At 33.0% G+C, this 57671-nt stretch carries 60 protein-coding genes and 1 pseudogene (2 of these 61 running past the window's edge); 45 read left to right on the top strand and 16 right to left on the bottom strand.

Translation table 11 applies throughout. From position 1 onward, the window contains the following. A protein-coding gene (locus tag KA894_RS06710; RefSeq protein ID WP_210133844.1) for an MFS transporter crosses the window boundary here: on the top strand, positions 1 to 213 show its 3' end. The gene continues 1200 nt to the left of window position 1, outside the view; 213 of the gene's 1413 nt are visible here — the last part of the coding sequence; its start codon lies beyond the left edge, outside the window; its stop codon occupies positions 211 to 213. 222 nt (positions 214 to 435) lie between these two features. Then, complete coding sequence (locus KA894_RS06705) at positions 436 to 876, top strand: ASCH domain-containing protein (protein WP_103372749.1); 441 nt, start codon at positions 436 to 438, stop codon at positions 874 to 876. 254 nt (positions 877 to 1130) lie between these two features. Here KA894_RS06705 and vraX read toward each other — a convergent pair whose 3' ends face one another. Further along, positions 1131 to 1301, bottom strand: a complete 171-nt coding sequence (gene vraX, locus KA894_RS06700) for a C1q-binding complement inhibitor VraX (RefSeq protein ID WP_096810856.1) — start codon at positions 1299 to 1301, stop codon at positions 1131 to 1133. A 387-nt stretch (positions 1302 to 1688) separates the two neighbouring features. After that, positions 1689 to 2519 (bottom strand): bifunctional hydroxymethylpyrimidine kinase/phosphomethylpyrimidine kinase, encoded by an 831-nt coding sequence (thiD, locus tag KA894_RS06695; protein WP_103372750.1) that lies wholly within the window; start codon positions 2517 to 2519, stop codon positions 1689 to 1691. 316 nt (positions 2520 to 2835) lie between these two features. On the opposite strand from thiD, the gene KA894_RS06690 reads away from it, so the two are divergent. From KA894_RS06690 to KA894_RS06660, 7 genes are all read left to right on the top strand, one after another. Beyond that, a complete protein-coding gene (locus KA894_RS06690; RefSeq protein ID WP_119487998.1) occupies positions 2836 to 3492 on the top strand; it encodes a uracil-DNA glycosylase in 657 nt (218 codons plus the stop codon). A gap of 4 nt (positions 3493 to 3496) precedes the next feature. Then, entirely contained in the window at positions 3497 to 3868 is a 372-nt protein-coding gene (locus KA894_RS06685; protein ID WP_096810853.1) for a DUF5327 family protein, read from the top strand. A 24-nt stretch (positions 3869 to 3892) separates the two neighbouring features. Next, entirely contained in the window at positions 3893 to 4255 is a 363-nt protein-coding gene (locus KA894_RS06680; RefSeq protein ID WP_096810852.1) for a DUF423 domain-containing protein, read from the top strand. 63 nt (positions 4256 to 4318) lie between these two features. After that, positions 4319 to 5806 (top strand): APC family permease, encoded by a 1488-nt coding sequence (locus tag KA894_RS06675; protein WP_210133842.1) that lies wholly within the window; start codon positions 4319 to 4321, stop codon positions 5804 to 5806. Between the two features lie 218 nt (positions 5807 to 6024). Then, positions 6025 to 6327 carry a PadR family transcriptional regulator gene (locus KA894_RS06670; protein WP_096810850.1) on the top strand — a complete coding sequence of 101 codons (303 nt, stop codon included), beginning with the start codon at positions 6025 to 6027 and terminating at the stop codon, positions 6325 to 6327. 11 nt (positions 6328 to 6338) lie between these two features. Then, complete coding sequence (gene chrA / locus KA894_RS06665) at positions 6339 to 7502, top strand: chromate efflux transporter (RefSeq protein ID WP_096810849.1); 1164 nt, start codon at positions 6339 to 6341, stop codon at positions 7500 to 7502. 305 nt (positions 7503 to 7807) lie between these two features. Then, entirely contained in the window at positions 7808 to 8005 is a 198-nt protein-coding gene (locus KA894_RS06660) for a hypothetical protein (RefSeq protein WP_103372752.1), read from the top strand. A gap of 51 nt (positions 8006 to 8056) precedes the next feature. On the opposite strand, the gene KA894_RS06655 is transcribed toward KA894_RS06660, so the two are convergent. The 3 genes from KA894_RS06655 to hemQ all read right to left on the bottom strand — a co-directional run bounded on the left by KA894_RS06655 (position 8057) and on the right by hemQ (position 10606). Further along, positions 8057 to 8509: a threonine/serine exporter family protein gene (locus KA894_RS06655; protein ID WP_096810847.1), complete on the bottom strand. Its 453-nt coding sequence runs from the start codon at positions 8507 to 8509 to the stop codon at positions 8057 to 8059. Between the two features lie 11 nt (positions 8510 to 8520). Continuing rightward, positions 8521 to 9288 carry a threonine/serine exporter family protein gene (locus KA894_RS06650; protein WP_369967586.1) on the bottom strand — a complete coding sequence of 256 codons (768 nt, stop codon included), beginning with the start codon at positions 9286 to 9288 and terminating at the stop codon, positions 8521 to 8523. A 568-nt stretch (positions 9289 to 9856) separates the two neighbouring features. Continuing rightward, positions 9857 to 10606 carry a hydrogen peroxide-dependent heme synthase gene (hemQ, locus tag KA894_RS06645; RefSeq protein WP_096810845.1) on the bottom strand — a complete coding sequence of 250 codons (750 nt, stop codon included), beginning with the start codon at positions 10604 to 10606 and terminating at the stop codon, positions 9857 to 9859. 171 nt (positions 10607 to 10777) lie between these two features. Between hemQ and pta the strand changes: the two genes are divergently transcribed. The 6 genes from pta to KA894_RS06615 all read left to right on the top strand — a co-directional run bounded on the left by pta (position 10778) and on the right by KA894_RS06615 (position 18468). After that, positions 10778 to 11764 (top strand): phosphate acetyltransferase, encoded by a 987-nt coding sequence (gene pta / locus KA894_RS06640; RefSeq protein ID WP_119488000.1) that lies wholly within the window; start codon positions 10778 to 10780, stop codon positions 11762 to 11764. After that, positions 11764 to 12600 (top strand): lipoate--protein ligase family protein, encoded by an 837-nt coding sequence (locus tag KA894_RS06635; RefSeq protein WP_119488001.1) that lies wholly within the window; start codon positions 11764 to 11766, stop codon positions 12598 to 12600. Before pta ends, KA894_RS06635 begins: the two co-directional genes overlap by 1 nt. 557 nt (positions 12601 to 13157) lie before the next feature. Continuing rightward, the gene (gene mvk, locus KA894_RS06630; RefSeq protein ID WP_103372756.1) at positions 13158 to 14081 is read left to right on the top strand and encodes a mevalonate kinase; all 924 of its coding nucleotides are present in this window, start codon (positions 13158 to 13160) and stop codon (positions 14079 to 14081) included. A 5-nt stretch (positions 14082 to 14086) separates the two neighbouring features. Next, positions 14087 to 15070: a diphosphomevalonate decarboxylase gene (gene mvaD, locus KA894_RS06625; RefSeq protein WP_103372757.1), complete on the top strand. Its 984-nt coding sequence runs from the start codon at positions 14087 to 14089 to the stop codon at positions 15068 to 15070. A gap of 12 nt (positions 15071 to 15082) precedes the next feature. Beyond that, entirely contained in the window at positions 15083 to 16159 is a 1077-nt protein-coding gene (locus KA894_RS06620; protein ID WP_103372758.1) for a phosphomevalonate kinase, read from the top strand. Positions 16160 to 16863: 704 nt separating this feature from the next. Next, positions 16864 to 18468: an alpha-glucoside-specific PTS transporter subunit IIBC gene (locus KA894_RS06615; protein WP_210133840.1), complete on the top strand. Its 1605-nt coding sequence runs from the start codon at positions 16864 to 16866 to the stop codon at positions 18466 to 18468. A 60-nt stretch (positions 18469 to 18528) separates the two neighbouring features. Here the strand turns inward: KA894_RS06615 and KA894_RS06610 are convergent, their stop codons facing one another. Further along, positions 18529 to 19278 carry a MurR/RpiR family transcriptional regulator gene (locus KA894_RS06610; protein WP_096810838.1) on the bottom strand — a complete coding sequence of 250 codons (750 nt, stop codon included), beginning with the start codon at positions 19276 to 19278 and terminating at the stop codon, positions 18529 to 18531. 162 nt (positions 19279 to 19440) lie between these two features. On the opposite strand from KA894_RS06610, the gene KA894_RS06605 reads away from it, so the two are divergent. The 5 genes from KA894_RS06605 (at position 19441) to KA894_RS06585 (ending at position 23908) form a co-directional block, all read left to right on the top strand. After that, positions 19441 to 20523: a Gfo/Idh/MocA family protein gene (locus tag KA894_RS06605; protein WP_096810837.1), complete on the top strand. Its 1083-nt coding sequence runs from the start codon at positions 19441 to 19443 to the stop codon at positions 20521 to 20523. A gap of 12 nt (positions 20524 to 20535) precedes the next feature. Beyond that, positions 20536 to 21249: a ThuA domain-containing protein gene (locus KA894_RS06600; protein ID WP_096810836.1), complete on the top strand. Its 714-nt coding sequence runs from the start codon at positions 20536 to 20538 to the stop codon at positions 21247 to 21249. Between the two features lie 15 nt (positions 21250 to 21264). Then, positions 21265 to 22311, top strand: a complete 1047-nt coding sequence (locus KA894_RS06595; protein ID WP_096810835.1) for a Gfo/Idh/MocA family protein — start codon at positions 21265 to 21267, stop codon at positions 22309 to 22311. 13 nt (positions 22312 to 22324) lie between these two features. Beyond that, positions 22325 to 23293: a sugar phosphate isomerase/epimerase family protein gene (locus KA894_RS06590; protein WP_119488003.1), complete on the top strand. Its 969-nt coding sequence runs from the start codon at positions 22325 to 22327 to the stop codon at positions 23291 to 23293. 276 nt (positions 23294 to 23569) lie between these two features. After that, complete coding sequence (locus tag KA894_RS06585) at positions 23570 to 23908, top strand: YuzB family protein (RefSeq protein ID WP_096810833.1); 339 nt, start codon at positions 23570 to 23572, stop codon at positions 23906 to 23908. 180 nt (positions 23909 to 24088) lie between these two features. Here the strand turns inward: KA894_RS06585 and KA894_RS06580 are convergent, their stop codons facing one another. The 3 genes from KA894_RS06580 to KA894_RS06570 are packed head-to-tail and all read right to left on the bottom strand — an operon-like array spanning position 24089 to position 27785. After that, the gene (locus KA894_RS06580; protein ID WP_103372855.1) at positions 24089 to 24871 is read right to left on the bottom strand and encodes a glucose 1-dehydrogenase; all 783 of its coding nucleotides are present in this window, start codon (positions 24869 to 24871) and stop codon (positions 24089 to 24091) included. A gap of 19 nt (positions 24872 to 24890) precedes the next feature. After that, positions 24891 to 26138: an MFS transporter gene (locus tag KA894_RS06575; RefSeq protein WP_318270843.1), complete on the bottom strand. Its 1248-nt coding sequence runs from the start codon at positions 26136 to 26138 to the stop codon at positions 24891 to 24893. A gap of 51 nt (positions 26139 to 26189) precedes the next feature. Beyond that, complete coding sequence (locus tag KA894_RS06570) at positions 26190 to 27785, bottom strand: xylulokinase (RefSeq protein WP_103372856.1); 1596 nt, start codon at positions 27783 to 27785, stop codon at positions 26190 to 26192. A gap of 853 nt (positions 27786 to 28638) precedes the next feature. Between KA894_RS06570 and KA894_RS06565 the strand changes: the two genes are divergently transcribed. The 15 genes from KA894_RS06565 to KA894_RS06495 all read left to right on the top strand — a co-directional run bounded on the left by KA894_RS06565 (position 28639) and on the right by KA894_RS06495 (position 42592). Beyond that, complete coding sequence (locus tag KA894_RS06565) at positions 28639 to 29574, top strand: aldo/keto reductase (protein ID WP_096810830.1); 936 nt, start codon at positions 28639 to 28641, stop codon at positions 29572 to 29574. 221 nt (positions 29575 to 29795) lie between these two features. Next, a complete protein-coding gene (locus KA894_RS06560; RefSeq protein WP_115342380.1) occupies positions 29796 to 30341 on the top strand; it encodes a flavodoxin family protein in 546 nt (181 codons plus the stop codon). Positions 30342 to 30473: 132 nt separating this feature from the next. Beyond that, positions 30474 to 30953 (top strand): GNAT family N-acetyltransferase, encoded by a 480-nt coding sequence (locus tag KA894_RS06555; protein ID WP_103372857.1) that lies wholly within the window; start codon positions 30474 to 30476, stop codon positions 30951 to 30953. Positions 30954 to 30970: 17 nt separating this feature from the next. Beyond that, entirely contained in the window at positions 30971 to 32287 is a 1317-nt protein-coding gene (locus tag KA894_RS06550; RefSeq protein WP_182478055.1) for an HD domain-containing protein, read from the top strand. Between the two features lie 156 nt (positions 32288 to 32443). After that, positions 32444 to 32956: a YwhD family protein gene (locus tag KA894_RS06545; RefSeq protein WP_107644097.1), complete on the top strand. Its 513-nt coding sequence runs from the start codon at positions 32444 to 32446 to the stop codon at positions 32954 to 32956. Positions 32957 to 33260: 304 nt separating this feature from the next. Next, positions 33261 to 33674 (top strand): YwiB family protein, encoded by a 414-nt coding sequence (locus KA894_RS06540; RefSeq protein ID WP_103372859.1) that lies wholly within the window; start codon positions 33261 to 33263, stop codon positions 33672 to 33674. Continuing rightward, the gene (gene argS / locus KA894_RS06535; RefSeq protein ID WP_103372860.1) at positions 33675 to 35342 is read left to right on the top strand and encodes an arginine--tRNA ligase; all 1668 of its coding nucleotides are present in this window, start codon (positions 33675 to 33677) and stop codon (positions 35340 to 35342) included. It abuts the gene before it with no gap. A 160-nt stretch (positions 35343 to 35502) separates the two neighbouring features. Further along, positions 35503 to 36138, top strand: coding sequence for an endonuclease III domain-containing protein (locus tag KA894_RS06530; protein ID WP_107644095.1), 636 nt, complete (start codon positions 35503 to 35505; stop codon positions 36136 to 36138). A 76-nt stretch (positions 36139 to 36214) separates the two neighbouring features. Continuing rightward, the gene (locus tag KA894_RS06525; protein WP_103372862.1) at positions 36215 to 37102 is read left to right on the top strand and encodes an ABC transporter substrate-binding protein; all 888 of its coding nucleotides are present in this window, start codon (positions 36215 to 36217) and stop codon (positions 37100 to 37102) included. Positions 37103 to 37380: 278 nt separating this feature from the next. Next, entirely contained in the window at positions 37381 to 38331 is a 951-nt protein-coding gene (locus tag KA894_RS06520) for a FecCD family ABC transporter permease (RefSeq protein ID WP_096810821.1), read from the top strand. A gap of 101 nt (positions 38332 to 38432) precedes the next feature. Then, the gene (locus KA894_RS06515) at positions 38433 to 39131 is read left to right on the top strand and encodes an HAD family hydrolase (protein ID WP_096810820.1); all 699 of its coding nucleotides are present in this window, start codon (positions 38433 to 38435) and stop codon (positions 39129 to 39131) included. A 3-nt stretch (positions 39132 to 39134) separates the two neighbouring features. Next, positions 39135 to 39932, top strand: a complete 798-nt coding sequence (locus KA894_RS06510; RefSeq protein WP_107644188.1) for an alpha/beta fold hydrolase — start codon at positions 39135 to 39137, stop codon at positions 39930 to 39932. A 131-nt stretch (positions 39933 to 40063) separates the two neighbouring features. Continuing rightward, on the top strand, positions 40064 to 40570 hold the full coding sequence (locus tag KA894_RS06505; protein ID WP_096810818.1) for an SA0570 family protein: 507 nt from the start codon (positions 40064 to 40066) through the stop codon (positions 40568 to 40570). 164 nt (positions 40571 to 40734) lie between these two features. Next, positions 40735 to 41445, top strand: a complete 711-nt coding sequence (locus KA894_RS06500) for a hypothetical protein (RefSeq protein WP_103373492.1) — start codon at positions 40735 to 40737, stop codon at positions 41443 to 41445. 346 nt (positions 41446 to 41791) lie between these two features. After that, on the top strand, positions 41792 to 42592 hold the full coding sequence (locus tag KA894_RS06495; protein WP_103373493.1) for an alpha/beta fold hydrolase: 801 nt from the start codon (positions 41792 to 41794) through the stop codon (positions 42590 to 42592). Between the two features lie 380 nt (positions 42593 to 42972). Here the strand turns inward: KA894_RS06495 and sarA are convergent, their stop codons facing one another. The 3 genes and pseudogenes from sarA to KA894_RS06480 form a co-directional block, all read right to left on the bottom strand. After that, positions 42973 to 43347: a global transcriptional regulator SarA gene (gene sarA, locus KA894_RS06490; protein WP_096810816.1), complete on the bottom strand. Its 375-nt coding sequence runs from the start codon at positions 43345 to 43347 to the stop codon at positions 42973 to 42975. Between the two features lie 362 nt (positions 43348 to 43709). Further along, positions 43710 to 44648, bottom strand: a complete 939-nt coding sequence (locus tag KA894_RS06485) for an efflux RND transporter periplasmic adaptor subunit (protein ID WP_182478033.1) — start codon at positions 44646 to 44648, stop codon at positions 43710 to 43712. Between the two features lie 118 nt (positions 44649 to 44766). Next, a pseudogene (locus tag KA894_RS06480) lies at positions 44767 to 45696 on the bottom strand (DMT family transporter). 250 nt (positions 45697 to 45946) lie between these two features. Here KA894_RS06480 and KA894_RS06475 point away from each other — a divergent pair. After that, positions 45947 to 46183, top strand: coding sequence for a hypothetical protein (locus tag KA894_RS06475; protein ID WP_096810813.1), 237 nt, complete (start codon positions 45947 to 45949; stop codon positions 46181 to 46183). A gap of 380 nt (positions 46184 to 46563) precedes the next feature. On the opposite strand, the gene KA894_RS06470 is transcribed toward KA894_RS06475, so the two are convergent. After that, positions 46564 to 46782, bottom strand: a complete 219-nt coding sequence (locus KA894_RS06470; protein WP_096810812.1) for a DUF2922 domain-containing protein — start codon at positions 46780 to 46782, stop codon at positions 46564 to 46566. Between the two features lie 14 nt (positions 46783 to 46796). Then, positions 46797 to 47003: a sigS mRNA-stabilizing protein SroA gene (sroA, locus tag KA894_RS06465; RefSeq protein WP_096810811.1), complete on the bottom strand. Its 207-nt coding sequence runs from the start codon at positions 47001 to 47003 to the stop codon at positions 46797 to 46799. Between the two features lie 146 nt (positions 47004 to 47149). Here sroA and KA894_RS06460 point away from each other — a divergent pair, with 146 nt between their 5' ends. The 9 genes from KA894_RS06460 (at position 47150) to KA894_RS06420 (ending at position 56065) form a co-directional block, all read left to right on the top strand. Beyond that, positions 47150 to 47701 (top strand): tyrosine-type recombinase/integrase, encoded by a 552-nt coding sequence (locus KA894_RS06460; RefSeq protein WP_096810810.1) that lies wholly within the window; start codon positions 47150 to 47152, stop codon positions 47699 to 47701. Positions 47702 to 47724: 23 nt separating this feature from the next. Next, complete coding sequence (locus KA894_RS06455) at positions 47725 to 50121, top strand: DUF4040 family protein (protein WP_103372815.1); 2397 nt, start codon at positions 47725 to 47727, stop codon at positions 50119 to 50121. Beyond that, positions 50108 to 50533, top strand: a complete 426-nt coding sequence (mnhB2, locus tag KA894_RS06450; RefSeq protein ID WP_096810808.1) for a Na+/H+ antiporter Mnh2 subunit B — start codon at positions 50108 to 50110, stop codon at positions 50531 to 50533. The genes KA894_RS06455 and mnhB2 overlap by 14 nt, the downstream gene beginning before the upstream one ends. Then, on the top strand, positions 50530 to 50877 hold the full coding sequence (mnhC2, locus tag KA894_RS06445; RefSeq protein ID WP_096810807.1) for a Na+/H+ antiporter Mnh2 subunit C: 348 nt from the start codon (positions 50530 to 50532) through the stop codon (positions 50875 to 50877). Before mnhB2 ends, mnhC2 begins: the two co-directional genes overlap by 4 nt. After that, positions 50867 to 52369, top strand: a complete 1503-nt coding sequence (gene mnhD2 / locus KA894_RS06440; RefSeq protein WP_096810806.1) for a Na+/H+ antiporter Mnh2 subunit D — start codon at positions 50867 to 50869, stop codon at positions 52367 to 52369. The genes mnhC2 and mnhD2 overlap by 11 nt, the downstream gene beginning before the upstream one ends. After that, complete coding sequence (gene mnhE2, locus KA894_RS06435; protein WP_096810805.1) at positions 52369 to 52851, top strand: Na+/H+ antiporter Mnh2 subunit E; 483 nt, start codon at positions 52369 to 52371, stop codon at positions 52849 to 52851. Before mnhD2 ends, mnhE2 begins: the two co-directional genes overlap by 1 nt. Beyond that, positions 52848 to 53150, top strand: coding sequence for a Na+/H+ antiporter Mnh2 subunit F (gene mnhF2 / locus KA894_RS06430; protein WP_019468408.1), 303 nt, complete (start codon positions 52848 to 52850; stop codon positions 53148 to 53150). The genes mnhE2 and mnhF2 overlap by 4 nt, the downstream gene beginning before the upstream one ends. Continuing rightward, positions 53125 to 53574 carry a Na+/H+ antiporter subunit G gene (locus tag KA894_RS06425; protein WP_103372816.1) on the top strand — a complete coding sequence of 150 codons (450 nt, stop codon included), beginning with the start codon at positions 53125 to 53127 and terminating at the stop codon, positions 53572 to 53574. Before mnhF2 ends, KA894_RS06425 begins: the two co-directional genes overlap by 26 nt. A 439-nt stretch (positions 53575 to 54013) precedes the next feature. Beyond that, the gene (locus KA894_RS06420) at positions 54014 to 56065 is read left to right on the top strand and encodes a cation:proton antiporter (RefSeq protein ID WP_103373007.1); all 2052 of its coding nucleotides are present in this window, start codon (positions 54014 to 54016) and stop codon (positions 56063 to 56065) included. 274 nt (positions 56066 to 56339) lie between these two features. On the opposite strand, the gene mntC is transcribed toward KA894_RS06420, so the two are convergent. Next, on the bottom strand, positions 56340 to 57272 hold the full coding sequence (gene mntC / locus KA894_RS06415) for a manganese ABC transporter substrate-binding lipoprotein MntC (protein ID WP_119487935.1): 933 nt from the start codon (positions 57270 to 57272) through the stop codon (positions 56340 to 56342). Beyond that, a protein-coding gene (locus KA894_RS06410; RefSeq protein ID WP_096810801.1) for a metal ABC transporter permease crosses the window boundary here: on the bottom strand, positions 57272 to 57671 show its end. Its footprint extends 431 nt past the window's final position; the window shows 400 of its 831 coding nt (coding positions 432-831); its start codon lies beyond the right edge, outside the window; the stop codon is at positions 57272 to 57274. Before KA894_RS06410 ends, mntC begins: the two co-directional genes overlap by 1 nt.

Raw genomic sequence — 57671 nt, 5'->3', positions numbered from 1 at the left:
CTAGTTGCAAAAACAGGAGACCCGCTTTCGCCAGCTTATTACTTAGCAGCAATGAGTGTAGTGGGCGTTATTGTCATTTCGTTGTTACATGTCAGTACAGCTGGTAAATCGCTGAAAGGCTCTTATCCCAATGTACAAAGTGATGAAGCGCACGACTATTACACTAATCACCCTAATGAAGCATTGTGGTGGGCAAACGATAAACATAAATAAACTGATATAAATGAAAGAAAAAAGTGAGGCATAATAAATTAAATGTCTCACTTTTTGTTATTAAAAATGTTTGGGTGGATATAAAATAGTTCGTATCATTTTTTTTAATATTTTGAATAAAAGGGACAAAAGTCTACATTAAAAATTAGGTTTTTGTCCTACTTTTTGTTATGTTATTTTTAAATAAATTATTAATCATACATAATAAAAGGGGAAGAAAACATGACTATAGAACAATATTGGGAAGGATTTATTGAATTATTTCCAGAATATCAAAATAAAACATATGAAGCATGGTCGTTTGGCGTAGATGAAGATAAATTAGCAACGTTAGTTAGAAAAGGTGAAAAAACTGCTACAACAAGTGGATATAGCTCATATAGAGTTGAAAACGAAAAACTACCTCAAGTAGGAGAAGTGAGTATTGTGCTAAATAAGGCTGGGGAACCTCAATGTATTATAGAAATTACACATATATACCAAGTGCCATTTAATGAAGTTTCTGAACGTCATGCATATCTCGAAGGGGAGGGAGATAAATCCTTAAATTATTGGAAAAAAGCACATATTGCATTTTTTGAACCTTATTATCAGTCATTAGGTTTGAATTTTGATGAATCTGAAATAATGGTATGTGAAGAATTTAAAGTTTTATACGTATAAGTGAAGCGGCACAATAGTTAGGGTAGCTTCGAGTTTGCTCTCCAAGCAAGCAAAGGGGACAATCTTTGCCTAACTATGTGCCGCTTCTGGGTGAGTGTTTATAAGGGATGTGTTACTTCATATATATATAATGGGACAGTTACATATACATGATTCATATTTCTAAAGGGGAGTTCATTGTTCTGTTTCTTCTGAATTTTAGTCTTGGGCTTGCGCTTCTATTTCTGTTTAATCATCGATGTATTGAAATGTGATTAATAACCTAATGCTAAGTTATCGATATCACCTTCAAGTAGAGAGAGTAAGTTATATAATTCATTTTTGCTGAAATTTTCATCGCATTTAACAGAAATCGTTTTAAAAGTCTTGGTGATAATTTCATATATAGGGTTACCATTTTCAAAAGACTGTTTGTAGATAATCATGATGTCATACCTCCTTGTCTCTCTACACTTATTATAATAATAGAAATACTAAAAAATAACATGGGCCTGTAGTATCAAATTCAAATCAGACATTAGTCTGATTCGTTTTGAGACTGAAACATTTGAATATATTAATTAAATATGAGAAAAAAATTATTTATCTACATTACAAACGAGTATAAATAATTACGATTTGAATAGGGACAGGAATATCCATAATGTCTCACCTATGAAGATGATGTAGACAGTAAATGAGAACAATAAAAATATAAAGTCTCACTTCTCACAAATTTGTGATTGAATCTGTATGATGAAAGAAGCAATAAAAAAAGCTGAAGCATCGTTAGTTATAACCATGCTTCAGCTTTTTTTACTTATCGTGAGAACTTATACTTCAGTTACTTCAACGTCTATATGTTCAATACGGTTATAAGCGCCGTGATCTACTGGTCCGACGAAATCATTCATTTTCCATCCGTTTTTAATTGCAGAAGCAACAAATGCTTTAGCAGCAATGACCGCTTCTTTTGGAGATTTACCATTTGCTAAATACGCTGTAGTGGCAGCAGCAAATGTACAACCAGCGCCGTGATTATAACTTTGTTGGAACATATCCGTAGTTAATTGATAAAAATGTTCACCATCATAATATAAATCATAAGATTTGGCTTGATCTAACGCTTTGCCGCCTTTAATGATTACATGATTAGCACCTTGGTTATGAATAATTTCAGCAGCTTTCTTCATATCTTCAATTGATTTTAGTGTACCTAAATTTGCTAGTTGGCCCGCTTCAAATAAATTTGGTGTCACCACTGTCGCTTTTGGCAATAAATATTCAATCATAGCATCAGTATTCCCCGGATTTAAGACTTCGTTTTCGCCTTTACATACCATAACTGGGTCGACTACAAAGTAATTAGCGCCTGATTCTACATATGCTTCTCCTGCGCGTTTGATTATTTCTTGTGTTCCTAGCATCCCTGTTTTCACAGCATCTGGACCAATTGAAATTGCTGTTTCTAATTGTTTTTCAAATACGTCAAACGGTATCGGTGTAACATCATGAGACCAAGATTCTTTGTCCATTGTGACAATAGATGTTAAGGCAACAATACCGTAAGTTCCTAACTCTTGGAACGTTTTTAAGTCTGCTTGCATACCTGCGCCAGCACTTGTGTCTGAACCTGCAACGGTTAATGTTTTTTTCAATGCCATGAATTTTCACTCCTAAAATTTCTTTTAATCATATCATATCACGTTTGTCGACTATTCTAAATAACGACGTTTGTAATGTATTGGGATTAACATTATGGGTAAGTTATTACATTATTTTGCATACATTCTATTTGCATATTAAAATAGGAAGTAATTAAGTATAGTTTCTTACAAATGATGCATAAATTTTACTGTACTTGCTTACAGAATGTGTTTAAAGGAAGGCCTGAGCAGAAGCTCATGCATAAGCACTACTAATCCCGCAAGCGAGAAAGTAGTGCTTTATGTTACTATATTAATCGAGGTGAAGTGTTATATGGAATGGTCTGATGTTTTTCAAAAAATAACTACGGAACATGATTTTAGCGAAATGCATCATTTTTTAGAAAATGAATATACTACAGAAACAGTATATCCGGATAGAGAAAATATATATCAAGCATTTGATCTTACGCCTTTTGAAAAAGCGAAAATTGTTATTTTGGGTCAAGACCCTTATCACGGGCCTAACCAAGCACACGGTTTAGCGTTTTCTGTACAGCCCAACGCTAAATTTCCACCATCATTGAGAAATATGTATAAAGAACTTGAAGACGATATAGGATGTGTTCGTAAATCGCCACATTTACAAGATTGGGCTAGAGAAGGCGTTTTATTATTAAATACGGTTTTAACTGTACGACAAGGACAAGCTCATTCTCATAGAAATATCGGGTGGGAAATTTTTACGGACGAAGTCATTAAAATGGTTTCGGAAAATTTGAAAAATGTTGTGTTTATTTTATGGGGAAAGCCAGCTCAACAAAAAGTTAAACTCATTGACACCTCTAAGCATCATATCATTAAATCACCACATCCGAGTCCGTTGTCTGCATATCGTGGTTTCTTTGGTTCAAAGCCATACTCTTTAGCAAATTCATATTTACAAAAAAATGGTATTGAACCAGTAAATTGGTGTGAAAGCGGGTCATAAATAAATGGAAAAAGATAAAATTGTTCAACTTATTGAACAAGAATTAGTTCAAGCAGATGAAGCTAAGAACGACGCAGAATTTGAAAAGCATATTTATGCGATACACACACTAACGTCGTTAGTGACTAGTTCAAATAGTAAGCAACACTATAGAGACAACACGTATTCGCTGTCTTCATCATTTCAATCAGCACGAAATGTAACGCAACATGCGTCTGGCAAAAAACAAGATATTTCACCTGAAGAAATAAAAGCGATGGGAGGAAAGGTGTCTCAATCCTCAGCTCAAAATACACATAATAAGCATTCATTAAATACCAATAAGTTAGTCACCGATGATGAAATTGGTAATGGTGATTCAATTTTTGATTTTTAGTAAAGGAAGGAAGGGTCCATTTTGATGAAAATATTCATTATTTTAGGTGCTTTAAATGCTTTAATGGCAGTTGGTACTGGTGCTTTTGGGGCGCACGGTTTGGAAGGGAAACTTTCAGACAAATATTTATCTGTATGGGAAAAGGCAACAACTTATCAAATGTATCATGGTCTTGGTTTATTATTGATCGGCGTTATTAGCGGTACAACATCAATCAATGTAAATTGGGCAGGTTGGCTTTTATTTTTAGGTATTGTATTTTTTAGTGGTTCACTTTATATTTTAGCGCTAACGCAAATTCGTATACTTGGCGCAATTACACCAATTGGCGGCGTTTTATTTATCGTAGGTTGGTTGATGTTAGTTATAGGTACATTTAAAATATAAATTTATAATTGTTATAGAATTCATCTTAGGGGTATAATACAATCCATGAGGTGAATTTTATTTATGGGAAAAAATGATAGGAAAGTAGATAGAGGAGATTTAAAACAAAACTTATCTGAGAAATTTGTATGGGCAATTGCTTATGGCTCATGTATTGGTTGGGGCGCATTTATTTTACCTGGTGATTGGATTGGTCAATCTGGCCCTATTCCCGCTGCTATTGGTATCGTTATTGGCGCCTTACTAATGATTTTAATTGCGGTCAGTTATGGAGCACTCGTTGAACGTTTTCCAGTTTCAGGGGGCGCTTTCGCATTTAGCTTTTTAGGTTTTGGTAGATATGTTAGTTTTTTCTCATCATGGTTTTTAACTTTTGGTTATATATGTGTAGTAGCTTTAAACGCAACTGCATTTAGTTTATTAATTAAATTCTTATTACCTGATATTTTAGAAACAGGTAAACTGTATACCATTGCAGGATGGGATGTCTATATCACGGAAATATTAATTGCATCATTATTATTAGTTATATTTATGTTTATTGCAATTAAAGGTACAAGTATCTCAGGATCACTACAATTTTATTTCTGTGTAGCATTGGTGATTACAGTCTTAATATTATTTTTCGGTTCTTTCTTTGGTAGTAACTTCTCTTTAGAAAATTTACAACCATTAGCGAATAAAGAAAAAGGGTGGATGACATCTATTATTATGATTGTCGCTGTAGCGCCATGGGCTTATGTAGGATTTGATAATATCCCACAAACTGCAGAAGAATTTGATTTTTCTCCAAACAAAACATTTAAATTAATCGTATATAGTTTGTTAGCCGCAGCAATCACATATGTACTCATGATTCTGTATACAGGATGGTTAAGTAGCTCAGCGAATGGTTTGAATCGCCAACTGTGGTTAACAGGCGCTGTAACAAGTGGCGCATTTGGCTATATAGGTCTAGCAATTTTATCGATTGCTATTATTATGGGTATTTTCACTGGATTAAATGGATTTTTAATGAGTTCAAGTCGTCTATTGTTCTCAATGGGACGTTCTGGTATTATGCCGTCAGTATTTAGTAAATTACACAGTAAATATAAAACACCTTATGTCGCTATTATTTTCTTAGTTGCAATTACATTAATAGCGCCGTGGTTAGGCCGCACAGCTTTAACATGGATTGTTGATATGTCATCTACTGGTGTATCGATTGCATACTTTATCACTTGTCTATCAGCCGCACGATTATTTAGTTATGATAAAACAAGCAATACTTACGGGCCAGTATATAAAACATTAGCAATCTTAGGTACGTTTGTGTCATTTATTTTCTTATTATTGCTACTCATTCCAAGTTCACCAGCTGGTTTATCAATGCCATCATATATCGCGTTGTTCAGTTGGTTAATTATAGGATTAATCTTTTTCATTGTTCGTTATCCAAAATTAAAACAAATGGATAATGATAAATTAAGTAAACTTATCTTAAACCGTTCAGAAGATGAAGTAGTAGATCTTATTAATGAAAATAAAACAAGTGAATCAAAAAGTTAGACAAACTTAAAAAGTAAATTATGAAAGAAACATATATCTTATTAAAGATAATATTTTTAAAATGATATAAAATAAAGTAGCGCCTTTCCATATTCGCAAGATATACGAATATGGAAAGGCGCTTTTTTTATTGTGAGTTTAAAATTGACGAAAAAGTAGAGATAATATAAAATCGAAAACAGATATCGAATTCCGATTTTAATGAAAGGGGTAATTAATTGGAACGTAAAATTAAACGAAAAGTATTTTTAGGTTTTATCTATATTCATATATTGCATCATGCTAAAGAAGCTCCTATCTATGGTTCTTGGATGATTAATGAATTAGAAGCGCATGGTTATCATATGAGCCCAGGCACGCTATACCCAATTTTTCATACAATGGAAGAAGAAGATTTGTTGAAAAGCGAGCATAGAACTATTAATGGTAAACAGCGAAAGTACTATACTATTACTGTTAGTGGAGAAACTTTTTTAACTGAAACAAAGCAAAAACTAAATGAGCTGATAAATGAAGTTTAAGGAGACTTAAAATGTCTAACTATTTCAAGATTTTTATTGTGGCTTTTAAACTTGGTTTCATATCTTTTGGTGGGCCAACAGCCCATCTAGGATATTTTTATGATGAATATGTTAAAAAGAAGCAATGGTTAAATGAACAAGAATACTCTGAGCTAGTCGTGTTATGTCAGTTTTTGCCGGGGCCAGCTAGCAGTCAAGTTGGTATAGGTATAGGGACGATTAGAGGGGGTATGATTGGCGGTTTTATCTCTTTTATAGGGTTTACGCTCCCATCTGCAGTTATGTTAATGGTATTTGTGCTTGTTTTTACAAATAGTCAAACTACTTTTTCATGGATTCAAGGTTTGAAATTGGTTGCTGTCGCTATTGTGGCTCAAGCTATTATTGGCATGGGGAAGAAATTAACGAATACTAAAACAACCATCACGTTAGCATTATTTGTCTTACTGCTTACGTTGCTCATCCATAGTGTATACATTCAAGTTATTGCGTTGATTTTCACAGGATTATACGGCGCATTTTTCTTAAAAAGTAAAGATGACAGTAATGTAGGGAAAAGAGATAAGCTGTTTTTGGTTCCTAAAAGCATAGGTGTGATATCACTTTTATTGTTTTTTTCGTTACTTATTACTTTACCTATTTTAAGTTCTATAACCACTAATGTATGGGTTCAAATGATGGATAGTTTCTTTCGTTCTGGCGCATTGGTTTTTGGGGGCGGACATGTCGTTTTACCATTGTTAGAAAGTGAGTTTGTACCACAAAACCTTATTTCTTCTGAACAATTTATAACTGGTTATGCGGCAGCACAAGGTGTTCCGGGTCCATTATTTACATTTGCTACTTATATTGGCACTTCAATAGAAGGCATAGTAGGGGGGGTATTAGCGACATTTGCTATTTTTTTACCAGCATTTTTATTGTTATATGGCGTATTACCTTTTTGGGATAGTATCAAATCCAATGTCTATGTAAACGCGTTTTTAAAAGGGATTAGCGCTGGTGTAGTCGGTATATTAATTGCAGCTTTTTACAATCCGATTTGGAAATCGACAATTAATACAGAATTAGACTTTGCGTTAGCAAGTGTGTTATTCATCTTACTTATGTATTATAAATGCCCTTCATGGGGAGTTGTCATATTGGGATTAATATTTGGAATTATACTATATTAATGATGTATTTGTTTTAATAAATAAGGACCCATTCTAAGTTAATATATATGTTAGTTACACGCCCGCTCATTGGATGTTTTACAGATCAATTCGGGGCAAAATTAGTGGTAATGGTTGCTTTGCTACTTTCATTATTAGTTTCGATTCCGTTTATATTTATTAATGGTGATACGTCGATAATTTGACTTGGATTAATATTGTTCGTAAGAGGATGAGCGGTCGGAGAGGCGACGCTAACGTTAACGACAAGTACTTATTATGATTTGAAAAGTAAGTAGTTACCAGCAGCAGGTGTGAGTATAAATATGATTGAAAACATAGGGTCTGGATTCGGTACAGCCTTCGTTGCAATAGTTGTAGCTACAGTGACCAATCGTATTTCAATGCAATCGGAACAAGCGATAATTGGTTATCATGCAGGTCTCTTAGTATCAACCATTGCATTAATGGTGCGCTTTATTTTTGCTAGTTTTTTAAAATGGAAATATAATACATCGAATTAATAAACATCTGTGCCTCTTAAATTGACGCTCAGATGTTTATTAATTTGATAATTATATATGTTTTTTACTGAATTTTGTACCAGAAACAATCAGTTTAGAAATTTGATCGGCGAATAACAAACCTAAAGCAATTGCCCCTGCAATAAGCGTTACTTCTAACATAGTATTAATCGCTTTACTAAATTCTAATAAAATAAGATTTTTGGTCGCATCAAAGGCTGATCCTCCGGGAACTAATGGTATAATGCCAGGCACCATAAATAAAATAACTGGTTCTTTTTTTAAGCGAGCCATCACATGACTCAATAAGCCCAATGCTAGGCTTCCGAAGAAACTTGAATAAATGGTATGAAGTTGAAAACCATCATAAACTAACGTATAGACCATCCAGCCACATGCACCAACAATTCCAACAGCATTATATAAATATTTTGGAACATCAAATATAATACCGAAGAATAATGAAGCGGTATAACTAAATATTAAATTTAAAATCCAAAACATAGACATTGCTCCTAAGAAATAATAAGTACTGTACCTACACCAGCGCCAATACCAAAAGCTGTTACCAATGCTTCTAATGATTTCGTTGTAAACATTAACATATGGCCACTAAATAAATCTTGAATAGCATTAGTGATTAAAACACCAGGTACAATCGGCATGACTGATGAAATAATAATCGCTGAAATAGAGCCACCTTGTATGATAGAACTTCCAAGCACTGCCACTGTACCGATGACGAGCGCACCCATAAATTCTGGGATGAATTTGGCATGTAAGTGTCTGCTTAGAATTTCTACGACAAGATAACCAAAGGCTCCTGCAATGAGCGCTGTAAATATATCGATTAAGTAGCCTCCTTGTAAATATAGAAAGCTAATAGAGATAATAGCAGCTGCAATAAATTTGAAAAATAAATCATGTTTAATACTTTGTTCATTATAAATTTTTTGTAACTCTTGGAACGCGTCTTCAACTGATAAGGCACCATCAGAAAGTTGTCTCGAAACGCGATTGGTTCTTGATATACGATGGAGATTGGTGTCTCTTGTTCTAATCCTATATATTCTTGGATAAGATTCGTTATGTAACATAAAGTTAATAACCGTATTCGTAACGAAACTATTGCTTTCCGTGTAACCTAAAGTAAAGGCAATGCGTGTCATTGTATCTTCAACGCGGGAGCCTTCTGCGCCAGATTCAAGCAAAATTCTTCCGGCTAAGATAATGACATCTTTTGCCATTCTTTCATCATAACTTTCCGAGTATTGATTATTTATTGTCATTTAATCACCAATTATACTTTATTTAACTAAACTATGCGTATATTCTATGTCATAGCACTATAAGTTAGTAAGTTAATATGGTTTATTGTAACACTTTATTCAGTTGATATGTTGGTAAAAAAACACTGCTTAAATTTTAAAAAATTGAATTTTATACAATTTTAGCAATTCAATTATGTTTCAAATGTTTCAAATAGGTTAAAATAGTATTAGTTGACTGTTACAAAAAATATTGAGTAGCGACAATATTTAGCAGTTAACCCTTAAATTAAGTAGTGATTAAAGTTCTCCCAAACACACTACATTCAGACAGGCACACTTGTTTAACTTCAAGTGTGCCTTTTAGTTGTTTTCTTCCTACGAAGTAGGGGGTTAGAGAGAGTTATGCATGTCGGAGTATGCCAACCAAGAAGAAGAGAATTAGGAAATGAAAGAAAAGTATAAAAAAAGATTCAGTGGCACGTAAAATGCCTCTGAATCTTTTATGAATGGATTAATATACAAATGTAGAAAAAGTTAGGGTTCTGACCTATGCTTCACTTAATCTGCAATTATCTCTATCTTACACCTCAAAAAGCGTCGGTAGACTATGCTTAGTTATGATGGTACCTACGTAGAAACTGCCAAAGTCACCATAACGTGCTGTTGTTTCATCAAATCTCATTTCAGAAACAATTTTTTTGAATTGAAGTGGGTCATCAGCAAATAGCGTAACACCCCATTCAAAATCATCAAACCCCATAGAACCTGTGATAAATTGTTTGATTTTACCAGCATATTGGCGACCAATTTTACCATGGTTATACATTAGCGCTTGACGTTCTTCTAATGGTAGCATATACCAGTTATATGTTTCGTTACGACGTTTATCCATAGGATAGAAACAAATATACTCAGTTTGTGGTAATTCTGGGAACAATCTCGGTTTAATGTGAGGATTTTCGTATGGATCTTCATCAGATTTACCAGCTAAATAATTACCTAATTCAATAATAGAAACGTATGAATACGTTGGGATTAAAAAGTCAGTGATTTTCAATTTATTAAATTCATTTTCAAAAGCATTAAGATCTTTTAGTTCAGGACGTAAAGCCCATAAAAGAATATCTGCTTTTTGACCAGTAATATTATAAAACGCATGATCTCCTGCATGATTCGTACGTGCTTCTTCATGTTTATCTAAAAAGGCTTGTAACTCTTCAACTAACGTTTGTCGTTCTTCTTCTGGAACTAAACGTAAACTAGCCCAATCGATAGCATATAATAAATGTAAACTATACCAACCATCTAAAGTTTCTGGTGCTTGTGGCATATTGAATCGCTCCTTTATGAAAAATTTCTATATCTCCACTAAAAATTCTATCATAAAGGTAACTGTAAAACATAAGTAAATGATTACAAATTGGTGACATGGAATTATATAAAAAAATGACGTATAATAGTATTGGAAAAATAAAAGTATTAAAAATTAGAGGAGGCCCCTATGTCTTTATTAGATGTATTACAAGAAAAACTGTCAGGAAAAAATGTGAAAATCGTTTTACCTGAGGGAGAAGATGAACGTGTATTAACAGCGGCGACACAATTACAAAGTACTGATTATGTCACACCAGTACTATTGGGTAATGAAGCAAATATTAATGCATTAGCTGAAGATAACGGTTTAGATATTTCAAACTTAGAGATTATTAACCCTGAAACAAGCGAATTAAAACAAGAGTTAGTTACAGCTTTTGTTGAACGCCGTAAAGGTAAAGCGACTGAAGAACAAGCTCAAGAAATGTTAAAAAATGTCAATTATTTCGGCACGATGCTTGTGTATACAGGCAAAGCTGAAGGTCTTGTTAGTGGTGCTGCACATTCAACTGGTGATACGGTACGTCCTGCACTACAAATCATTAAAACAAAACCAGGCGTATCCAAAACATCAGGTATTTTCTTTATGATTAAAGACGAAGCACAATACATCTTTGGTGATTGTGCAATCAACCCTACATTAGAAGCGCAAGATTTAGCTGAAATTGCAGTAGAAAGCGCAAAATCTGCCCAAAGTTTCGGTATGTCACCTCGTGTAGCAATGTTAAGTTTTTCAACGAAAGGTTCTGCGAAATCTGACGATGTTGAAAAAGTTTCAAACGCTGTAAAATTGGCTCAAGAGAAAGTTGAAGCTGATCAACTTGAAGATGTTATTGTTGATGGGGAATTCCAATTTGATGCTGCAATTGTACCAGAAGTAGCTAAGAAAAAAGCGGCAGATACAAAAATTCAAGGAGATGCTAACGTATTTATCTTCCCAAGTTTAGAGGCTGGCAACATTGGCTATAAAATTGCACAACGTCTAGGTGGTTATGATGCGGTAGGCCCTGTATTACAAGGTCTTAATTCACCAGTGAATGATTTATCACGTGGTTGTTCAATTGAAGACGTGTATAATTTATCAATCATCACTGCTGCACAAGCTTTACAATAATGGATTTAGCTAGCAAATATTTTAACAGTACCACCTGGCGTTATGTTGATCATTCTTCTGGTTTAGCGCCAATGCAATCATTTGCTTTTGATGATACGTTATCGGAAAGTGTTGGTAAAGATTTGTCAAGTAGCATTGTACGTACTTGGATACATCAACATACTATTATTTTAGGTATACATGATTCTAGGTTACCGTATTTACAAGATGGCATTCGCTATTTGACAGAAGAACGAGGTTATAATGCAATTGTGAGAAACTCAGGTGGTCTTGGCGTAGTATTGGACCAAGGCATACTCAATATTTCTCTTATTTTTAAAGGCAAACATGACATTACGATTGATGAAGCATTTTCAGTGATGTATTTATTAGTAGCCAAAATGTTTGAAGATGAAAATGTTGAAATTGAGACTTATGAGATTGAACAATCTTATTGCCCAGGAAAATTCGACTTGAGTATTAATGGGCAAAAATTTGCGGGGATTTCACAAAGACGTGTGCGTGGAGGTATTGCTGTTCAAGTATACCTTTGTGTTGAAGGAGATGGCAGTGAACGCGCTGCTTTAATGAAAGCTTTTTATGAGCGAGCTTTAAAAGGTGAACAAACAAAATTTGAATATCCAAATATTAATCCTCAATGTATGGCATCGTTAGAGCAACTATTAGATAAACAGCTAACAGTTCAAGATGTTATGTTCCAATTATTATACGCGCTTAAAGATTTAGGTGCCAATTTAACAATGGACGATATTACTAATGATGAGTGGGAACGTTATGAAGGATATTTTGAAAAAATGATTGAACGAAATGCTAAAGTTAATCAAAAAATGGACTAGTTAAAATGAAGGCTAGAAATGATACAACATTAAATGTATCGTTTCTGGCTTTTTTAATACGTTAAATAATTAAAGAGATTGTTATATTTGTTGAATTATAGTAATGAAATAAGTAATATAGTGAAAGTATACGTTGAAAAATTGAAAATAAATTGGGTAAGATAAAGTGAAGTTTTTGAATAATAAGCCAGAGCGTTTTATACTAGATAAGTATTGATTACAATTAGTAGCAGGTATTAACTATTTATAACTTATTTTACCCAATTTGAGTAAAAAAATTAAAACTATGACTCGAGTCGTATGTTAATATATGAAAATTATGAGATAATATAGTTTGATTTGTGTGAAATTTGATTAAGTTGTGTAAATAAGATGCACGTAATTTTTTCTTGATTAAAAATGAGAAGATATGAACACTATAGCGAAAATGCGATTAAGTGGAGCATTTCCTGGGAAATGTTATATGGCTATCAATAAAAAGTAATTAATAAAAGGCAATCGCAGTGTAAGGCATATACTATTTAAATTTAAAGAAAATACTAAAGGTGATTGAAAATATGGCACAACAAGGTTATGGGGAAGCAAATGGTAAGGTGATTTTAATAGGAGAACACGCGGTGACGTTTGGAGAGCCTGCAATTGCGATTCCATTTACTACTGGAAGAGTAAGAGCTTTAATAGAATCCTTAAATGTTAATGAATCTTCTTATATTAAAAGTGAAGTTTATGATGGTGAATTAACTTATGCACCTGAACACTTAAAATCAGTGATAACACGATTTATAAATGAATATCATATTCAAACACCAATAAAAGTTTCAATTGATACAAACTTACCGCCATCAAGGGGGTTAGGTTCTAGTGCTGCAATGGCTGTAGCATTTGTACGTGCGAGCTTTGATTATTTAAACAAACCCTTATCGGATGAAATGTTGATTGAAGAAGCGAATTGGGCAGAGCGCATTGCGCACGGTAAACCAAGTGGCATAGATACACAAACGATTGTATCTAATAAGCCCGTTTGGTTTCAAAATGGCGTAGTCACAACGTTAAAACCATTAGATTTAAATGGTTATATGGTTGTCATAGACACTGGTATACGAGGATCGACAAAACAAGCAGTAGAAGACGTACATCATTTATGCAAAGCAGATAGTTCATACCTTAGCTATGTAGAACATATCGGTAAACTGGTCCATGAAGCACGTGACTCTATAGAACATCATAACTTTGAACAACTCGCTTCTGTGTTTGATTTGTGCCAAGAGAATTTACGCACGCTCACAGTAAGTCATGAAAAAATTGAGCAGTTGTTAACAATAAGCAAAGCACAGGGTGCTATCGCTGGTAAGTTAACTGGTGGAGGCAGAGGCGGTAGTATGATTGTCCTTGCTTCGACTATAGACGTAGCTGAAAAAATTGCTCAAAGCGCGCAAAGCTTAGGCGCGCATCATACATGGATTGAATATTTAGGAGGTTAGGAACGTTGGTTAGTAGTGGCAAAGCACGTGCACATACAAATATTGCATTGATTAAATATTGGGGCAAGGCTGATGAAGCGTATATTATTCCGATGAATAATAGTTTGTCGGTAACATTAGATCGTTTTTATACAGAAACTAAAGTGACATTTTCTGAAGAATATATCAGAGATGTGCTTGTTTTAAATGGGCAGACAGTAGATGATTCGGAAGCGGCTAAAATACGTCGATTTATGGATGTTGTTAGAAATATAGCAGGTACGTCTATGTATGCATATATTGAAAGTGACAATTTCGTACCAACAGCTGCAGGATTAGCATCATCAGCAAGTGCTTATGCCGCGTTAGCAGCAGCTTGTAATGAAGCTTTAAATCTTAAATTAACGGGTAAAGAACTATCTAGACTTGCTAGAAGGGGTTCAGGATCGGCTTCTAGGAGTATTTATGGTGGTTTTGTAGAATGGGAAAAAGGTTATGATGATGCAACATCATACAGTTTTCCTATTGATGCAGACCATTGGGAAGATGAGTTAGCCATGATTTTTGTAGTGATAAATAATAAAACTAAAAAAGTATCCAGTCGTGCCGGTATGTCACATACACGTGATACTTCTCGTTTTTACCAATATTGGTTAGACCACGTAGATGAGGATATAGCGTCAGTTAAGCATGCGATTAAAGACAAGGATTTTAAATATTTAGGTGAGGTTATTGAAGCAAATGGTTTAAGAATGCATGCTACAAATTTAGGTGCACAACCACCATTTACATATATGGTTGAAGACAGTTACTTAGTAATGGACATCGTGCACCAATGTCGTGAAGCTGGTTATCCATGCTACTTTACGATGGATGCAGGGCCTAATGTTAAAATTTTAGTAGAGAAGAAAAATCAACAAGCAGTGATTGATGCACTACAGAAATCGTTTGAGGATCATCAAATTATCGCGAGTGACATTACACGCACAAACGTTGAAATTATTGAGTAAGGAAGAGATAACATGATTCGAGTAAAAGCTCCAGGTAAACTCTATATTGCAGGTGAATACGCCGTTACAGAACCTGGATATAAATCTGTTTTGATTGCTGTAAATCGATTTGTAACAGCTACAATTGAAGATTCTAATGCGGCAGAGGGCACGATACATTCTAAAACTTTACATCATGAACCGGTCACTTTTCAAAGAGAAGAAGATAAGATTGTAGTATCTGATTTACATGCAGCTAAACAGTTGAAATATGTCATCACAGCTATAGAAGTTTTTGAACAATTTGTTAGCAGCAACCGTATCAATTTAAAACATTTTAACTTAACTATAGACAGTAATTTAGATGACGCTAACGGCCATAAATATGGTTTAGGATCGAGTGCAGCAGTGCTTGTGTCAGTTGTAAAAGCTTTAAATGAGTTTTATGAAACGCATTTATCGAACCTTTATATTTATAAACTCGCAGTTATCGCCAATATGAAACTACAAAGTTTAAGTTCATGTGGGGACATTGCCGTAAGTGTATACACAGGTTGGCTTGCTTATAGTACGTTTGATCATGAATGGGTTTCTCAACAAATTGAAGATACTTCAGTCAATGAAGTATTGAATAAAAACTGGCCTGGATTGCACATCGAACCCTTGCAACCACCAGAAAATATGCAAGTGTTAATAGGGTGGACAGGATCGCCTGCTTCATCACATCATTTAGTTAGTGAAGTAAAGCGTTTAAAATCAGATCCTACTTTTTATGGGAAATTTTTAGAACGTTCTCACGCTTGTGTGGAAAAATTAATACATGCATTTAAAACGAATCACATTAAAGGTGTGCAACAGATGATTCGTATCAACCGTGAAATTATTCAGTCTATGGATAAAGAAGCGACGATAGATATAGAAACTTCACATTTGAAAGTATTGTGTTCTGTAGCTGAAAAATATGGTGGTGCTGCTAAAACATCTGGCGCAGGCGGCGGTGATTGCGGTATCACAATCGTTAATAACGGCGTTGACAAACAGTCTATTTATAAAGAATGGTTAGAAAATGAAGTAAAACCTTTAGAATTTAATATTTATCACGGACAATAGAATAGTAAATAATGAGACAGTACTTAAATTGTAAGATTCAAGTGCTGTTCAGGCTGTCGAGAAAGTCTCCGACTTTGTTGGCAGTTTTTTATACACGTTTTCTATGGCAATGCCTCATTTTGTAGTCTTTGACTAGTACTGTACGCGTAGTGCCACATAAATAACTGACAATATTAAACCAAAATATTATGAGATATGAAAATGAATATCGATGACATTTATAATGTTGAATAAAGCAATTGATAAAAAACCAATATGAAATGATTTCTATATCTGAATTCACTTATCACCTAAAATAGATGAAACGATTAGATTTAAATTTTCCTTATGAACTTGTCAAAGATAAGTATTGCCTTAATCATGGCTGGTCATCCATAGAGCCTGACATTTTAGTGAAAATATTACTTATACAAAGATGATGGACCATCAAATCAATAGAACAAATCATTAAAGAAATAGAAAAAATGTAGCTTACCGTGGGACAGTGCTTAAATTATAAGATTTAAGCGCTGTTTTTTTGATTTTTTACGATGATGAAAGAAATAGCGCTATATTTCCAGGAAAATTTACCTTTAAATGGAAATGATTTCTTTTGTAGATATAGCGTATCTAAATCTTGCTATAGCATTGAAATAACATGATTTAAGATATATCATTCATTTAAGAAAGCGCTTTCAATAAGCGTTTTGAAAAAGGGTGATTATATGAAATTCGGAGGAAATTTTGGAAACGCAATTCGAAGATTTGGAGGTGCTATGATTGTACCAGTGCTTCTCTTTCCATTTTTCGGTATCATTGTTGGGATAGCTACATTATTTAAAAATGAGGCTATTATGGGGGGGATAGCAAATCCTGATAGTTTATGGTATCAAATATGGACTTTAATTGAAAATGGTGGCTGGACACTTTTTCAAAATATAGAACTTATTTTTGTAATAGGTTTACCTATTTCATTGGCTAAAAAATCAGCTGGTCACGCCGTTATGTCTTCTGTAGTTACGTACTTAATGTTTAATTATTTTATTAATAGTATTTTAACTACTTGGGGCCCTGCTTTTGGTGTTGATTTTAAAGGCAATATAGGAGAGGGTACTGGTATAACGGAGTTAGTAGGTATAAAAACACTTGATACTAATATTATTGGAGCGCTCATTATATCAGGTATAGCAATATGGTTACATAATAGATATTATGATAAAAAATTACCTGAATCATTAGGTATTTTTCAAGGCTCTCCTTTCGTGATTATGATTTCATTTTTCTGTATGATTCCGATGGCGTTGTTGACGAGTTGGGGATGGCCAATCGTTCAAGGGTGGATAGCTTCATTGCAAACATTTTTAGCTTCATCAAGTTATGTAGGGGTGTGGTTATTCCACTTTTTAGAGAGAATTTTAATACCTACAGGTTTACATCATTTTATATATACACCATTTGAATATGGACCAGCAGTTGTTGATGGAGGTATTAAATCGTTTTGGATCTCCCATTTAAATGAATATTCACAGACCAATAAGTCATTAAAAGAAATTTTCCCAGGGGGAGGATTTTTATTACAAGGTAACATTAAAATGTTTGGTTCGATTGGTATTGCGCTTGCGATATATTCAACTGCTAAAGCTGATAAAAAGAAAGAAGTTGGTGCTTTATTACTAGCTGCGACGTTAACAGCCGTTTTTGCGGGCATCACTGAACCGCTTGAATTTACATTTATTTTTATAGCACCGTTTTTATTCTTAATACACGCTGTTCTCGGTGCAACAATGGTAACAATTATGCACGCTTTTGGGCTAGTTGGTAACTTAGGTGGCGGGTTGATTGAAATAGCAGCTACCAATTGGATTCCTCTATTTGGTTCTCATTGGGGGACTTATGTAGCTCAATTTATAATCGGTATCATATTTATTTTTATCTACTACTATTTATTTAGGTTTATTATATTGAAATTGGATATACCTATGCCTGGACGAGAAAAGGAAGATAATAAAGATACAAAATTATATACAAAAAAAGATTACCAATCTAATAAAAAGAAAGATAGTAATAATAAAAAAGGTAGTGAATACAATGATAAAGCTGCGATTTATATAGAAGGTTTAGGTGGTAGAGAAAACATCGTTGATGTTACTAATTGTGCTACAAGATTAAGAGTAACTGTCGCAAACCCAAATGAAATAAAAGAAGATGACTTCTTTAAAACAGTCGGGGGCGCACATGGTTTGGTTAAAAGTGGCAAAAATGTGCAAGTCATTGTAGGGCTTTCTGTCCCACAAGTCAGAGAATCTGTAGAACAATTATTAAATGAGTAAAACTACAAAGAAAGCGATGAATTATAAATCGAATTTGGAAAATAATTCATCGCCAACATATCATTTGGAAATCATGTAATTGTGGTAGGCCCTAGCTATAAAATCAAATACGACGTAATAAGGGATGAAACTATAATAATCAATGTGATTAAAAAATTGTATAGGTGAACTATTAACATAGATATTAAAGTTTGCATTTTGAGCAATGTAATTGTCATGAAGCGTAGTCAAGGAAACAAATTTAAGTTCACGCGATTTTATCAACTGAATCGGTTCTTTTAGTTTTTTCGTTTCGCCTGATAAAGAAATAATAAATAGTAAATCTTCATCATCCATTTGATTTATAGCTAATTTGAACTCATTTTCATCATTTAAAACAATAACTTTTTTTGAAATAGATAACATATGTCTCTGAGCTTCTCTAGCTACATTTTGTTGAGCCATTCCTGTCCCAAAAATATAAATAATTGGGGCTGATTCAATTAACTTAATGAGCAAATTATAATCAAACATTTCGAGATGTTCTAGGGTTCGCTGTACGTCTTCAATAATTGGGTCTGTATTTACTAATTTAGTAGGTTCATGGTTAGATTGCATTTTTATATAAAATTTAAAATTACTGTAACCTTCGAAACCGAGTTTCTTGACTAATCTATGAATTGTCGATATGGAGGTATGCGTCAATAAACTTAAGTCATAGATTTTCATAGTTGTTATTTTATCTATATTTTTATGAATAATACTAATAATATGTAAGTCATTTTCAGTCAAATGACTAAAGTGTTTATTAATTAAATCATCAAGTACCATATTTTCGATGCCACCTGTCCATTGGAAAAATTTCCGAATATTGAAAATATAGCTTAATGTTAATATATAAATTATTAATAAGTCAAATTTAATAGTTGTTTTTATATTTTGTTAATAAAAATAATAATTTTGTTTTTTAAATAAAAGAATGGAGCTGGTTCTATGAATTTAAATATTGGCGTAATAGGTTGTGGAGGCATTGCAAATGGTAAACATTTTCCCAGTTTAGAAAAAATACCGGAAGTATCGATAAAAGCTTTCTGTGATATAGATATTCAAAAAGCGAAAGCATCAGCTAGTAAATACGGAATGGAAAATTCAAAAGTTTATGAAGATTTTCATGAATTGTTGAAAGATCCCAAAATTGACGTAGTACATATTTGTACACCTAATAATACACATAAAGACATAACTGTGGCGTCATTAAACGCAGGCAAACATGTTATGTGCGAGAAACCGATGGCAAAAACTTCTGAAGAAGCGGCAGAAATGATAAAAGCGGCAGAAGATAATAATAAAAAATTAACAATAGGTTACCAAAATAGATTTAGAGCTGATAGCCAGCATTTGCATAAAATTTGTCAACGAGGGGATTTAGGAGAAGTTTATTTTAGTAAAGCACATGCAATTCGAAGACGTGCCGTGCCAACTTGGGGTGTATTTTTAGACGAAGAAAAGCAAGGCGGAGGCCCGCTTATTGATATAGGCACACACGCCTTAGATTTAACATTATGGATGATGGATAACTATGAACCAGAATCTGTGATGGGTTCTACATTCCATAAATTAGGAAAAAAAGAAAATGCCGCAAATGCTTGGGGGTCTTGGGATACAGAAACATTTACAGTTGAAGATTCTGCATTTGGATTTATAAAAATGAAAAATGGCGCAACAATCATTTTAGAATCCAGTTGGGCGCTTAACAGCCTAGAAGTGGATGAAGCCAAATGTTCACTATCAGGAACGGAAGGTGGCGCTGATATGAAAGACGGATTGAGAATTCATGGAGAAGATTTAAGCACTTTATTTACCTCGAAAATTGAATATGATAACCCAGGTGTGGATTTTTTTGAAAGCGAGTCTGTAGATGAAGCTGAAGAAGAGGCCCGTTCTTGGATAAACAGTATCCTTTACGATACAGACCCGGTAGTAAAACCTAGGGAAGCGTTTGTCGTTACTCAAATTCTGGAAGCAATTTATCAATCAGCTAAAACAGGAGAAGCAATATATTTAAGCAATAATTAAAGGGGCAATGTTATGAATATCCTAATTTGGAATGAATATAGACATGAAATAGAAAATGAAGAAGTGAGAAAAGTTTACCCTGAAGGCATTCATAAGGCGATTGCATCATTTTTAGAAGAACATCATGTTGAAACTGCAACATTAGACGAAGCACATCACGGCCTATCGGACGAAAATTTAAATAAAACAGATGTTTTAATTTGGTGGGGGCATAAAGCGCATGATGAAGTCCAAGACGAAATCTGTGAAAAAATAAAATCACACGTATTGGAAGGTATGGGGTTGATTGTTTTACATTCTGGACATTTTTCTAAGATTTTCAAATCATTGATGGGAACAACGTGTAATCTTAAATGGAGAGAAGCAGATGAAAAAGAAAGGTTATGGGTAGTAGACCCTACACATCCAATCACTGAAGGGCTGAATAGTTATATTGAATTAGATAAAGAAGAAATGTATGGAGAACATTTTGATATTCCTACGCCTGATGAAACAATTTTTATAAGTTGGTTTGAAGGGGGAGAAGTATTTAGAAGCGGTGTGACCTTTAAAAGAGGGAAAGGAAAAATATTTTATTTTAGGCCAGGGCATGAAAGTTATCCAACTTATTACAATAAAGAGATTCAACGAGTTATAAAAAATGGTGTTCAGTGGGCGAAGCGTAACCATGCACCAACACATGATTATGGCAATGTTAAACCACTGGAGGATATATCAGAAAAATGATTTGGGGGTGACAATTTGAATAAATTAAAAATTGGAATTGTGGGCTGTGGAGGTATTGCTAGAAATAGACATATACCAGCATTTCAAGAATTAAATGAAATTACTGACATAGTGGCAGTGCATGATATTAATTATGATTTGGCTAAAAATGTTGCAGAAAATAACAATATTGAATTTGTAATGGAAGATTATCAACAGATGTTTGAATTAGTTGATGCTATCGCAGTATGCACGCCCAATAAATTTCACGCTGAAATTAGTATAGCAGCATTAAATTCTGGTGTTCACGTCTTTTGTGAAAAACCGATGGCTTTGAATAAATTAGAATGCGAAAGGATGGTGGAAGCTGCAAATCATTCTGGGAAATTATTAGCAATAGGTTACCATTATAGATTTACAGACGCTGCTATGACTGCCAAAAAAGCTATTTTAAATGGTGCAGTAGGAGATCCTTTAGTTATTCGTACACAAGCATTGCGTAGGAGAAAAGTCCCTGGTTGGGGTGTCTTTACTAATAAATTGTTGCAAGGTGGAGGCAGCTTAATTGATTATGGGTGCCACTTACTTGATCTTTCTTTATGGCTATTAGAAGATAATGAACCGGTGGAAATTTTAGCTAAAACTTACAATAGATTGAGTAAAACGCCCAATCAAATCAATGACTGGGGAACATTTAATCATGAAACATTTGATGTTGATGATCATGTCTCATGCTTTATTATATTTAAAGATAATGCATCAATGCAATTTGAGTGTTCTTGGGCAGCCAATATCAAAGATGACTCAAAACATTTAAGTATTTCAGGTGTTGATGGTGGTATCAGTTTATATCCTTTTGAATTATATCAGCATAAATATGGGACATGCTTTACAGAAAAAGCGGTAGTGGACCACGATGAAACATTAGCGGCAAAAAGACAAGCGACAAATTTTGTGAAAAGTTGTTTGGGCGAAGCAGATTTAGTAGTGAAACCGGAAGAAGCACAGCGTACCAGTTTAATAATCGATGCGATATATAAAAGTAGTGTTGAAGGCCGTAGTATAAGATTATCAAACGTTTAAGGAGTGATTTTTTATGAAAATCGGAGTATTTTCTGTATTATTTCAAGATAAAACATTTGAAGAGATGTTGGATTATATTGTGGATGCCGGTGTAGATATGATTGAAATTGGTACAGGCGGTAACCCTGGTAACCAATTTTGCCCTTTAGATGATTTATTAGAAGATGAAAGAAAACGTAAGGCATATATCGATGCAATTCATAAAAGAGGGTTAAGTATAAGTGCTTTTAGTTGTCATAATAACCCTATATCACCTAATAATGAAACTGCTGCAAAATCAGATGAAACGTTAATTAAAACCATTAAACTAGCAGCTTTATTAAATGTTCCAGTAGTTAATACTTTTTCAGGTGTAGCTGGTTCAGATGAAACAGCAAAATTCCCTAATTGGCCAGTAACCCCATGGCCAACTGTTTATTCCAATATTTTGGAGTGGCAATGGGAAGAAAAACTTATACCTTACTGGAAAAAACTTGGCGAATTTGCGAAGGAACAGGGAGTTAAGATTGCGATCGAATTACATGCAGGATTTTTAGTTCATACGCCTTATACATTATTAAAATTAAGAAAAGTGACAAATGATTTTATAGGCGCAAATCTTGATCCAAGTCATCTTTGGTGGCAAGGTATTGACCCAATAGCTGCGATTAAAATATTAGGTAAAGAGAATGCAATACATCATTTTCATGCAAAAGATACATACATTGATCAAGAAAATGTAAATATGTATGGATTAACTGATATGCAACCCTATAGTAACGTTAACACTCGAGCTTGGACATTCCGAACTGTTGGTTATGGACATAGTCCTAATGTTTGGGGAGAAATGGTTAGTGCATTAAGAATCAATGGGTATGACTATGTAATTAGTATAGAACATGAAGATCCAATTATGTCTATTGAAGAGGGATTTGTCAAAGCTGTTAATAATTTAAAATCAATCAACATTGAACATCCTGCCCCAGATTTATGGTGGACGTAGCTGGTTTCAATGATGTAGTAACTGGATTTTTAATGTAAATGCAGCGTAGAAACAAAAGGTTTCTACGCTGTTTTTTAGTTATTTGACAAAAAAGTTATTTACATTATTTTATGATGTGGAACTTGAATTTTTTTATAAATAGAGTAAAATAATTAGAGTTATAAATGTAAGACATGAATGAGGATAAATTAGTTTTTATATGGTTTATATACATACTTTATATAAAATGAAGCGGTTTTGAATTTATAATAAAATTTTAGAAAGGTGAGGGTGGTTTTGCAAAATAAATTTTTGATTTGTGACGATTGTCAGGGTGTTAATTGTAAATCTTTAGAGAAAAAACTTACAAAATTAGATTCTGATGCTGAAATAGAAATCGGTTGTCAATCCTATTGTGGGCCTGGTCGACGTAAAACTTTTGCATTTGTTAATAATCGGCCACTCGCAGCCTTAACTGAAGAGGAACTTTTGGAAAAAGTTGAAAAACAATTACAAAAACCAAGAGATCCAGAAGAAGAAGAACGCTTAAGAAAACGTAACGAAGAACGTAAACGACGAAAAGAAGAACAAGACCGCAAATTAAAAGAAAAATTAGCTAAGAAGAAAAGTAAATGATAAACATCAAAAATCGAAGATACAAGAGAGGGTTAATCTATGTGTTGCGTTTTGATGATTGTTTGTACGAATGAATATTAAAAACACTTCCGTTAATTTCATCATGTAATATGAGATTGGTACGAAAGTGTTTTTTAATTCTATTTTATTTGAAAATATAACATTATTTATTATTAAAGTTTAAAGTGCTGTATAGCCACCATCAATTGTAAACACACTACCTTGGGCAAATGAAGAAGCATCAGAAGCTAGATATACAACAATACCACCGAGTTCATTTGGTGTGCCTGGTCTGCCCATAGGTGTGAATCCCATCCAGTCTTTAATCATTTCTCCACCTTGGTCAAAGAAAGGTTTAGTAAGTTCCGTTTTCATATAACCTGGTGCGATTGTATTCACTTTTATATTATATTTTGACCATTCCATTGCCAAACTTTTCGTTAACATGATTACCCCGGCTTTAGAAGCATTATATGAACATTGTTCTTGTGGTTTGTTAGCAATAAGTCCTGACATAGAAGATGTGTTAATGATGGAACCGTAGCCCTGTTTAATCATTACACGACCGACTGATTGTGCAACTAAAAATATACCGTTTAGGTTTAGATTGATGACTTTATTCCAATCCTCGAATGACATCTCTTCAGCTTTTGCATTAATTGTCATTCCAGCGTTGTTAACTAAAATATCTATTTTTTTAAATTGTTTAACTACTGCTTCGACCATTTGATTGACATCTTCTGGGTTTGTCACGTCAACTTTTATAGCGATTGCTTCTACATTTTCGTTATCACTAATTTCTTTGGCTGTTTCGTCCGCTATTTCTTTGTTAATATCGGCAATTACAATATTAGAACCAGCTTGTGCTAATGCAGTAGCCATGGCTTTACCTAATCCCATAGCGCCTCCTGTTACGATTGCTACTTTCTCGTCTAATTTAAATTGTTCTAAAATATTTGTCATGTTAAAACACCTTTCCTTTTTAATGATTTGGTTGGTTCACTTTCATAAAGAAAGTTAAAATAAACCCTATAAAATAAATGATTGCATAAGTCCAAATGGTTAATACAGGACCACCTATTGGAACAGTTATGGTTGCAATTGCAGGTCCTACGAAGTTACTTAAACCAGCTGATAAGTTATGAATAGAAACTGCAGCCCCTTTATGGTTAGGTTCTAGTATAGGGAAAATTGCTGACATGGGTACAAATGCAGCAACAGCAAACCCAAATATAACTGCAACAGCGCCAGCAACCCAAATGTTAGGTCCGGTCCAAATAGGTAAGTAGTAAAAGGCCAATGTAGAAAGCACCATGCCTATACAACCAAACCAGCGGACTTGTCGTACCCAACCAATTTTATCTCCTATAACACCCCAAAATAGGTTGGTGAATATAGTTACAATATACATCAATCCCCAAATTCTCAACCATTCTGAAGTAGTAAACCCGACGGTATCAGTAAACACGATTGGCATAATGACAACGAGTCCAAACAAGGCCAATTGGTTAATTATTCTAACTACACAAGCAATGGCTACTTGAGGATTTCTTAAAATCGTTACACCTCTAGCAAATTCAATTAATATTTCTTTTGGAGTTAACTTATCTGATTCTTTCTCAGAGCCTTTTCTATCTTTAACTAAAAACATTGCCATTAAACCACCAATTAAAATGAATATAATTGATGACCATAATGTCCCCATAAAACCGATCCATGGGATGGTAAAACTTGGCAAATATGTTCCTAAAAATCCGATGCCAACGGAGTACATTGCCCAGAACCACCCCATAGCTGAAGCTAAACGATGTTTCGGAGCAGAATAAGTAATCCACACAACGAAACTATAAATAAACATAGGATAAGCAAAGCCTCTGATACCATACATGATGAGCATCATTGGATAACTTTGTTGTTCTAACCCTAAAGTTAAAAAACCAACATGAAAAATGATCCAAATAATAAATGCGAATGCCATTACTTTCCTTGGACTAAATATTTCTGCCAAAATACCAGAAAGCCAGGATGCAATTGCAACTACCAGACCATATAGTGTGAGTACAGCGGATGCTTGGTGTGCTTCAAATCCAATACTAACGATATATTTTGATAAAAAGGCTTGTTCAATACCATCGCCAGTCATAAAAACAGCAACTGCGATATAGCCCCAAATTAAAGTTAAAGGCAGTCCTAAAAATTGTTTAGAGCTATTTGTACTTAGTGAGTTCACAATAATCTCTCCTACTCTATAAAAATATTGTTTCTAAACTGCTGATATTGCTTAAATATAATCATTTACTTGTCGCTGGAGAGGTAATAACGACTTAAAGTTTTGAATATAATGCCTAAAACTTTCGATATCTTCTTCCTTAGGGTTTAATGTGATTTGCTCAGTATTGTCAAAAGCTTTAACGTTTAAGTAATTGGCCAAATTTGAATACTGAGTTTCTAGTAAATAACGAGATAAAATAGCGATACCCCATGCGCCGCCTTCACTTGCTGTTGTCATAACACTAACAGGCGTTTCCAGCGCTGCAGCTAAAAATGACTGTGCTATTTTTTCTGTTTTAAAAATACCCCCATGGCCCAGCATGCTATCGATTTGAATATTTTCTTTTTCTTTCAATAAATCAATACCAATCTTTAAAGTGCTAAAAGCACTGAAAATATGTGTTTTCATAAAGTTCGCTATATTAAATTCGCTATCAACGTGACGTAAAAACATAGGATAACCTTGTTTTACATCAGTTATAAATTCACCTGAAACATAACCATAAGATAACAATTTACCTAATGTTTCATCTCCGTTAAAAGCGCTTTCGAATAATTTGGTAAAGAGTTCATTTTTATCGTATTTTACGTTCATGAGTTGAAATACTTCTTCAAATAAATTTATCCAAGCATTGATATCGGAAGTACAGTTATTTGCATGTATCATTGCAACGTCGTAGCCATCAGGGGTCGTTACAATATCGACTTCAGGATAAACATGAACGATTGGCTTTTCTAGTACAATCATTGAAAAAATACTAGTTCCAGCTGACACGTTTCCTGTTTTTGGTGCTACGCTATTCGTTGCTACCATACCTGTAGCAGCATCTGATTCTGGTGCACACAAGGGACACCCTGGTTCCAATTCACCATTTGGATCTAACAGTTTTGCACCTGTCTCAGTTAAATAACCGGCGATTTCACCAGCTACAACGACATTAGGTAATATTTCGTTAATATCTTGTGAGTAACCTGATTTTTGAAATAATGAATTAAAACGTTCTAACAAATCTTGACGGAAACACTTATGCTCACTGTCGATAGGGAACATACCGGAGGCATCTCCAATGCCTAACACTTTTTCACCAGTTAAATACCAATGAACATATCCAGATAGGGTAGTCATATAGTTTACTTTTTTGACATGTGCTTCTCCATCTATCGCTGATTGGTAAAGTTGTGCTATACTCCAGCGCTCAGGGATATTAACTTTAAAATCTTCGCGTAAGATTTGAGCAGCTTTGTTAGCATTATTGTTTCGCCAAGTTCTAAAGGGCACCAACAAGTCATCATTTTCATCGAATGTTAAATAACCATGCATCATACCGCTAATTCCTAAAGATGCTATTGACTTAATTTGAGTATGACAATGATTTTGGATGGCTTCTGACATTTCAGCATAACTTTTTTGGATACCTACCCACACATCATTAATTGAGTAAGTCCAATAGCCATTTTCGTACTTGTTCTCCCATTCGAAAGCACCTGTTGCAATTGTTTCACAATTAGGTGCTATAGCAATTGTCTTAATACGCGTAGAGCCTAGTTCGATTCCTACAGACAGTTGACCTGAATCAACCAAGTGCTTGATATCATCACTTTCCATTTTCTTGCTCCTTTTCATCAAATTATGTAACCGCTAACAAAAATGAATATTAATTTAAAAAGAGATAAAAGTCAATTAAATCAAATTACTAAATTAGTACATTTGCTAAATTATATTTATTTATTAAAAGTTTAATATAGATTTATTTTTTTAATATTTTATATTGATGTGAAAGGTGATAGAGATAAATATTATCGTGACTGTCATGATGATTAAGCTAGTAAATGGCTGGGGATGCAATTATAAAAAGGTTTTATAGCGATAAGTGTGGAATGATTTTAGATCAAGTAATCGGTGTAATCTAAAAGTTTTTCCGATCACTAAAAGTTTGGTGAGAGAAAGGATTTATTGTATGAAATATAGCCTCTTTCCTGCCATTGTGTAGGTTATACATAGACAGTGAAAAAGGCTAGTTATCTATTTGAAATGAGTTTCTGGTCGCTTTTTAAGCAATTCATTACAATTTTAATATAGAAATTGCTACATTTTAGATGAGCGTAAGGTATGTATCTATTTTATGTCATCTTTCGTTACGTTATATTGGTTTGAAATTGAGTGCTAGAAATATATGCATATAGCGAATTTCGATTTTTTATACTCAAAGTACGGCGCACGTGACATGAAATATTGATGTATATATCGTTTGCTTATTTGAATTATAAAATGAGTTGAATTTTATGCAAAAGAATATTATTAAAGTGGGCTAAATAGGGTAAATGAATATTATGAAATCTAGAAATGATTAAACCTCATTTAAATATTTGAGTTTGATGGTTATCACGAACAAGCCTATTTTTAAATGAATGATAAATCAATTAAGTTTTATTTATAGTACAAAAGGAGCTGAACAGATTTGACAAAAAAAGTACAGTTAGGCAAATCAAATGTTATGGTGTCACCGATTGCTTTAGGTACAAATGCGGTAGGCGGACATAATTTATATAATAATTTAGACGAAGAAAAGGGTAAAGAAACAGTACGTACAGCTGTTAGAAACGGTATTACACTTTTAGATACGGCCTATATTTATGGACCAGAACGTTCAGAAGAACTTGTTGGAGAAGCAGTTAAGGAATTTGCAAGAGATGAATTTGCAATTGCCACAAAAGGTGCACATTACTTTGATGAAGAAGGCAATGTTAAAATGTCGAATGATCCTGACTTTCTGCGAAACCAAGTAGAGCAAAGTTTAAAACGACTAAAGGTAGATTATATTGATTTGTATTATATTCATTTTCCAGATGAAACGACACCTAAAGATCAAGCGGTTGCAGCGTTGAAATCATTAAAAGATGAAGGGAAAATCAAAGCGATTGGTGTTTCGAATTTTAGTTTAGAACAAATTAAAGAAGCAAATAAAGACGGGCACGTAGATGTTGTACAAATGGAATACAATTTGCTGAATCGCGAAAATGAAGCCGTATTTGACTACACAAAAGAAAACCAAATTACATTTATTCCTTATTTCCCTTTAGTATCTGGTCTTTTAGCTGGGAAGTATACTGAAAATACAAAATTTGATGATCTGCGTGCTGAAAATCCTGAATTTCAAGGTGATAGGTTCAAGGAAAATTTAGAGAAAATAGATGAGCTGAGAGATATTGCAGACAATCATAGAGTTGATGTAGCCCACGTGGTGCTTGCGTTCTATTTAACGCAACCATCATTGGATGTAGTGATCCCCGGGGCTAAGCAACCCCACCAAGTCGTAGATAACTTAACTACGTTAGACGTTAAACTAACTAAAGAAGAAATAGAAAAAATAAACCAATTATTTCCTAGAAAATAATGAAATGTAGATGTGCTTTATGTTATGCACATCTATATTTTATAGATTTTTGAATTAATTTTGTAATATACAGAATTTAGAATTTTCTTACAAATCATTTAATGCTATAATTTAATTTTACTAAGAGAAATTATATTTATGAAAAAATATGTAAAATTATTAAAACATTTTAATTTTAAGGTTTTAATAGAATATATGAAAAGTATTAAAAGGAGATTGTTATGATTACAGTTTTATTCGGGGGTAGTCGCCCAGAGGGGAACACTGCTCAATTGACTAAAATGGCCTTAAAGGGCCACGATTACGAATGGTTTGATTTAACGCAATATCGCTTAAACCCAGTTAGAGATGTAAGACATGATGGAAGCGTCATAACCGTATACGAAGATGATTATAAAAAAATCATAGATAAAGTATTAGCCAGTGATACAGTCATATTTGCTTCGCCTGTATACTGGTATAGTTTGTCAGCGTCGTTAAAAGCTTTCATTGATCATTGGTCTGAAACATTGATGGACCCTGATTACAGAGACTTTAAAACGAAAATGTCTGAGAAAGATTTTAGACTTATTATCGTTGGCGGTGATTTTCCTAAAGTTAAAGCTAAACCATGTATCACCCAAATGAAATATAGTTTAGAATTTTTAGGTGGTACGTTATCTGGTTATATTATTGGCACTGCAGAGAAACCTGGAGATATTAAAAAAGATTCGTATGCTTTGAACCGTGCTCAAGAATGGCAAGAAACATTAAGCAGAAATGAATAATTTTACAGATAGTTTGGTCAATTGTTATATATTGTCCAAGCTATTTTCATTTGAATAGATAAAGTATTTTGAATACTAAAATTATGTTATAATATAGATATTATTACCTACCATAAATAGGGGGAAATCAACATGCATAAAGTTAGAAAAGCAACGCCAGATGATGTTGTAGGCATCCGAGATGTAGCAACAAAAGCTTGGTATAATACGTACTTAAATATTTATGCAGCTAAAACGGTAAATGAGTTGCTAGCTGCTTCATATAATGAACAACATTTACTTAAAAGATTAGAAGAACAATTATTTTTAGTTATCGAAGAAGATCAGTGTATTATTGGTTTTGCCAATTTTATATATGGTACTGAATTATTTTTATCAGCACATTATGTAAGGCCTTCATGGCAGCATCATGGCTATGGCTCTGATTTATTAAAAGAAGGCTTAGCGTATTTCAAAGATGAATACAACGAAGTGTTCTTAGAAGTAGATAATAAGAACGACGAAGCAGTGTCATTTTATGAGCAAAAAGGATTTGAAAGAGTGCGCTCCTATGTGCACGTTATGTATGGGGAAGAAATGGATTTGGCACTGATGCGTAAAACTTTAAGATAATTGTCCATCAATATGGTATGAACAGGAGGACGACATTGACATTGACAACATATGCTACACAAAAATTACCTGAAGAAAAAGTATTCAAAGACCCCATTCATAGATATATACATGTAAGAGACCAAGTAATTTGGGATTTAATTAAAACGAAAGAATTTCAACGTTTAAGACGTATAAAGCAATTGGGTACGTTGTATTTATCATTTCATACCGCTGAACATAGTAGATTTGGACATTCTTTAGGTGTATATGAAATTGTTCGTAGATTAATTGATGATTCATTTAACGGTCGCGAAGCTTGGGATAACAATGACCGACCACTTGCATTATGTGCTGCGCTATTACATGATTTGGGGCACGGACCTTTTTCACATAGTTTTGAAAAAATTTTTAACACAGACCATGAACGTTTTACACAGAAAATTATTACTGGACCAACGGAAGTGAATAGTGTATTAAGACGTGTTTCTGAAGATTTCCCTCAGCAAGTAGCTGATGTCATCAACAAGACGCACGAAAATAAATTGGTTATTTCTATGATTTCGTCACAAATAGATGCTGATAGAATGGATTATCTGCAACGTGATGCGTACTTCACAGGTGTTACGTATGGTCAATTTGATATGGAACGTATATTGAGATTAATGCGACCTTCAAAAGATGAAGTGCTTATTAAAGAAAGTGGTATGCATGCAGTAGAAAACTTCATTATGAGTCGTTATCAAATGTATTGGCAAATCTACTTCCATCCAGTTAGTCGGGGTGGAGAAGTATTACTCAATAATTGTTTGAAACGCGCTAAACAACTATATAATGAAGGGTACACGTTTAAGAAATACCCTACTGATTTTGTTCCATTCTTTGAGGAATCTGTGACTATTGAACAATATGTAGATTTAGATGAAGCGGTAGTTGTATATTATTTAAAAGCATGGATTAATGAAGATGATGAAATATTAAGTGATTTATCACGTAGATTTATTAATCGTGACTTATTTAAATATATGCCGTTCGATGGTTCTATTATTACAATTACGGAATTAACTGATTTGTTTATACAAGCTGGTATAGACCCGACTTATTATTTTGTAAGCGAATCATTTTCGGACTTGCCATATGATTATGATCGTCCAGGATCAGATAGACAACCAATTCATTTATTAAGACGTAATGGCAAAATAAGAGAAATCAGTAGCCAGTCGTTGGTTATTCATAGTATAACGGGGATTAATAGGCAAGATTATAAATTATATTATCCAAAAGAATTTATATCTGATATTGAAGATGATCAGGTCAGAAATGCAATTAATAGCATATTAGATGAATTGAATTAATTTTAGGATGATATTTTTAACGTATTGAGATAGGATTATAAATTGATTACTTTTCACTCATTGATGAATGTGGCAAAATTTTAGTATAGTCAGTATAGCTGGGCAGCTTTTAAGATATGGTGTATCTGCTGATTTTAATATAGGAGGTGTACACGGATGGCTGAGAATAAAGGATTTAAATTTAATATTATAAAAAATGACCCGTTAGATGGACATAAAGGTACCAATATTGGGTCTATTAGCTTGGATAATGTTGCGCCTGTTTTTATTGATGTTGAAAATGAAGAAGCATTTATCGATATTGCTGGTATGCATGCACGTTCAAGCGTAGAAAAAGGCGTTAAATGGATCAAAGATAAAGAAAAAGTTGAAGGCGAGGAAGCTAAACCATATTGGTTATGTTGGGTAACTACTGAACGTGGAGAAAACGGACCATACTATGCAGGCCTTACAGCATGTTATTTATTAGTTAATAGAAGTATCCGTAGAGGGTATAAGAGTATGCCAGAGCATGTTAATATGATGGATAAATCTATGAAACATTTAATTGACATTGACCATATTGGCGATAACAATAAACAAATATTAAAAGCGTTTCTCAAATCACATGATTTAGATATGTGGAATAACTCAGATGATGCACTACGTGAAGCATTAGAGTCTAAATAAGATTAAAATGATTTTTGAACAGATGTATTAGACATGGTGAGTACGGATGTCAAAGTATCTTTATCGTTTACTTTTTGAGGATAGCTCACTTTAATAAGAGCAGAGATGCGAAGTCAGATTGGAATTTTGATTTTGTGTGTCTGCTCTTTTATTATGATGAAATTGTTTAATTTATAAGGCCGTTTGACGGATTAAGTTTTAGAAATAAAAATTATATATTTAAAATGATTTTAGCAACTGTATTGCTTATTTCAAGTATGCTATAATGATGTGTATTATTTTAAAGATTAGGGTGAAACGTACATTGGAAAACAATGTTGAAATCCAAACGAAACAAGTTGTTAAACAATTCGATAACAAAGAAAAATTCTCATTATCTACTAAAGGGTCTTGGCAAAAACGTAAAGCTGATTTTATACGTTATCAGGAAGAGATAGATGGCGCTACAGTTAATGTAACGGTTAAAATTGAAAACTCAGGCGTAAAAATTATCCGAAATGGCGACATTAAATTAAATCTTCACTTTGTAGAAGGTGAAGATACAATGACTTTGTATGAAATTAGTGGTGGCCGTATCCCACTCACGGTTCATACGCATTCTATTTTACATTTTGTAAATGATAACGGTGGTAAACTGAAAGTGCATTATGATTTAATTCAAGATGAAGAGAAGATGGGGTCTTATCAATATGAAATTACTTACAAGGAGATGCCGTAAATGAACATAGTTGAACAAGTCAAGCAAACGTTGGTTGAAGAAATTCAAAAAAGTATTCAAAAAGCGCAACTTGCTGAAGTGAATGAAATTCCTGAAATAAAAATTGAAATACCAAAAGATAATAAAAATGGTGATTATTCTACAAATATTGCAATGGTTTTAACAAAAATTGCGAAACGCAATCCACGTGAAATTGCTCAAGCGATTGTAGACCATTTAGATACGACGGCTGCGCAAGTTGAAAAGGTAGATATTGCGGGCCCAGGTTTTATTAATTTTTATTTAGATAATGCTTATTTAACAGCTATTATTACTGAAGCAATCAATCAAGGAGACCATTTCGGTCAAAAAGAGATAAAAAATGGGGAAAGTATTTTATTAGAATATGTATCTGCTAATCCTACAGGTGATTTACATATAGGCCATGCACGTAACGCAGCCGTTGGTGATACATTAGCTAATATTTTAGAAGCAGCAGGATACAATGTAACAAGAGAATATTATATAAATGATGCTGGTAACCAAATTACAAACTTAGCACGTTCTATTGAAGCACGTTACTTTGAAGCGCTTGGCGACGATTCTTTCGAGATGCCAGAAGGCGGCTACTATGGTAAAGATATTATCAATATTGGTAAAGATTTAGCAGAAAAACAACCAGAATTAAAAGACTTAGAAGAAGAAGAACGTATAAAAACGTTTAGACAATTAGGCGTTGATTATGAAATGGAAAAATTAAGAAAAGACTTAGCCGATTTCAATACGCATTATGACAGCTGGTTTAGCGAAACGACGCTTTACGAGTCAGGTGAAATTCAAAAAGTGTTAGATAAAATGACGGAACTTGGTTATACGTATAAAGAAGATGGTGCAACATGGCTACGTACAACAGATTTTTCTGATGATAAAGATCGTGTATTGATTAAAAAAGATGGTAACTACACATATTTTTTACCAGACATTGCTTACCATTATGATAAAATTGAACGTGGCAATGATATCTTAATTAACTTATTTGGTGCAGATCATCATGGCTATATACAACGTTTGAAGGCGTCAATGGAAACATTTGGCGTAGATAGCGAACGTCTTGAAATTCAAATTATGCAAATGGTGCGCTTAATGCAAGATGGCCAAGAAGTAAAAATGAGCAAACGTACAGGCAATGCCATTACTTTACGTGAAATCATGGATGAAGTAGGCGTAGATGCAGCGCGTTACTTCTTAACAATGCGCAGTCCAGATACGCATTTTGATTTTGATATGGAGTTAGCAAAACAAGAATCACAAGATAACCCAGTATATTATGCACAGTATGCGCATGCGCGTATCTGTTCTATTTTAAAGCAAGCTAAAGAAAGAGGTATTGAACCTTCAACTAGTGCAGATTATGCACTTATTACAAATGACAAAGCAATAGAACTATTGAAAAAATTAGCGGACTTTGAAACTTCTATAGAAAGTGCAGCAACACATAGAGCGCCACATAGAATTACAAACTATATTCAGGATTTAGCAGCACATTTCCATAAATTTTATAACGATGAAAAAGTGTTAACAGATGATGTAGAAAAAACAAAAGCATTGATTGCATTAATTGATGCAGTGAGAATTACACTACACAATGCATTGAACCTTGTTGGTGTCACTGCCCCAGAATCAATGTAAATAAATCTGTTTATAATTATAATCGGATTTCGAAAAGTAAGTATGAGGTTTGTCTAACAGTTTGATGGGATATCATCATTTCTAAGACTAAACCTTGCTTACTTTTTTTTATTGTCTTGCACATATAATATTTTAAAACTAATGGATAGGGGGGTTATATATGTTAGACACGCAGTCGTTGTATCGCACGTTATATTCAAATATGGGTGCGCAAAATTGGTGGCCTGCCGAATCTAAAATGGAAGTGATATTAGGGGCCATTTTAGTGCAAAATACAAACTGGAGAAATGCGGCGTATGCGCTTCAAAATTTAAAGAAAGAGACAGCCTTTGACCCAGAATGTATATTAACTTTGGAGTTAGAACAGCTACAAACAATAATAAAATCTAGCGGTTTCTATAAAAATAAAGCCATGACTATATTAACTGTGCTCAATTGGTTAAAAAGATTTGAGTTTGATTTCCAAGCAATACAATTATATTACGAATCTCAATTACGTAACGCCTTATTAAAAATAAAAGGGATTGGGAGTGAAACTGCTGATGTCTTGTTAGTGTATGTTTTCGAAGAAGTGGCATTTATACCAGATAGCTATACTAGAAGGATTTATGCTAAGTTAGGCTACAAGCATACAGAGAGTTATGAAAAGTTAAAGCAACATATCCAACTGCCTACATTTTTTACAAATAAGGATGCCAATGAATTTCATGCTTTATTAGATAACTTCGGAAAAAATTACTTTAGTAGTAAAAATGAAAAGAAATATACATTTTTAGATAAGTATTTTAAAATATAAATTTCATAAAAATGATGTCGTTAAGTAGATGAATTTTTGATAAGATAAAAGCAAATAAAGGATAGGAGTTAAAGTCATGAAAACATGGAATAAATTAGTGTATCTTTTACTCATTTTTGTTGTTGTATTAACTGCTTGTGGCACTAAGTCAGAGCAACCTAAAAATGATACAGAATCTGATAACCAATCATCATATAAACGCATTATTTCTCTTATGCCTAGCAATACAGAAATATTGTATGAACTTGGTTTAGGTGATGATATCATAGGCGTTTCAACTGTTGACGATTATCCCAAGACAGTTAAAGATAAACAACAATTTGATGCGATGAAACTTAACAAAGAATCACTGATGAAAGCTAAACCAGATTTAATATTGGCCCATGAATCTCAAAAGGCCACTAACGATAAAGTATTGAAAAGCTTAAAAGATAGTGGCGTAAAAGTAATTTATGTGAAAGATGCACAATCTATTGATGAAATGTATGCTACTTTTAAACAAATTGGTAAAGTGACAAATAAAGAAAAAGAAGCTAATGCACTTGTAAAAGAAACGAAAGATAATATCGATCAAGTGAAAAAATCAGTACCGGAAGATGCTAAAGGACAAAAAGTATTTATGGAAATTTCCTCTGAACCAGAAATATATACTGCAGGAAAAAATACGTTCTTTGATGATATGTTAACCCAATTAAAGACAGAAAATAGTTTTTCTAATTTAGATGGGTGGCAAAAGGTTAGTAAAGAAGACATTATTAAACAAAATCCTGATATAATGATATCGACGATGGGTGTTTCAACTTCTGAATACCAACAGATAATCGATAAACGTGGCGGATTTAACCAAATTAATGCCGTACAAAACAACAAGATGAAATCTGTCAATGGAGATGAAATTTCAAGGCCAGGCCCGCGTATAGACAATGGTTTGGAAGCTTTAAAAGAAGCTATATATGGCAAATAAAATGTAAGCAATCAGCAACTAAAAAATAATTAAAAATACGATATATACCCCTGAAAATGATGTTTAAATACTTCATTTTAGGGGTGTTTTTTAACCGAAATACCTTTATCAAAAGAAACCATAAAACATGATTATAGATATTATATTTAGTTCTATTGTTAGTTGACATAGGTTATTTACTTTATATGTAAAAATGTATACCATGCTAGTTATGATTGGTACGCATTTTGTTATAATTATTAAAGGTTAAGAGATTTTAGTGAAAGCGTGGAAAATACATGAAATACAGTAAAGCATTAATCATTTGTTTTTTAATTCTCATCACTAGTATGTTATTAAGTTTGTTGTGGAATATTGGTGATATCCACGAAGCATTGACACAGTCTATATTATTTCAAGTTAGAATCCCTAGAACAGTACAAGCATTATTAGCTGGTATTGGTTTAACACTAGCAGGCCATATGTTCCAAACATTATTAAATAACCCATTAGCTGATAGTTTCACTCTAGGGTTAGCAAGTGGTGCCACTTTCGGGTCAGGTGTGGCTGTCGTCTTAGGATTATCATTTATTTGGTTGCCAGTGTTTTCAGTATTATTCAGTATTATTACATTAATCATTGTTATCGCGCTCACTACTGCTATGTCTAGAGGTTACCCTATAAGAACTTTAATATTATCTGGCATTATGATAGGCGCCTTATTTAATGCTTTTTTATATGTGTTAATCATCTTTAATCAAGAGAAAATGAATAATATAGTAAATTATATGTTTGGTGGCTTTTCTTCAGCAGAGTACAATGAAGTAATATATATAGGCATCATACTTTTTATTGGTATCATCATTTTGTTTAGCCTACTTTCAAAAATTAAAATATTGCAATTAGGCCAATTAAAAGGGCAATCGCTCGGATTAAATGTACAATTACTAACGTATGGTGTGTTGTTTATTGCATCTATTATTACTGCTGTTATAGTAGCGTACGTTGGTATTATTGGTTTTATTGGAATGGTCATCCCGCAACTTGTACGTCGTCAAAATCAACAATTTAATATTGGACAACAGATGGTGTTAAATATGTTGATTGGTGGTACAGTTATGGTATTGTCTGATTGGCTGGGTAGTGTGTTGTTAAGCCCGTTCGAAATCCCGGCCAGTATCATATTAGCAATGCTTGGCATCCCAGTATTGTTTTATATTATGATTACGCAACCACGTGCAATTGAATAAACTAAAAATGACTATCGTCGAGAAACGATTTATACTATATAATGATATTTATTAATTATGATTTGGCGTAAGGTAAACATAAGATTAAAGAGGTTATAGCTATGGATTTAACGCATGTGAAAGCGATCGTTTTTGATTTAGAAGGTACATTATTAGACAGAAATAAATCTAGAGAAAAATTTATTGAAGAGCAATATGAAAGATTTCATGATTATTTTGTACGTATCCAACTAGAAGATTTTAAACGGAAATTTATAGAATTGGATGATGACGAAGATCATGATAAACCTGAATTGTATAAAGCAATAATTAAAGATTTCCATATAGATCGACTAACTTGGAAAGATTTATTCAGTGATTTTGAAATGCATTTTTATAGGTATGTATTCCCTTATTATGATACGCAATATACTTTAGAAAAATTAACACAATATGGATATTTAACTGGTGTAATCGCAAATGGTAAGTCAAAAATTAAACAGTTTCGTTTACACGCATTAGGGATTGAGGATAATGTAAATTATTTATCTACTTCAGAGACAGTAGGATACCGTAAACCGCATCCTAAAATTTTCGAAGATATGTTAACTCAACTCGGCACCAAACCTGAAGAGACAATGTATGTTGGTGACGACCCACTTAATGATGTGGCACCTGCTAGAGCAATGGGCATGATTAGTGTTTGGTTTAAAGAAGATAATGAAAATGATCTTACGCCATTACCAGAGGAAGTAGATTTTACAATCAAAACTACAGAAGAATTACTCTCCATATTATCAATTAGTAAGAAAGGAAGATAAAATATGAACTTATTTACAACAAGTGATGGTATAGCTTTAAACTATAAGACGAGTGGGGAAGGCAAAGCGATTGTAATGATTCACACTGCTTTTGATAATTTTTCAGTATTTCAAGGTTTAGAAGCTAAATTTAATCATGCTTATCAAGTCGTACTCATTGATTTAAGGGGTCATGGTTACTCGGATAAACCTACTAAAATTAATTTTAAGACATATGCTAAAGATATAAAAGAGCTATTAGATTACTTATATATTAGTGAGTGTTCGATTATAGCACATGAGTTGGGTGGTTCGATTGCTGCGTTATTTACTGCACAATATCCTGACGTTGTAACTTCATTAACAATGGTTAATCCTACACTATTAAATGACATCACGCCTGAAGAGCGTTTATATAGAAAATATGCAGATAAGATTAGAAATTGGGATGGTGAAGCACAACAGAAATTCCTTGATAAACAACTATATTATTCTAAAAGGAAAGCTAAAAAATTCTTGAAACAAGTGGAATATACCAACAGTATGTCTACAAAATCTGAAATTGAAGCAGTAAAAGAATCATTTATTGATAACAATGTTATGAATTATTTAAAAGAACTAAAAGCACCGACATTAATTGTAGTAGGGCAACATGGTGAACGGACGACGGTATTCGAAGCGAAAGAAGTTGCTGATTATATCGGTGACACGCGATTTGAAGTTTTTGAAGCATCGGGGTTATATCCATTTGTAGAAGAAAAAGATAAATTTATGAATCATGTTGCTGAATTTATAAAACAGCAAGTTCCATCAGTAGCTTAGTACCACAAAAAGATTACAAGATAACTTGTTTTGTAATCTTTTTGTAACATGACTGTTATTTTAGTAATATTTATAGTACAATAAAAACAAGCACAATAAAAGTCAGTTAAATATAGAAGGAGAGAGTGCTTATGAAAAGGTTATGTGCAGTAGTTTTAGTTGCAGGATTAACATTTTCTGGTATTAATGCAGGAACTGTTGAAGCGGCATCTGGGAACTCAATCCAAAACGTTACTGAATTACAACATGGCGATCAATCGTTAGAAGGTGCAAAATTAGGAAATTCTATTCAAACTGTATTAAAAGATAATAAAAAACCAATTTACTCATATAAACCTGACGGTTCAGAACACTATTATGAATTCAAAAAAGATAATGGTGTACTTGTTGTAACTGCGGATGGTAAGAAAAACGATGGTAAAATCACTCGTATTTCTATGAGCTATAATGATACAAATGGTCCTGCATACAAAGAAGTGAAAAAACATGTAAGTGACACGGCTATTACGCGTGAGCATTATAATAATGTGACAGGTAACTTTGGTTACGTTCAAGATAACGAAGTATCTTACCAATTTAGCTCTTCATCACCAAGTGATAAAAATATCAAGCTTTATCGTATTGATATTGGTAAATAACTTTCACTTGTAATATTTAAAATGAATAATAAACCGACAAGTGTAATGCTATATACTTGTCGGTTATTTTATTGTTACAATGAGAGAAAGTTTAATTATATATGTTAGTCATTTACATATATTAATATATAGAGTATTTATTTAATATAAAAAAGGAGCCTATCATGAGAGTTAACGACAAAGTATTAGTAGAAAATATCAATGATTATTTCACTCATAAAGGTCTTTCCCCAAATCTTATAGATGATATTAAGGGGAAACTAAAAAAAGAATTGAAAAAATCGGAAGCACAAGATTTGGATTATATAGAATACAGAAGAAAGTCACCAGCTGAAATTATTTTAACGATTCAACGTAATTTATTTACATTACAATTAAATCCTATCGTATTTTTTATTATCAATTTTATTTTGCTATCCTATTTGTATGACAAACAATATGTGCCATTTCAGGCTGCGACTGGATTATCCATTTTTTACTGTTTAATTATCTTGCCAATATCAATTTTTATTTATTTGAGAATTGATTGGAAAAATTATCTCTATAGTAATAAATTCGAGAGGATTATTGGCCTTAGTGTTGCTGCAGTAGCGTTAATACTAGTCTTTGCGCATGCTTTTGGCTTTGATTTAGGTATTGTAGCTGTCACAATATACGCACATCAATTTGTCTTTTTTGTTGGTATCATTTTTAGCATTTCAGGTATTTACTTTAGAAGGTTAGAATTTACTGGCATAGGTTTGTTATTTTGTCAAAAAACGATAGATGCAATGATTAGTAACCCTATCGTTACACAAATTGCTTCAATCGTAATTTGGGTTTTATTATTAATCGTGATTATCTATTACACGATTAGAATATCTTCTAGAAAATAGTAATATTTATACTAATAAATAAAAATGTATCTTCATTTTTTGAATGGAGATGCATTTTTTTATTTAAAATTGTTTTATTTCGAACATGTATATTAGCTTAGGAAATAGTTCTAATCTATCTGCTGTTGCTTATATTGTGGTTTCATCTTGACCAAGACAGGACAGGCGCAAGAAACACTTTTAGAAAATAAGTATGTCATACGAGACCTATAGGTTTTTAACGCGTTTAATTTAATATTAAGTTTATAGAATGAAGAAAAAGAAGGTACTATGGCTAAATATTTAAAATTGAGCGTAAGCATTATTAAACAAGGGTATATAAATCATATAAAGGAGGTGGCCCAAAATGGAAAAAGTAAGAATTAATTGTGACATTGAATTGGCATATATCCGTGAGGGTCAAGGCTTTCCTATCATTTTAATTCATGGCTTAGATGGCAATCTTGCTTCTCTATGTAACTTGAAAGACGAATTAAAAAACGACTTTGACGTCATCATTTATGACGTTAGGGGACATGGCAAGTCATCCAAGCCCAATGCATTTCGTTTGAAAGATCATGTAGAAGACTTATATATATTGATGCATAAATTAAATGTTAAAAAGGCACACTTAATAGGGCATGACATGGGCGGTCTCATTGCTAAGCATTTTTCTGATGAATATGCATCGATGGTAGAGTCATTAACATTAGTTGCCTGTAATTTAGTAGATAGTGTATTTGAATTAAATAAATTAATGATTGAACATGAAGACGAAATAGAAGGTTTTGATAAATCTGAATCTTTATTATTATTACTGCCTTATATATACAAAGACAAAGAAAAGGCTAAAAAGTGGTTTCAATCACAGCTTATTTATAATAGGCAATCAGCTGAAGATAGCGCCGTTGCTACACGAGCTTTAATGCAATTTCCAGTATTTAACAAGGATACTATAATTGAAGAAACAGACATACCTACTTTAATCGTTAATGGTAAATACGATCCTTTTGTTACTGAAGAAATGTTGAATAAGTATAAACAAGTGTTTAAAAAATTAACCTTGGTTGAATTTAATCAATCAGGCCACGCTCCCCATATAGAAGAACCGAAACATTTTTTAGAAGCTTTTTTGAACTTTATAAAACCGAGCGTGTATCAAGAGTAATGAACTAGCTGAGCTATTTAGACTGTCGACAAAGTCTCTGATTTTGTCGACAGTTTTTTATGCACACTTTTCACGGGCACAGCCTCAACTCATAGTGTTACCACATCAGAATAAATAACTACCAATAAAAAATGCAGCTTATTATAAGAAAATATCATTCGGGTATAGAAATCATGAAAACTTGGGCAACTATATCTTATTAATTTCGCGACTTTATGCTTCTTATATTAAAAAAGAGATTAAGTAACCTAAGAATGTCTAAGCGAAAAAATTTGTCTCAGACCGCTTTGGCAAAGCGCCGCATAAAAAAGTCTGAATCATTTAGTCATGACCCAGACTTTGAATTATTTATAGATGTATTATGTGAAAGAAAAAGCTGTTTATACTTCTTTTTCATCATTTGCTGCTTGGATACGTTTGTCGACACGTGATAATAATTCGTTGATCTTTTTGCGTTGCTTAGAATCAACTAATATTAATACGGTCCTTTCATCGTGCTCATTACGTTTTTTATCAAAGTAATCTTCTTGAGATAAATTTTTAACTGCTTTAACAACTTGTGGCTGTTTATAGTTTAGGTGATTGATGATATCTTTTAAGTAATATTCTTCACTTTCATGTTCGCTAATATATGTTAATACAGCAAACTCCTCGAAACTTATTGAAAATTCTTTTTTGATAATACTCTTTAATTTATCAGCGTATGTTACCATCGCTAATAATTCAAAACAATCGTTAATTTTGGTGATAGCCATGCTTAATTCCTCCCTAATTTATATGCCCAATCAAATATACATATTAAAAATCTTTTTGTATAATAATTTGTCTTAATTCAAAGTTGAATACAAAGTTTTTATCATAATTTACAGCTCTAATAAATTTGGGTAAAATATATTAAAACCAGCATTATTTAGTTTATTATAACTAAATAAAAATAGAAAGTAAACAAAAAAACGTTTAAACATCACAGTAATGATTTAAATTATTAATTCAATTATTTAAATACCAATGATTGAATCATAATTAATGCTTCTCTATTACAATTTGTCACTATTTGATAAAAAACATAAAAGACAAATATCATTTTAAAAGATTATGGCATTTATACTGTACACATTTAATTTTTAAATCGCACAGTATCAGCATTCCTAGCTATGACATCGCCGGGCTTTAATCCTTCAGTTATCAACATAGTTTTTTTATTACCCGATTTTTCTAGTTTAATAACCCTTTTAATAATTTTTTTATTTCTTAGCAGGTAAACGAATTGATCATTATCTATTGCTGTGCGAGGTATTTCAATTTGAGTATTAGGTATTTCAATTTCAACATGACTTCCAAAGAAGTAAGCAGGTTTTGGTGTAATTTCAATTAAATATTTGGAATTTTGAGATGCTTGATTTTGCTTGAGTGGCAGTGTAGAAATTTGCTTTATTTCTCCGCTAGAAGTCCTCCCGTTCTTGGCTTTTATTTTTAATTTATCTTTTACATGCAAAAAGGGGCGGTCGTTTTCAGAAACCTTTGCTCTTATGATAGGTGTTGCATCGTATATTTGAACCAATGGTAACTTATTTAAAGAAGAATATGTGTAATTTATGTTAATTATACCAGAGATAGGAGCGAAGATGGTTGTGCGTAATTGAGGTTGTAGTTGCGCAATTTCAGTTTCTAGATTTTTTATAGCTAAATCATAGTTCGTAGATGCGTATGTTTTGTTTTGAGTTAATTGAGCGAGTTGTCTTTGTTTTAAAGTAATGCGCTGTTCGATTTGGGGATTATAGTATTCGAAAAGTGGTTGATTTTGTGCTACCTTCGATTGGTTTTGAACATACCAATCATGTATGGCGCCCTTAGTTGGATTATAATCGATTGTGATTAACTGAGAAGGCTCTTGTTTGCCTATGAAGTATTGGGGCTTTTTGTAGGTAACCTTTATCGTTTCAATTTGGTTATTTGCGATGAAGGTTGTTTTTGATTTTAAATATAACCATAAAAATAATGCAGTTGTGCTAAATAAGATAAGCAATGCGAGTAGTAGAATACAGATACGTTTCAATAATTTATCACCTCTAATGTTTTAATGTAATGATTATACTGTGTTTGTATCTTTTCTGCCATATAAAAAAAGCGTTATCCACCATTTTTTAAAAGTAAATAACGCTGTGCTTTATTTATTAAAATAATCTTAAAAGTATAATACCAATCATCATTGCAATGATGCCGATGATTTTTCTTTTGGTGATTTTGTTTACAAATGTGCCTAATAGACCAAAATGGTCGATGATAATTCCCATCAACATTTGACCTAACATCACAATGATTGTAGTTAATGCTGCACCAAGATGAGGCATTAGTATAATATTTGTAGTAACAAAAATTACACCCAAGATACCACCAATGAAATAAATAGGTTTTAATTTACCTTTTTGTGAATGGTAAGTAGTCATTTTAAGTGTTCTGTTGAAAATCATTGTTAAAATAAATAATGTTATTGTTCCAATTATAAATGAGATTAATGATGCTAATATAGATGAATGCACTTGTTGGCCTAAAGCACTGTTGATAGCTGTTTGTATTGGAGGACAAAAACCAAATATAAATCCAATTATGAGCCAAATATAAACTTTAGAATTCATATTTTTATCTTTTGGGTTTCTGCGTACTTAATTCATAAGAATGATCCCCAAAATTAAAAATAAGATACCTAACACTTTAAATATAGTAAAAGGTTCTACATCTGCGCCGAACCAACCGAATGTATCAATTGTAACGCCCATAATAATTTGTCCAGCGACAGTCATAACTACTGTTAAGGAAGCGCCCAATCTTGGAAGTAATAATAAGTTCCCAGTTAAAAATACTACCCCAAGTATACCACCGATAAACCACACATAACTCAAAGTTTGGTCACTATAAAATTGTGTAGTAAAAACATGCGGATTTGTAATTAAATTAATCAAAATTAAAAAGATTGTGCCAGTAGCAAAAGAAATGGTTGAAGCATAAAATGAGGATTTTGTATAAAGACTCAACCTTGAATTAATTGAAGTTTGGAATGGAACAACCATTCCAGCAATGATGCCTACTAAATATAAAAGAATCATTAAATCACGCTTTCTATAGAGATAACTTCATTATATAGGAAAGATGCAGATATGCCTATATTATTTTGTGGTCGTGTATAAATCTGTACATAAAATGATGTACACAATTAAAGAAATATAATAAAATAGTTACATTGATTGATTTTTAAAAGTAAAACGAATCAATCAAAATTATAAAAAATACTCATAAAAATTAGGGATCATTATTTTATGGTAATTTAAATATTTAAAGAAGCGGTGGCAATTTACATTGAAACAACTTTCGATTATACGCTTATTAGATGAAGAAACGTTTTTTATAAGCGCAGGAAGTAATGAAGGAGTTCATAAAGGTCAATTTATAGAAGTTTTAAATCCTAGAAGATCGTATAAAAACCTTGCCCAAGTTATTGAAGTGTTTGATCAGTACACGATGTGTAAAAAATTGGGGAAAAGTAAAGTGTTTTTCGGTGATACAGTTAGGTTGCGGCCTTGCAGGAATAGTTAATGCAATGGATAGTGATAAGGATACGTACAAAAATTGTAATTACGGCTTAATTGGAACATCTATGATTACTGGAACGTATTTTTCGCATATTAATAGATAAAAGGCTGGGACACCATAAATTCAATGATGCCTCAGCCTTGAGTTTAATGTTGGTATTAGTTGATAAGGTGTTACTTTTCTAAAGTGCTAACGCTAAAGTATCACTTCTCAATTTTATCGCGTTAGTGATATGATGCATGGGCATTAGTTCATGTAACCCACTTGGCCTTAGTATCATCCCATGCAAGTGTATTAATAATTCTTGTATCCCTTTTAATGTTAGTTAGCACTTATGCATGATATTTAGTTTATATAGCTTTTTTGGTCTTACTACACCTTAATTAAACCTCAAAAATAAGTTTTGTAGATTTATCGATGATTTGTGCCGCATGTACCTTCGTTGGAATGCCAGCTTTTGGTCTTAATATATCTAGTGTAATCAACTTATTCATTCCATCTTTTACAGCACTTTCATTGATGAAGTGTTCAATTTTCGGTATTTGTATTTTAATATCTTTATTCACGGCGTCAATAAATACAAGTTCTAAAGTTTGTGTCATCTTAGTTTACCTCCTTAGTTCACTGTTTCAGTTTTGATAATTTCAACAGTTTCAAATTTTTCTCCAGTAATTTGTTCGATAATAGATTTAAAGCTTTTAATTTGGTCAGTAGTTGCTTCAGTATTTAAATTTGCAAAATGACGCTTGAATTGAGTAGCTTTACCATCTTTATCATAGGATGTGCGCGACATGGTGACTGCTAGTTGACTGATTTGATTCATTTGTGTAACCTCCTTTCACTATATATATCGTTTTTCATTTGCAAAAAGGGCAAAAAAATTTAAAAAAATTAGACAAAATACTTTCATGTGACAAAATCATGATATATCATTAAATATGGAACATTAATGAATTCAGAGGTGAATGTATGAATCAAGTAGATCCTATTAGAAATATTAATGAGATAAAAGCGATGTACGAAGCGTTAAAGTCTAAGTCACAGCGTGATTATCTATTATTTAAGTTTGCTATACATACGGGTGTGAAACTTTCTTCTTTATTAAATTTAAACGTGCAAGATGTAAGAATTGAAGATAAGGGTGTAAAATATTATTGGGTGGAGACGCACGCCCCTAGGATTCAAATTAGATTACCAGAAACATTAAGAAATGAATTAATGGCATATATCACAGAACAACAATTAGAAAATGGTGAACTTTTGTTTCAGTCAAATAGGACACTAAAAGGTCTATCTAGGCAACAAGCTTACCGTATTATTCATACTGCCGCAGAAGATTTAGGTATGTTACACATTGGTTTGACAACGTTGCGAAAAACATTTGCGTATCATGCATACCAATCTGGTATATCTATATCAATTATTCAAAAATATTTGGGGCACCAGACCACGTTTGAAACGATGAAGTTTATTGGTATCTCTACGAAATCAAGCAAAACAACAATAGCTTTAAATTTATAAATTATACTTAAAGGGGGGATAGAATGAGTTTCATTTATCTACTTAGTGCGATTATTTTAATAATGGTAGTAGTATTGCTTACGATGACAAATCGTAAATTTCACAAAATTTCTGGTCTAATAGCTTTAATAGCACCAATTATCTCTTCTGTTTACTTTTTGTGGCAAATACCGCAAGTGATGAAGGGACAATTTGTCTCAGTAAAAATACCATGGCTCACCTTAATAGATATCAACATAGATTTTAAGCTAGATGGATTAAGTTTATTTTTTAGTTTGTTAATATCACTTATTGGGTTAGCAGTGTTTTATTATGCAACACAATATTTATCAAAAGAACATGATCACTTACCACGCTTTTATATATATTTATTACTATTTATGTTCAGTATGTTAGGTATTGTGACTTCAAATAACACTATTTTGATGTACGTGTTTTGGGAACTGACAAGTGTATCATCTTTTCTACTCATTGCTTATTGGTACGATAAAGGAGCAAGTCAGTTTGGCGCTATTCAATCATTTATAATCACAGTATTTGGTGGTCTTGCATTACTGACAGGGTTTATCATGATTTACACTGTGACAGGAACTAATTCTATTTCATCTATTATTGCTCAAAGCGACAAAATAGCCGAAAGCAATTTATTTATACCAATTATTATTATGTTACTATTAGGCGCATTTACTAAATCAGCGCAATTTCCTTTCCATATTTGGTTACCCAAAGCTATGGAAGCACCAACACCGGTGAGCGCTTATCTACATTCTGCCACAATGGTTAAAGCAGGTATCTTTTTACTATTTAGATTTACACCTGTTTTAGGTCTAAGCGATTTCTATATATATTCTGTTACCTTTGTAGGGTTAATAACGATGATTTTTGGCGCAATTAATGCCATACGTCAATATGATTTAAAAGCCATCTTGGCTTATTCTACGATTAGTCAATTAGGTATGATTGTTTCGATGGTCGGACTTGGCGGTGGTTTTGCACAACATACCACTGGTGAGCTCTCAAAAATTTATGGACTTATACTCTTTGCGGGTCTGTTTCATTTGATGAACCATGCGTTATTTAAAGGTGCATTATTTATGGGCGTAGGTATTATTGACCATGAAACAGGCACAAGAGATATCCGTAAATTATCTGGTTTAAGGAAAGTACTACCGATTACGCATATAGTTATGTTACTTTCTGCCTTATCTATGGCAGGTATACCATTCCTTAATGGGTTCTTAAGTAAGGAAATGTTTTTTGAAGGTTTGGTAAGTTCACATCAATTACCACAATTTAATTTAATTTTAACTATAATGATTGCATTTATAGGCGTGACTGCCAGTATATTTACGCTTATTTATGCAGTTTACATGATTAAAGAAGTGTTCTGGGGTGAATTTAAAAAAGCAGATTTACCAGTACAAACGCCTCATGAGCCATTTTTATTTACATTACCTTCTGCAATTATGATGATTTTGTTACCGGTCGTGTTCTTTATACCAAATTTATTTGGTCATTATATTATTTTACCGGCATTACGAAGTATCACAATTGGAGAAAAAGTAGATGACATCGCACCACATATTTCTCAATGGCACGGTTTTAATTTACCACTGATATTAAGTTTAATTGTAATTGTTGTAGGATTTATAGCAGTGTTTAAAATTAATTGGAAAAAGCAAGCAGAAAAAATTAAAGTTAAATCTATTACAGATTTATACTTAGATTCATATAAACAATTTGAAAATTATTCTGGATATAGTATTCGCACATTGATGAATAACCGTTTGAATCACTATATTACATTAACATTAGCTATTTTCATCATCGTAGTGGTCTACGGTATTATTCAAGCTGGTTTTCCGGATGTTAAACAGATACATGTCAGTGAGTTTGGTCCATTAGAAATTATCACATTAATCGTTGTCTTTATTTTAGGTATTGCCTTAACATTTATTCGACAACGTTTAACGATGGTTATATTAAATGGTATCGTTGGTTATTGTGTAACAATATTTTTCATCTTGATGAAAGCACCTGATTTGGCATTAACACAACTCGTAGTTGAAACCATTACTACTATATTGTTTATCGTAAGTTTTTCACGTTTACCAAACGTTCCACGTACGAAAGTGCATAAAAAACGTGAGGCCGTCAAGATTATCGTTTCATTAGCAATGGCAATTATCGTAGTGATGCTTGTCTTTATTGCTCAACAAGCTGAAACGATGCCAACAATTTCTACTTTCTATCATGATGCATATGAATTAGCAGGTGGTAGAAATATTGTAAATGCAATTCTCGGTGATTTCCGTGCTATGGATACCTTATTTGAAGGAATGGTATTAATTATCGCTGGTTTAGGAATCTATACATTACTTAACTTTAAAGAACGGAGGGGTCAAGATGAAAGAGAATGATGTAGTCTTACGCACAATCACCAAAATCGTAGTCTTTATATTGTTAACATTTGGCTTCTACTTGTTTTTAGCTGGGCATAATAATCCGGGTGGCGGATTTATTGGTGGACTTGTCTTCAGTTCTGCATTTTTATTAATGTTCTTGGCCTTTGATGTTAAACAAGTATTAGTCGCTTTACCGCTTGATTTTAGAATATTAATGATTATTGGTTCATTGGTGTCATTTGCTACTGCTGTCGTTCCAATGTTCTTTGGTAAACCGTTCCTTTACCAAACTGATGCACATGTCCAATTGCCGATATTAGGCGAAGTACATTTAACAACTGTGACAATATTTGAAGCTGGTATTGTATTAGCGGTAGTCGGTGTTGTAGTGACGGTTATGCTTTCTATAAGTGGTGGTCGCTCATGAACTTGATATTATTAATGGTTATTGGCTTCTTAATATTTATAGGAACGTATATGATATTATCCGTCAACTTAATACGTATTGTTATTGGTATCTCAATTTATACGCATGCAGGAAATTTAATTATTATGAGCATGGGTAAGTACGGTAAAAACATGGTTGAACCACTTATTGGTGAAAGTAGCAAAAACTTTGTGGATCCATTGCTACAAGCGATTGTATTAACTGCTATTGTGATTGGTTTTGCTATGACTGCGTTTTTACTTGTGCTCGTATATAGAACGTATCGAGTAACTAAAGAAGATGAAATTGATGTGCTAAGAGGTGATGACAATAATGATGAGTAATTTATTAATTCTACCATTACTTCTCCCAGCAGTCTGCGGGCTCGTACTTGTATTTATTCGTACACAGAGTAGGCTTTCAAGAATTTTTTCAATTGGAACAATGGCTGTCACGACACTTATATCTTTATTATTATTGATTCATGTAATGAGAGATAAACCAATTGCTTTAGATTTCGGTGGATGGAAAGCCCCGTATGGCATTCAGTTTGTGGGTGATTCATTAAGTCTATTAATGGTAACTACTTCTAGTTTTGTCGTTACATTAATCATGGCGTATGGCTTTGGTAGAAAGGAAAAACGAGCCATCCGTTACTATTTGCCGAGTTTTATTTTGTTTTTAACAGTCGGCGTGATTGGATCATTTTTAACAGCTGATTTGTTTAATTTATACGTTATGTTCGAAGTGATGTTACTGGCTTCGTTTGTGTTAGTCACGTTGGGACAATCAGTCGAACAATTACGTGCAGCTATCATTTACGTGGTTCTTAATATATTAGGTTCTTGGTTACTATTATTAGGAATTGGCTTGCTGTATAAGCTAACGGGTACTTTGAATTTTTCATTAGTTGCCCAAAGATTAAGTGAAATGCATGGTGAAAGTTCAGTTGTCATCATTTCGATGGTGTTTTTAATTGCTTTCAGTGCGAAAGCAGCACTTGTGTTGTTCATGTGGTTACCAAAAGCTTATGCAGTATTAAATACTGAACTAGCAGCATTATTTGCAGCACTGATGACAAAAGTAGGTGCTTATGCGTTAATTCGATTCTTTACATTATTATTCGATAGTCATAATGGTATTACGCATCCACTGCTTGTATTTTTATCTTGTGTAACTATGTTAATAGGTGCGTTTGGCGTACTAGCTTATCGAGATATAAAAAAGATAGCAGCATATCAGGTTATCCTTTCTATTGGATTTATCATATTAGGTTTAGGATCAAATACATTTGCCGGTGTTAATGGCGCTATCTTTTATCTGGCGAATGATATTGTTGTAAAAACATTACTATTCTTTATAATTGGTAGTTTGGTGTACATTACCGGTTACCGACAATACAAAAATTTATATGGTTTAGCGAAACAAGAACCATTTTTTGGCGTAGCTTTTGTGGTGATGATTTTAGCAATTGGAGGCGTACCACCATTTAGCGGTTTCCCAGGTAAAGTGTTTATTTTTGAAGGAGCACTTGAGAATGGTAACTACATTGGTTTAGCATTGATGATTTTAACTAGCCTAATTGCCATGTTTAGCTTGTTTAGAATCTTCTTTACCATGTATCTCGGTAATGCTCAAAAAGGAGAGCCATTAGAATTTAAATCAGTTCCTACATACCGTAAAGGTTTGATAGGCGTGCTTGTTGCAACAATATTAGCGATGGGCCTGGCAGCGCCATTAATTTTTAAAGTGACAGATAATGCTACCCACATGAATATGGATGACGGATTATATGAAAAAATGGTGAATCCTCATTTAGTGAAGGAGGATAAATAATGAGACAAGTCTTACTTAATATGGTCATTGCGTTTTTATGGGTGTTATTTCAAGACGAAGAATCTTTTAGAGCCTCTACCTTCTTCTCGGGTTACTTGATTGGTTTAGTAGTTATCTATATACTGCATCGCTTTTTCGGCCAACAGTTTTATTTGAAAAAAGTATGGGTGGCTATTAAATTTTTAGCTGTTTACTTATACCAGTTAATCACATCAAGCATGACAACCATCAATTATATTTTATTTAAAACGAAAGATTTAAATCCAGGCTTAGTGACGTATGAAACGACATTGGAAACAGATTGGGAAGTTTCATTTTTAACTATACTTATTATTATTACACCTGGTTCAACGGTTATAAGAATTTCAAAAGAAAGAAAGAAAATCTTTATACATGCAATTGACATTTCAGAGAAAGAAAAACAGAAACTGCTAAAAAGCATTAGACAATATGAAGGTCTCATATTGGAGGTGGCAGAATGATCGAATCATTGATAAATTTCTTTATAACTAGTTCAATTATTTTATTTGGTATTGCGTTAATCTTAACTTTATTTAGATTAGTTAAAGGACCAACTACTGCTGACAGAGTGGTTGCATTTGATACTGCTAGTGCGATATTAATGTCGACGGTGGGCGTGTTAAGTATTGTATTTGGTACTTTTTCATTCCTAGATTCTATCTTATTAATCGCGATTATTTCATTTGTGAGTACTGTGTCTATCTCTAGATTTATAGAAGGGGGGCATGTCTTTAATGCAAATAACAAGCGAAATCGTTAATTTAATTGCAGCTTTTATGATGTTTTTAGGAAGTATTATCGCTTTAATTAGTGCGATTGGCCTAATTAAATTCCATGATGTATTTTTAAGAAGTCATGCCTCTACGAAAAGTTCTACATTGTCAGTATTGTTAACACTTGTTGGCGTGATTATTTATTTTATTTCTTCTCAAGGGTACCTAAGTGTCAGAATGATTTTAGCATTGGTATTTATCAATTTAACCTCTCCTGTTGGAGGGCATTTAATATCTAGAGCAGCATATCGTACGGGCGCTTATATGTACCGAAAAAGTGATGCTCCTAAACAAACAAGTATCTTATTAAGCGCTACAGAAAATGATACGTTTGATCAATTAAAAAAACGTGCTCAAGTACGTGAACAACGCAGACGTAAAGTAAATGAAAAAGAACAAGACATATATTAATTTTAAGCCTTTCTTTACATTGTTAAAATAAAGCATTATAGAAAATACGTCATTTATAGATGAGCAGATTAGAAATCAATGAATTAACCTTTAATTTCTAATCTGTTCTTTTTTTATGGCTCTTTGTCAAAGAAGACTGATATAAAAATCAGCCCTGTTTAGTATAGAGCCTTTTTTATTGATATAAAGCGTGCAGTATTATTTAAATTATATTTGGTGAAAATATTATTTTTGAAGTGCAATCCGTTTCAGGGGTTACTAAAAAAATGATAAAATAATACATATCTGTAATTGTGTTAATTTTAAAAAGCATATCTATTAAAAATAATAACTAGATATGTAAGAGTTTGAGACACAATCTGTTCATTAAAAACGATGGTATTTTTTGTTTCAACCTCAACAATTATGAAAGTCATTAATGTTGAAAAGAGGTGAAACCATGCAAATATTTGAAACAATACTGATATTTTTAGCAGTAGTTATTGCAAGTTCCCTTGTACATATCGCCTTACCTAAAATCCCCCTAGCTTTTATCCAAATTATGCTCGGTATGTTATTGTATATTACGCCGATACCTGTTGAATTCCATTTTGACTCAGAGCTATTTATGGTTGCACTAATAGCGCCATTATTATTTGTTGAAGGTGTAAAAGTGTCTCGTGTCCATTTACGCCGGTATATCAAACCAGTATTAATGATGGCCTTAGGACTTGTGGTCACAACGGTTATAGTAGTTGGATTGTTTGTGCATTGGATATGGCCTGAATTACCATTAGCTGCTGCATTCGCATTGGCCGCTATTTTGTGTCCAACTGATGCAGTAGCTGTTCAAGCAATTACAAATGGAAAAATTCTTCCAAAAGGTTCTATGACAATTTTAGAAGGTGAATCATTGTTAAATGATGCTGCGGGTATTATTTCTTTTAAAATTGCTGTAGCAGCTTTAATCACAGGTGGATTTTCAATGGTAAATGCTGTTGAACAATTTTTAATATCTTCAATAGGCGGATTTATTGTAGGTTTAATTATTGGTGTTGCCTTAGTTAGATTCAGAGTATCACTTTCTAGAAGAGGTATTGAAAATGTAAATATGTTTACATTTATACAGCTTCTAACCCCTTTTATTACATATCTCGTTGCTGAAATGTTCCATTCATCAGGTATTATTGCAGCAGTGGTAGCAGGATTAGTACATGGTTTTGAACGTGATCGTATCGCACAGGCACGTACAAGGTTACAAATGAGTTACAATCATACATGGAATATATTAAGTTATGCTTTGAATGGTTTTGTATTTTCTATTTTAGGATTTTTAGTTCCTGAACTTGTCGGGAGAATTATAGAAAATGAACCACATAATTTTATCTTTCTAATTGTTGTTACGGTTTTAATCGCTTTAGCAATATACTTATTTAGATTTTTATGGGTTTTTGTTTTATATCCTTATTTTTATTTACCAATCAGTCCGTTCCAAAAAATACTTAGCAACTATGAAGATAATGCTAATGTTTCAGAGACACCACCCAAACGAGGCATGTATGCTTTTATCATGACATTATGTGGCGTGCATGGAACAATTTCTCTGGCTATTGCTTTAACATTACCTTACATGTTGGCGGATCACCATTCCTTTGTGTTTAGAGATGATTTGCTATTTATTGCGTCAGGTATGGTGGTCATGAGTTTAATCATTGCGCAAATTGTGTTGCCAATGGTGACACCTAATGCAGTAAAACCAAAACAACGTGGTATGAACTTTAAGCAAGCGCGTATATATATTTTAGAGAAAGTGATAGAACATTTAAATCAATTATCATCTGAAGCATCTAGTTTTTTATACGGTAACGTCATTAAAGATTATCATGATAAATTAGCTTTTCTTAAAACGGTTGAAAATGAAGATGAAAATACTAAAGAACTAGAAAGATTGCAAAAAATCGCATTTGATGTTGAAAACAATACACTTAATAGCTTAGTATCTAATGGAGATATTACAACGAATGTTTTAGATAACTACATGCGTTATGCTGAACGTACACAAGTTTATAAACAGTCTTCTTTAATCCAACGTATCAAAGTTGAATTAAAAGCATTTATTTTAAAAAGTAGAATTAAGACAAAAGTAAAAACCAACGCTGCTTCGTCTTTATCTGTGATTGATAACTTGCGAGAAATTTCTAATGTAATGAGAACAGTGCATTATCGCGTGGTAAGTCGTCTAGGTAAAGAGACGACTGAAGAAAATAAATTAGAAGTGGGCATGATTTGTGATAGTTATTTAATGAGAATTGAAAACTTAACACCTTCGAATTTCTTTAATCCTAAAAGTGAAACGTCAATCACTAAAATTAAGTTGGAGGCACTTAGAGAGCAACGTCGCGTCTTGAATGAACTTGTTGAAGATGAAGAAATTAACGAGGTAACTGCTTTGAAATTACGTGAAGCCATTAACTATGATGAAATGATTATTGTTGATAGTTTAACGGATTAAGCTATCAGTGAAAAACAGATTCCGATATCGGAATCTGTTTTTTTGGTGAATTGAATTGTATAAATGAAATGAATTTTTTAGGATATAAAATGATTTGAGCTAAAATTCCCTTTTTCATTAAAAATCTCCATCAATGGGGGGAGGAGCCAACCATTGATGGAGTTAAGGGAGATAGATGATTTAAGGCTTGAATACCACCATGTCGTACGTCATTAGGAGGGAAACGTACGACATGGGACTATTCACCTACAAAGTAGGTTAAATAGCCTTGTTATTATTCCATACTGCCGTGTACGATATCGATATTTTCTTTCATCATATTATAATAAGAATCACCTTTAGTGCCTTCTTTACCTATGGAATCTGTATAAACTTCTCCGTAGATATCTAAATTCGTTTCTTCACTTAAACTTTGCATGCTTTTCTTGTCTACGCTAGTTTCGACAAGTAGATGTTTAAGGTGGTTATCTTTAACAAATTTAACAGCTTGTTCCATTTGTTCAGGTGTGCCTTGTTTCTCAGTGTTTATTTCCCAAATATATCCAGGTTTAATATCAAACTGTTTAGAGAAATATTTAAAAGCACCTTCACTTGTGATCATTGAACGATTTTCTTTAGGGATGTCGTTAAATTTCTCATGACTATCTTGTTTTAAAGATTCCAATTTAGCTACATAATCCTTTGTATGGCTTTCAATATCATCTTTATGTTTGTCATCTTTTTTAATTAAAGCATCACTGATTGTTTTTATATATTTAATACCATTGTCTAAGCTTAACCAGGCATGTGGGTCTTGTTTAGATTCGTCGCCTTCTGTTGCTCCATTTAAGTATAAAGGTTTAACGTCCTGTGAAACTTTGACAACAGAACCATCTTCATATGATTTGTTGGCCTGTGATAAAGCATTTTTGAACCAACCGTTACCTGTTTCTAAATTTAATCCGTTGTAAAAGATGACATCTGCATCTGTCAATGCTTTAATATCTTTTGGTTTAACTTCGTATTCATGTGGGTCCTGACCAATTGGGACAATACTGTGTATTTCAACATTATCGCCACCAACGTTTTTAACCATATCGTATAGAATAGAATTTGTCGTTACGACTTTTATTTTGTCATGAGATTGAGATGAAGAATCACTTTTACCGTTGCTACACGCACTTAAGAATAAAAGGAAGATAAGTGCAACTGTTAATAACTTTTTCATTAAACCACTCCTTTTTTTGTGAACACTTGCATTTTATTACAAGCAAAAATAATGATATAGATAACAAACGCGCATAAAACAATCGTTGCACCGCTTGGAATATTATAAATATAACTAAAGTACATGCCGACCATCGCACTTATAATGCTTATTAAACTGGAAATGATCATCATTGTATGTAGTTTTTTAGCAATTAAAAATGCAGCTGAAGCAGGGGTGATAAGTAATGCTACAACTAATATAATACCTACAGTTTGTATACTTGCTACAGTAACAAGTGAAAGCAATAACATAACGAAGTAGTGTAGAAAAGTAGTGTTCAAACCACTCATTCTACTAAAAATAGGGTCAAATGTAGAAATCATTAATGGTCTATAAAAAATAATAATTAAAATCATA

Origin of the sequence: Staphylococcus sp. GDY8P131P (assembly GCF_017891975.1) — a bacterium.
Lineage (GTDB): Bacteria > Bacillota > Bacilli > Staphylococcales > Staphylococcaceae > Staphylococcus > Staphylococcus nepalensis.
The sequence above is the reverse complement of the archived record's forward strand: the minus strand, read 5'-3'. Positions and strand labels throughout refer to the sequence as shown.

What these genes read in the sequence shown, in the direction of transcription:
- KA894_RS06705 (WP_103372749.1), top strand. Translation starts at nt 436, where the DNA reads ATGACTATAGAACAATATTGGGAAGGATTTATTGAATTATTTCCAGAA.
- vraX (WP_096810856.1), bottom strand. Translation starts at nt 1,301, where the DNA reads ATGATTATCTACAAACAGTCTTTTGAAAATGGTAACCCTATATATGAA.
- thiD (WP_103372750.1), bottom strand. Translation starts at nt 2,519, where the DNA reads ATGGCATTGAAAAAAACATTAACCGTTGCAGGTTCAGACACAAGTGCT.
- KA894_RS06690 (WP_119487998.1), top strand. Translation starts at nt 2,836, where the DNA reads ATGGAATGGTCTGATGTTTTTCAAAAAATAACTACGGAACATGATTTT.
- KA894_RS06685 (WP_096810853.1), top strand. Translation starts at nt 3,497, where the DNA reads ATGGAAAAAGATAAAATTGTTCAACTTATTGAACAAGAATTAGTTCAA.
- KA894_RS06680 (WP_096810852.1), top strand. Translation starts at nt 3,893, where the DNA reads ATGAAAATATTCATTATTTTAGGTGCTTTAAATGCTTTAATGGCAGTT.
- KA894_RS06675 (WP_210133842.1), top strand. Translation starts at nt 4,319, where the DNA reads ATGGGAAAAAATGATAGGAAAGTAGATAGAGGAGATTTAAAACAAAAC.
- chrA (WP_096810849.1), top strand. Translation starts at nt 6,339, where the DNA reads ATGTCTAACTATTTCAAGATTTTTATTGTGGCTTTTAAACTTGGTTTC.
- KA894_RS06660 (WP_103372752.1), top strand. Translation starts at nt 7,808, where the DNA reads ATGATTGAAAACATAGGGTCTGGATTCGGTACAGCCTTCGTTGCAATA.
- KA894_RS06655 (WP_096810847.1), bottom strand. Translation starts at nt 8,509, where the DNA reads ATGTTTTGGATTTTAAATTTAATATTTAGTTATACCGCTTCATTATTC.
- hemQ (WP_096810845.1), bottom strand. Translation starts at nt 10,606, where the DNA reads ATGCCACAAGCACCAGAAACTTTAGATGGTTGGTATAGTTTACATTTA.
- pta (WP_119488000.1), top strand. Translation starts at nt 10,778, where the DNA reads ATGTCTTTATTAGATGTATTACAAGAAAAACTGTCAGGAAAAAATGTG.
- KA894_RS06635 (WP_119488001.1), top strand. Translation starts at nt 11,764, where the DNA reads ATGGATTTAGCTAGCAAATATTTTAACAGTACCACCTGGCGTTATGTT.
- mvk (WP_103372756.1), top strand. Translation starts at nt 13,158, where the DNA reads ATGGCACAACAAGGTTATGGGGAAGCAAATGGTAAGGTGATTTTAATA.
- KA894_RS06620 (WP_103372758.1), top strand. Translation starts at nt 15,083, where the DNA reads ATGATTCGAGTAAAAGCTCCAGGTAAACTCTATATTGCAGGTGAATAC.
- KA894_RS06615 (WP_210133840.1), top strand. Translation starts at nt 16,864, where the DNA reads ATGAAATTCGGAGGAAATTTTGGAAACGCAATTCGAAGATTTGGAGGT.
- KA894_RS06610 (WP_096810838.1), bottom strand. Translation starts at nt 19,278, where the DNA reads ATGGTACTTGATGATTTAATTAATAAACACTTTAGTCATTTGACTGAA.
- KA894_RS06605 (WP_096810837.1), top strand. Translation starts at nt 19,441, where the DNA reads ATGAATTTAAATATTGGCGTAATAGGTTGTGGAGGCATTGCAAATGGT.
- KA894_RS06600 (WP_096810836.1), top strand. Translation starts at nt 20,536, where the DNA reads ATGAATATCCTAATTTGGAATGAATATAGACATGAAATAGAAAATGAA.
- KA894_RS06590 (WP_119488003.1), top strand. Translation starts at nt 22,325, where the DNA reads ATGAAAATCGGAGTATTTTCTGTATTATTTCAAGATAAAACATTTGAA.
- KA894_RS06580 (WP_103372855.1), bottom strand. Translation starts at nt 24,871, where the DNA reads ATGACAAATATTTTAGAACAATTTAAATTAGACGAGAAAGTAGCAATC.
- KA894_RS06570 (WP_103372856.1), bottom strand. Translation starts at nt 27,785, where the DNA reads ATGGAAAGTGATGATATCAAGCACTTGGTTGATTCAGGTCAACTGTCT.
- KA894_RS06560 (WP_115342380.1), top strand. Translation starts at nt 29,796, where the DNA reads ATGATTACAGTTTTATTCGGGGGTAGTCGCCCAGAGGGGAACACTGCT.
- KA894_RS06555 (WP_103372857.1), top strand. Translation starts at nt 30,474, where the DNA reads ATGCATAAAGTTAGAAAAGCAACGCCAGATGATGTTGTAGGCATCCGA.
- KA894_RS06550 (WP_182478055.1), top strand. Translation starts at nt 30,971, where the DNA reads ATGAACAGGAGGACGACATTGACATTGACAACATATGCTACACAAAAA.
- KA894_RS06545 (WP_107644097.1), top strand. Translation starts at nt 32,444, where the DNA reads ATGGCTGAGAATAAAGGATTTAAATTTAATATTATAAAAAATGACCCG.
- argS (WP_103372860.1), top strand. Translation starts at nt 33,675, where the DNA reads ATGAACATAGTTGAACAAGTCAAGCAAACGTTGGTTGAAGAAATTCAA.
- KA894_RS06530 (WP_107644095.1), top strand. Translation starts at nt 35,503, where the DNA reads ATGTTAGACACGCAGTCGTTGTATCGCACGTTATATTCAAATATGGGT.
- KA894_RS06525 (WP_103372862.1), top strand. Translation starts at nt 36,215, where the DNA reads ATGAAAACATGGAATAAATTAGTGTATCTTTTACTCATTTTTGTTGTT.
- KA894_RS06520 (WP_096810821.1), top strand. Translation starts at nt 37,381, where the DNA reads ATGAAATACAGTAAAGCATTAATCATTTGTTTTTTAATTCTCATCACT.
- KA894_RS06515 (WP_096810820.1), top strand. Translation starts at nt 38,433, where the DNA reads ATGGATTTAACGCATGTGAAAGCGATCGTTTTTGATTTAGAAGGTACA.
- KA894_RS06510 (WP_107644188.1), top strand. Translation starts at nt 39,135, where the DNA reads ATGAACTTATTTACAACAAGTGATGGTATAGCTTTAAACTATAAGACG.
- KA894_RS06505 (WP_096810818.1), top strand. Translation starts at nt 40,064, where the DNA reads ATGAAAAGGTTATGTGCAGTAGTTTTAGTTGCAGGATTAACATTTTCT.
- KA894_RS06500 (WP_103373492.1), top strand. Translation starts at nt 40,735, where the DNA reads ATGAGAGTTAACGACAAAGTATTAGTAGAAAATATCAATGATTATTTC.
- KA894_RS06495 (WP_103373493.1), top strand. Translation starts at nt 41,792, where the DNA reads ATGGAAAAAGTAAGAATTAATTGTGACATTGAATTGGCATATATCCGT.
- sarA (WP_096810816.1), bottom strand. Translation starts at nt 43,347, where the DNA reads ATGGCTATCACCAAAATTAACGATTGTTTTGAATTATTAGCGATGGTA.
- KA894_RS06470 (WP_096810812.1), bottom strand. Translation starts at nt 46,782, where the DNA reads ATGACACAAACTTTAGAACTTGTATTTATTGACGCCGTGAATAAAGAT.
- sroA (WP_096810811.1), bottom strand. Translation starts at nt 47,003, where the DNA reads ATGAATCAAATCAGTCAACTAGCAGTCACCATGTCGCGCACATCCTAT.
- KA894_RS06460 (WP_096810810.1), top strand. Translation starts at nt 47,150, where the DNA reads ATGAATCAAGTAGATCCTATTAGAAATATTAATGAGATAAAAGCGATG.
- KA894_RS06455 (WP_103372815.1), top strand. Translation starts at nt 47,725, where the DNA reads ATGAGTTTCATTTATCTACTTAGTGCGATTATTTTAATAATGGTAGTA.
- mnhB2 (WP_096810808.1), top strand. Translation starts at nt 50,108, where the DNA reads ATGAAAGAGAATGATGTAGTCTTACGCACAATCACCAAAATCGTAGTC.
- mnhC2 (WP_096810807.1), top strand. Translation starts at nt 50,530, where the DNA reads ATGAACTTGATATTATTAATGGTTATTGGCTTCTTAATATTTATAGGA.
- mnhD2 (WP_096810806.1), top strand. Translation starts at nt 50,867, where the DNA reads ATGATGAGTAATTTATTAATTCTACCATTACTTCTCCCAGCAGTCTGC.
- mnhE2 (WP_096810805.1), top strand. Translation starts at nt 52,369, where the DNA reads ATGAGACAAGTCTTACTTAATATGGTCATTGCGTTTTTATGGGTGTTA.
- mnhF2 (WP_019468408.1), top strand. Translation starts at nt 52,848, where the DNA reads ATGATCGAATCATTGATAAATTTCTTTATAACTAGTTCAATTATTTTA.
- KA894_RS06425 (WP_103372816.1), top strand. Translation starts at nt 53,125, where the DNA reads ATGCAAATAACAAGCGAAATCGTTAATTTAATTGCAGCTTTTATGATG.
- KA894_RS06420 (WP_103373007.1), top strand. Translation starts at nt 54,014, where the DNA reads ATGCAAATATTTGAAACAATACTGATATTTTTAGCAGTAGTTATTGCA.
- mntC (WP_119487935.1), bottom strand. Translation starts at nt 57,272, where the DNA reads ATGAAAAAGTTATTAACAGTTGCACTTATCTTCCTTTTATTCTTAAGT.